This is a genomic window from Izhakiella australiensis, from assembly GCF_002006995.1.
GTDB lineage: Bacteria > Pseudomonadota > Gammaproteobacteria > Enterobacterales > Enterobacteriaceae > Izhakiella > Izhakiella australiensis.
Genome location: NZ_MRUL01000006.1, coordinates 1 through 57,671, shown reverse-complemented (window position 1 = coordinate 57,671; position 57,671 = coordinate 1). Strand labels below are relative to the sequence as shown.

At 55.2% G+C, this 57,671-nt stretch carries 52 protein-coding genes (1 of these 52 running past the window's edge); 33 read left to right on the top strand and 19 right to left on the bottom strand.

The genetic code is table 11. The annotated features are described in order from the left end of the window. A protein-coding gene (fhuD, locus tag BTJ39_RS10695; RefSeq protein WP_078002685.1) for a Fe(3+)-hydroxamate ABC transporter substrate-binding protein FhuD crosses the window boundary here: on the top strand, window positions 1-360 show its end. 531 nt of this gene lie to the left of the window's left edge; the window shows 360 of its 891 coding nt (coding positions 532-891); the start codon falls outside the window, past its left edge; the stop codon is at window positions 358-360. Continuing rightward, window positions 357-2,330 carry a Fe(3+)-hydroxamate ABC transporter permease FhuB gene (gene fhuB, locus BTJ39_RS10690; RefSeq protein ID WP_078002684.1) on the top strand — a complete coding sequence of 658 codons (1,974 nt, stop codon included), beginning with the start codon at window positions 357-359 and terminating at the stop codon, window positions 2,328-2,330. Before fhuD ends, fhuB begins: the two co-directional genes overlap by 4 nt. 110 nt (window positions 2,331-2,440) lie before the next feature. Here the strand turns inward: fhuB and hemL are convergent, their stop codons facing one another. Further along, on the bottom strand, window positions 2,441-3,724 hold the full coding sequence (gene hemL, locus BTJ39_RS10685) for a glutamate-1-semialdehyde 2,1-aminomutase (RefSeq protein WP_078002683.1): 1,284 nt from the start codon (window positions 3,722-3,724) through the stop codon (window positions 2,441-2,443). Window positions 3,725-3,893: 169 nt separating this feature from the next. On the opposite strand from hemL, the gene clcA reads away from it, so the two are divergent. Both clcA and erpA read left to right on the top strand, forming a co-directional pair. Beyond that, window positions 3,894-5,312: a H(+)/Cl(-) exchange transporter ClcA gene (clcA, locus tag BTJ39_RS10680; protein WP_078002682.1), complete on the top strand. Its 1,419-nt coding sequence runs from the start codon at window positions 3,894-3,896 to the stop codon at window positions 5,310-5,312. A gap of 82 nt (window positions 5,313-5,394) precedes the next feature. Beyond that, window positions 5,395-5,739 carry an iron-sulfur cluster insertion protein ErpA gene (erpA, locus tag BTJ39_RS10675; RefSeq protein WP_078002681.1) on the top strand — a complete coding sequence of 115 codons (345 nt, stop codon included), beginning with the start codon at window positions 5,395-5,397 and terminating at the stop codon, window positions 5,737-5,739. Between the two features lie 37 nt (window positions 5,740-5,776). Here erpA and BTJ39_RS10670 read toward each other — a convergent pair whose 3' ends face one another. The 3 genes from BTJ39_RS10670 to mtnN all read right to left on the bottom strand — a co-directional run bounded on the left by BTJ39_RS10670 (window position 5,777) and on the right by mtnN (window position 7,661). Next, on the bottom strand, window positions 5,777-6,031 hold the full coding sequence (locus tag BTJ39_RS10670) for a hypothetical protein (protein WP_078002680.1): 255 nt from the start codon (window positions 6,029-6,031) through the stop codon (window positions 5,777-5,779). 99 nt (window positions 6,032-6,130) lie between these two features. Beyond that, window positions 6,131-6,970, bottom strand: a complete 840-nt coding sequence (btuF, locus tag BTJ39_RS10665) for a vitamin B12 ABC transporter substrate-binding protein BtuF (protein WP_078002679.1) — start codon at window positions 6,968-6,970, stop codon at window positions 6,131-6,133. Further along, window positions 6,963-7,661 carry a 5'-methylthioadenosine/S-adenosylhomocysteine nucleosidase gene (gene mtnN, locus BTJ39_RS10660; protein WP_078002678.1) on the bottom strand — a complete coding sequence of 233 codons (699 nt, stop codon included), beginning with the start codon at window positions 7,659-7,661 and terminating at the stop codon, window positions 6,963-6,965. Before mtnN ends, btuF begins: the two co-directional genes overlap by 8 nt. A gap of 144 nt (window positions 7,662-7,805) precedes the next feature. On the opposite strand from mtnN, the gene dgt reads away from it, so the two are divergent. From dgt to BTJ39_RS10645, 3 genes are all read left to right on the top strand, one after another. After that, window positions 7,806-9,311, top strand: coding sequence for a dGTPase (dgt, locus tag BTJ39_RS10655; RefSeq protein ID WP_078002677.1), 1,506 nt, complete (start codon window positions 7,806-7,808; stop codon window positions 9,309-9,311). A 148-nt stretch (window positions 9,312-9,459) separates the two neighbouring features. Next, entirely contained in the window at window positions 9,460-10,884 is a 1,425-nt protein-coding gene (gene degP, locus BTJ39_RS10650; RefSeq protein WP_078002676.1) for a serine endoprotease DegP, read from the top strand. A 193-nt stretch (window positions 10,885-11,077) separates the two neighbouring features. Further along, the gene (locus tag BTJ39_RS10645; RefSeq protein WP_078002675.1) at window positions 11,078-12,232 is read left to right on the top strand and encodes a CdaR family transcriptional regulator; all 1,155 of its coding nucleotides are present in this window, start codon (window positions 11,078-11,080) and stop codon (window positions 12,230-12,232) included. A gap of 10 nt (window positions 12,233-12,242) precedes the next feature. Here the strand turns inward: BTJ39_RS10645 and BTJ39_RS10640 are convergent, their stop codons facing one another. Then, window positions 12,243-14,018, bottom strand: a complete 1,776-nt coding sequence (locus BTJ39_RS10640) for a sodium:solute symporter family transporter (protein WP_078002674.1) — start codon at window positions 14,016-14,018, stop codon at window positions 12,243-12,245. Between the two features lie 245 nt (window positions 14,019-14,263). Between BTJ39_RS10640 and BTJ39_RS10635 the strand changes: the two genes are divergently transcribed. Continuing rightward, window positions 14,264-15,556: an alginate lyase family protein gene (locus tag BTJ39_RS10635; protein ID WP_096777721.1), complete on the top strand. Its 1,293-nt coding sequence runs from the start codon at window positions 14,264-14,266 to the stop codon at window positions 15,554-15,556. Further along, complete coding sequence (locus BTJ39_RS10630) at window positions 15,556-17,667, top strand: heparinase II/III domain-containing protein (RefSeq protein ID WP_078002673.1); 2,112 nt, start codon at window positions 15,556-15,558, stop codon at window positions 17,665-17,667. Before BTJ39_RS10635 ends, BTJ39_RS10630 begins: the two co-directional genes overlap by 1 nt. A gap of 20 nt (window positions 17,668-17,687) precedes the next feature. Here BTJ39_RS10630 and BTJ39_RS10625 read toward each other — a convergent pair whose 3' ends face one another. The 6 genes from BTJ39_RS10625 to map all read right to left on the bottom strand — a co-directional run bounded on the left by BTJ39_RS10625 (window position 17,688) and on the right by map (window position 24,623). Then, window positions 17,688-18,386 carry a FadR/GntR family transcriptional regulator gene (locus BTJ39_RS10625; protein ID WP_078002672.1) on the bottom strand — a complete coding sequence of 233 codons (699 nt, stop codon included), beginning with the start codon at window positions 18,384-18,386 and terminating at the stop codon, window positions 17,688-17,690. A gap of 107 nt (window positions 18,387-18,493) precedes the next feature. Then, window positions 18,494-19,270 (bottom strand): SDR family NAD(P)-dependent oxidoreductase, encoded by a 777-nt coding sequence (locus BTJ39_RS10620; RefSeq protein WP_078002671.1) that lies wholly within the window; start codon window positions 19,268-19,270, stop codon window positions 18,494-18,496. 160 nt (window positions 19,271-19,430) lie between these two features. After that, the gene (locus BTJ39_RS10615; protein WP_078002670.1) at window positions 19,431-19,820 is read right to left on the bottom strand and encodes a DUF3461 family protein; all 390 of its coding nucleotides are present in this window, start codon (window positions 19,818-19,820) and stop codon (window positions 19,431-19,433) included. Window positions 19,821-20,055: 235 nt separating this feature from the next. Continuing rightward, complete coding sequence (dapD, locus tag BTJ39_RS10610; protein ID WP_078002669.1) at window positions 20,056-20,880, bottom strand: 2,3,4,5-tetrahydropyridine-2,6-dicarboxylate N-succinyltransferase; 825 nt, start codon at window positions 20,878-20,880, stop codon at window positions 20,056-20,058. A gap of 82 nt (window positions 20,881-20,962) precedes the next feature. Then, complete coding sequence (glnD, locus tag BTJ39_RS10605) at window positions 20,963-23,620, bottom strand: bifunctional uridylyltransferase/uridylyl-removing protein GlnD (RefSeq protein ID WP_078002668.1); 2,658 nt, start codon at window positions 23,618-23,620, stop codon at window positions 20,963-20,965. Between the two features lie 208 nt (window positions 23,621-23,828). Next, window positions 23,829-24,623: a type I methionyl aminopeptidase gene (gene map, locus BTJ39_RS10595; protein ID WP_078002666.1), complete on the bottom strand. Its 795-nt coding sequence runs from the start codon at window positions 24,621-24,623 to the stop codon at window positions 23,829-23,831. 344 nt (window positions 24,624-24,967) lie between these two features. Between map and rpsB the strand changes: the two genes are divergently transcribed. From rpsB to BTJ39_RS10490, 21 genes are all read left to right on the top strand, one after another. Next, entirely contained in the window at window positions 24,968-25,693 is a 726-nt protein-coding gene (rpsB, locus tag BTJ39_RS10590; RefSeq protein WP_078002665.1) for a 30S ribosomal protein S2, read from the top strand. 187 nt (window positions 25,694-25,880) lie between these two features. After that, a complete protein-coding gene (tsf, locus tag BTJ39_RS10585; protein ID WP_078002664.1) occupies window positions 25,881-26,732 on the top strand; it encodes a translation elongation factor Ts in 852 nt (283 codons plus the stop codon). Between the two features lie 179 nt (window positions 26,733-26,911). Next, complete coding sequence (gene pyrH, locus BTJ39_RS10580) at window positions 26,912-27,637, top strand: UMP kinase (protein ID WP_078002663.1); 726 nt, start codon at window positions 26,912-26,914, stop codon at window positions 27,635-27,637. A gap of 140 nt (window positions 27,638-27,777) precedes the next feature. Beyond that, window positions 27,778-28,335: a ribosome recycling factor gene (gene frr / locus BTJ39_RS10575; protein ID WP_078002662.1), complete on the top strand. Its 558-nt coding sequence runs from the start codon at window positions 27,778-27,780 to the stop codon at window positions 28,333-28,335. A 130-nt stretch (window positions 28,336-28,465) separates the two neighbouring features. Next, on the top strand, window positions 28,466-29,662 hold the full coding sequence (gene ispC / locus BTJ39_RS10570; RefSeq protein WP_078002838.1) for a 1-deoxy-D-xylulose-5-phosphate reductoisomerase: 1,197 nt from the start codon (window positions 28,466-28,468) through the stop codon (window positions 29,660-29,662). Window positions 29,663-29,844: 182 nt separating this feature from the next. Then, window positions 29,845-30,597, top strand: coding sequence for a (2E,6E)-farnesyl-diphosphate-specific ditrans,polycis-undecaprenyl-diphosphate synthase (gene ispU, locus BTJ39_RS10565; RefSeq protein ID WP_078002661.1), 753 nt, complete (start codon window positions 29,845-29,847; stop codon window positions 30,595-30,597). A gap of 18 nt (window positions 30,598-30,615) precedes the next feature. Then, on the top strand, window positions 30,616-31,473 hold the full coding sequence (gene cdsA / locus BTJ39_RS10560) for a phosphatidate cytidylyltransferase (protein WP_078002660.1): 858 nt from the start codon (window positions 30,616-30,618) through the stop codon (window positions 31,471-31,473). A 7-nt stretch (window positions 31,474-31,480) separates the two neighbouring features. Continuing rightward, window positions 31,481-32,830, top strand: a complete 1,350-nt coding sequence (rseP, locus tag BTJ39_RS10555; RefSeq protein ID WP_078002659.1) for a sigma E protease regulator RseP — start codon at window positions 31,481-31,483, stop codon at window positions 32,828-32,830. 126 nt (window positions 32,831-32,956) lie between these two features. Continuing rightward, window positions 32,957-35,362, top strand: a complete 2,406-nt coding sequence (gene bamA, locus BTJ39_RS10550; protein WP_078002658.1) for an outer membrane protein assembly factor BamA — start codon at window positions 32,957-32,959, stop codon at window positions 35,360-35,362. 124 nt (window positions 35,363-35,486) lie between these two features. Further along, window positions 35,487-35,984 carry a molecular chaperone Skp gene (gene skp / locus BTJ39_RS10545; RefSeq protein ID WP_078002657.1) on the top strand — a complete coding sequence of 166 codons (498 nt, stop codon included), beginning with the start codon at window positions 35,487-35,489 and terminating at the stop codon, window positions 35,982-35,984. Window positions 35,985-35,987: 3 nt separating this feature from the next. Then, window positions 35,988-37,010 (top strand): UDP-3-O-(3-hydroxymyristoyl)glucosamine N-acyltransferase, encoded by a 1,023-nt coding sequence (gene lpxD / locus BTJ39_RS10540; RefSeq protein WP_078002656.1) that lies wholly within the window; start codon window positions 35,988-35,990, stop codon window positions 37,008-37,010. A gap of 152 nt (window positions 37,011-37,162) precedes the next feature. Further along, window positions 37,163-37,618 (top strand): 3-hydroxyacyl-ACP dehydratase FabZ, encoded by a 456-nt coding sequence (fabZ, locus tag BTJ39_RS10535; RefSeq protein ID WP_078002655.1) that lies wholly within the window; start codon window positions 37,163-37,165, stop codon window positions 37,616-37,618. Window positions 37,619-37,622: 4 nt separating this feature from the next. After that, the gene (gene lpxA / locus BTJ39_RS10530; protein WP_078002654.1) at window positions 37,623-38,411 is read left to right on the top strand and encodes an acyl-ACP--UDP-N-acetylglucosamine O-acyltransferase; all 789 of its coding nucleotides are present in this window, start codon (window positions 37,623-37,625) and stop codon (window positions 38,409-38,411) included. A 4-nt stretch (window positions 38,412-38,415) separates the two neighbouring features. After that, window positions 38,416-39,561 carry a lipid-A-disaccharide synthase gene (gene lpxB, locus BTJ39_RS10525; RefSeq protein ID WP_078002653.1) on the top strand — a complete coding sequence of 382 codons (1,146 nt, stop codon included), beginning with the start codon at window positions 38,416-38,418 and terminating at the stop codon, window positions 39,559-39,561. Further along, a complete protein-coding gene (gene rnhB / locus BTJ39_RS10520; protein ID WP_078002652.1) occupies window positions 39,558-40,184 on the top strand; it encodes a ribonuclease HII in 627 nt (208 codons plus the stop codon). Before lpxB ends, rnhB begins: the two co-directional genes overlap by 4 nt. Before the next feature lie 28 nt (window positions 40,185-40,212). Continuing rightward, on the top strand, window positions 40,213-43,695 hold the full coding sequence (gene dnaE / locus BTJ39_RS10515) for a DNA polymerase III subunit alpha (protein WP_078002651.1): 3,483 nt from the start codon (window positions 40,213-40,215) through the stop codon (window positions 43,693-43,695). Window positions 43,696-43,707: 12 nt separating this feature from the next. Continuing rightward, window positions 43,708-44,667, top strand: a complete 960-nt coding sequence (gene accA, locus BTJ39_RS10510) for an acetyl-CoA carboxylase carboxyl transferase subunit alpha (protein ID WP_078002650.1) — start codon at window positions 43,708-43,710, stop codon at window positions 44,665-44,667. Window positions 44,668-44,900: 233 nt separating this feature from the next. Beyond that, window positions 44,901-47,051 carry a lysine decarboxylase LdcC gene (locus tag BTJ39_RS10505; protein ID WP_078002649.1) on the top strand — a complete coding sequence of 717 codons (2,151 nt, stop codon included), beginning with the start codon at window positions 44,901-44,903 and terminating at the stop codon, window positions 47,049-47,051. Between the two features lie 71 nt (window positions 47,052-47,122). After that, window positions 47,123-47,512, top strand: coding sequence for a VOC family protein (locus BTJ39_RS10500; RefSeq protein WP_078002648.1), 390 nt, complete (start codon window positions 47,123-47,125; stop codon window positions 47,510-47,512). A 56-nt stretch (window positions 47,513-47,568) separates the two neighbouring features. Beyond that, window positions 47,569-48,900, top strand: a complete 1,332-nt coding sequence (gene tilS, locus BTJ39_RS10495; RefSeq protein WP_078002647.1) for a tRNA lysidine(34) synthetase TilS — start codon at window positions 47,569-47,571, stop codon at window positions 48,898-48,900. 14 nt (window positions 48,901-48,914) lie between these two features. Further along, window positions 48,915-49,214: a c-type cytochrome gene (locus BTJ39_RS10490; protein ID WP_176110295.1), complete on the top strand. Its 300-nt coding sequence runs from the start codon at window positions 48,915-48,917 to the stop codon at window positions 49,212-49,214. A gap of 65 nt (window positions 49,215-49,279) precedes the next feature. On the opposite strand, the gene rof is transcribed toward BTJ39_RS10490, so the two are convergent. Further along, window positions 49,280-49,540, bottom strand: a complete 261-nt coding sequence (rof, locus tag BTJ39_RS10485; RefSeq protein WP_078002645.1) for a Rho-binding antiterminator — start codon at window positions 49,538-49,540, stop codon at window positions 49,280-49,282. Next, window positions 49,521-49,727, bottom strand: coding sequence for a YaeP family protein (locus tag BTJ39_RS10480; RefSeq protein WP_078002644.1), 207 nt, complete (start codon window positions 49,725-49,727; stop codon window positions 49,521-49,523). The genes rof and BTJ39_RS10480 overlap by 20 nt, the downstream gene beginning before the upstream one ends. 133 nt (window positions 49,728-49,860) lie before the next feature. Here BTJ39_RS10480 and BTJ39_RS10475 point away from each other — a divergent pair, with 133 nt between their 5' ends. Next, complete coding sequence (locus BTJ39_RS10475) at window positions 49,861-50,415, top strand: YaeQ family protein (protein WP_078002643.1); 555 nt, start codon at window positions 49,861-49,863, stop codon at window positions 50,413-50,415. Then, entirely contained in the window at window positions 50,412-50,834 is a 423-nt protein-coding gene (gene arfB / locus BTJ39_RS10470; protein ID WP_078002642.1) for an alternative ribosome rescue aminoacyl-tRNA hydrolase ArfB, read from the top strand. The genes BTJ39_RS10475 and arfB overlap by 4 nt, the downstream gene beginning before the upstream one ends. Before the next feature lie 90 nt (window positions 50,835-50,924). Here arfB and proS read toward each other — a convergent pair whose 3' ends face one another. The 6 genes from proS to metN form a co-directional block, all read right to left on the bottom strand. Next, a complete protein-coding gene (gene proS / locus BTJ39_RS10465; protein WP_078002641.1) occupies window positions 50,925-52,643 on the bottom strand; it encodes a proline--tRNA ligase in 1,719 nt (572 codons plus the stop codon). A 108-nt stretch (window positions 52,644-52,751) separates the two neighbouring features. Further along, window positions 52,752-53,459: a tRNA (N6-threonylcarbamoyladenosine(37)-N6)-methyltransferase TrmO gene (gene tsaA, locus BTJ39_RS10460; protein ID WP_078002640.1), complete on the bottom strand. Its 708-nt coding sequence runs from the start codon at window positions 53,457-53,459 to the stop codon at window positions 52,752-52,754. A gap of 58 nt (window positions 53,460-53,517) precedes the next feature. Further along, window positions 53,518-53,919, bottom strand: coding sequence for an Rcs stress response system protein RcsF (rcsF, locus tag BTJ39_RS10455; RefSeq protein WP_078002639.1), 402 nt, complete (start codon window positions 53,917-53,919; stop codon window positions 53,518-53,520). A 151-nt stretch (window positions 53,920-54,070) separates the two neighbouring features. Next, a complete protein-coding gene (locus BTJ39_RS10450) occupies window positions 54,071-54,883 on the bottom strand; it encodes a MetQ/NlpA family lipoprotein (RefSeq protein ID WP_078002638.1) in 813 nt (270 codons plus the stop codon). 37 nt (window positions 54,884-54,920) lie between these two features. Continuing rightward, window positions 54,921-55,574 (bottom strand): methionine ABC transporter permease MetI, encoded by a 654-nt coding sequence (locus BTJ39_RS10445; protein ID WP_078002637.1) that lies wholly within the window; start codon window positions 55,572-55,574, stop codon window positions 54,921-54,923. Continuing rightward, the gene (gene metN / locus BTJ39_RS10440) at window positions 55,567-56,598 is read right to left on the bottom strand and encodes a methionine ABC transporter ATP-binding protein MetN (RefSeq protein ID WP_078002636.1); all 1,032 of its coding nucleotides are present in this window, start codon (window positions 56,596-56,598) and stop codon (window positions 55,567-55,569) included. Before metN ends, BTJ39_RS10445 begins: the two co-directional genes overlap by 8 nt. Window positions 56,599-56,787: 189 nt before the next feature. Between metN and gmhB the strand changes: the two genes are divergently transcribed. Then, window positions 56,788-57,348: a D-glycero-beta-D-manno-heptose 1,7-bisphosphate 7-phosphatase gene (gene gmhB, locus BTJ39_RS10435; RefSeq protein ID WP_078002635.1), complete on the top strand. Its 561-nt coding sequence runs from the start codon at window positions 56,788-56,790 to the stop codon at window positions 57,346-57,348. The last annotated feature ends 323 nt before the right edge of the window (window positions 57,349-57,671 follow it).

Genomic DNA, 57,671 nt, shown 5'->3' with positions numbered 1-57,671 from the left:
ATTCTGCTGATGTCGCTGCTGGATGAGCAGCATGCGCTGGTATTTGGTCACGGCAGCCTGTTTCTGGACGTGATGCAGGAACTGGCGGTACCCAATGCCTGGCAGGGGGAAACTAACTTCTGGGGCAGCGCGGTGATTGGCATTGAACGGCTGGCCGAAATGCAGGATGTCGATGCGCTTTGCTTTGCCCACTCTGACGAACTTGCTATGCAACGCGTCAGTCAGACGCCGCTATGGCAGGCGATGCCTTTTGTCCGCTCCGGGCGTTTTAAGCGCATTCCGGCGGTGTGGTTTTATGGCGGCATCTGGTCGGCGATGCGCTTTTGCCATCTGCTAAACCAGGGAGTGGCAGCAGCATGAAAACCTATTCCCGCCTTGGCGTGCTGACCCTGCTGGCGCTGACAGCTGCGGCGCTGGCGCTGACCATTTATAACTTCCACTATCATCTGCCTTTTACTCAGTGGCGTCAGGGATTTTCACATCCCGACAGCAGCCAGGTAGCAGAAATGGTATTTCACTACAGCTTGCTGCCGCGCCTGGTGATGGCATTGCTGGTCGGTGCAGGTTTGGGGCTGGCGGGCCTGTTATTTCAGCAGGTGCTGCGTAACCCGCTGGCTGAGCCGACGACGCTTGGGGTTTCTGCCGGAGCTCAGCTGGGGCTGACCGCGGCGACGCTGTGGGGGAGCGGCTTAATTCCGCCATCCCTTGCGGCGCTTGGCGGATCGTTACTGCTTGGCCTGCTGGTATTCGGCGTTGCCTGGGGGAAACGCCTGTCGCCGGTGACGTTAATTCTGGCTGGGCTGGTGCTCTCTTTGTACTGCGGAGCGGTTAACCAGCTGATTGGCCTGTTTAATCATGAACGTTTGCAAAGCGTATTGCTGTGGGGAACCGGCACGCTGAACCAGATGGACTGGCAGGGGGCGCTTTCTCTCTGGCCGCGGGTATTTCTTTGCTTTGTGCTGGCCTTGCTGCTGCTGCGCCCGCTAACGCTGATGGGGCTTGATGACGGGGTGGCGAAAAACCTTGGTTTGGCGCTGTCACTGGTGCGGGTTGCCACCCTGCTGCTGGCTATCGTGCTTAGTGCCCAGCTGGTCAATGCCGTTGGTATTATTGGTTTTATCGGCCTGTTCGCGCCGCTGCTGGCAAAGCTGCTGGGCGGGCGGCGCCTGCTTAGCCGCATGCTGCTGGCGCCGCTAATCGGCGCGCTGTTGCTGTGGCTGGCCGATCAGTGCGTCATCTGGCTAACCGATAACTGGCGTGAGGTATCCACCGGTACCGTCACCGCAATCATCGGCGCGCCGCTGCTGCTGTGGCTGTTGCCGCGCCTGCACAGCGGAATGGCGCCGCCGCCGCTCAATCAGGGCGACAGCGTGGCGCGTGAACGTCAAAGGCTGGCGTTATGGGCGGCAAGCGCGCTGGCGATACTGGTTATTATGCTGGTGGTTGCGCTTAGCTTTGGCCGGGGGGCGCATGGCTGGCTGTGGGCCAGCGGCGATCTCTGGCATCAGCTGCTGCCCTGGCGGCTGCCACGCGTGATGGCCGCGCTGGCTGCCGGAACAATGCTGGCGGTTGCCGGCTGTCTGGTTCAGCGTCTGACCGGCAACCCGATGGCCAGCCCGGAAGTGCTGGGCATCAGCTCTGGCGCGACCTTCGGCGTGGTGATCATGCTGTTTCTGGTTCCGGGTGACGCCTTTGGCTGGCTGTTTGTCGCTGGCAGTCTCGGCGCGGCCGTGACCCTGATGGTTATTTTGCTGATCTCGGCGCGCGGCGAGTTCTCACCGACGCGTATGCTGCTGGCGGGGATGGGATTAAGTACCGCCTTCAGTACGCTGCTGGTGCTGCTGCTGGCCAGCGGCGACCCGCGCATGGCGGTTCTGATGACGTGGATCGCGGGTTCAACCTACAGCGTTACGCTGCAAGGCGCGCTGCATACCGCTATCGTTGCGCTGATCCTGATAGCCCTGGCGCCGCTGTGCCGACGCTGGTTGATGATCCTGCCTCTGGGAGGCGCCACCGCGCGCGCGGTGGGTATTGCCCTGACGCCAAGCCGGGTAACGATATTACTGCTGGTGGCCGGGTTGACGGCGGCGGCAACGCTGACGGTCGGGCCGTTAAGCTTTATCGGCCTGATGGCGCCGCACATGGCGCGGATGATGGGATTCCGGCGTACTATGCCGCAGTTGGTGATCGCCACGCTGCTCGGTGGCGGCCTGATGGTACTGGCCGACTGGTGTGGGCGGATGGTGGTGTTCCCCAGCCAGGTGCCGGCCGGTTTGCTGGCGACTTTTATCGGCGCGCCTTATTTTGTCTGGCTGCTGCGCAAGTCCTGAACAGCGCGCCCCTTTTACGGCGTTAGCAGGCCGGGAAAATGTTTCTTTATGACCACATGACCATTCGCGGCCCGTTATTGCAACGGGCCGCACTGAGCCGCAGCGACAGGTCAGTTTAACCTGGCGAAAACCCGGCGGGCGGCAGCAATGGTGTCATTGATATCCTGCTGACTGTGTGCCAGCGACATAAATCCGGCTTCATACGCTGATGGCGCCAGGTAAACGCCTTCTGCCAGCATCAGATGGAAGAAGCGCTTAAACCGCTCCACGTCGCAGCGGGTAACGTCGGTGTAGCAGGTAACGCGTTCGGCCTCGGTGAAAAACAGGCCAAACATGCCGCCAACGTTGTTAACCACCAGCGGTATGCCATGTTGTCTGGCGGCATCCAGCAGGCCCTGGGCCAGCTGATTGGTCAGGTCTGCCAGCGTTTCATGTACGCCGGTTTGCGCAATTTCACTAAGACAGGCATAGCCGGCCGCCATGGCGATAGGGTTACCGGAAAGGGTGCCCGCCTGGTAAACCGGGCCGGTCGGCGCCAGCGCCATCATCACATCGCGACGCCCGCCAAAAGCCCCCACCGGCATGCCGCCACCGATAATTTTACCCAGACAGGTCAGGTCCGGCGTGACGTCATACCAGGCCTGGGCGCCGCCCAGCGCGACGCGAAATCCGGTCATCACCTCATCAATAATCAGCAGCGCGCCAAACTCATCGCACAGGCTGCGCAGGCCGGGTAAAAATTCCGGCTCCGGCGGAATGCAGTTCATATTACCGGCAACCGGCTCAACAATGATGCAGGCGATCTCGTGCGGATATTGCGCAAAAGCGGCGCGAACCGAGCTGAGATCGTTATAGGTGCAGGTCAGGGTGTGTTTCGCAAAGTCGGCGGGTACGCCGGGCGAGTTTGGCTGGCCCAGCGTCAGCGCGCCGGAGCCGGCTTTAACCAGCAGATGGTCAGCATGACCGTGATAACAGCCTTCAAACTTAATCAGTTTATCGCGGCCGGTAAAGCCGCGCGCCAGGCGAATAGCGCTCATCGTTGCTTCGGTGCCGGAGTTCACCATGCGCACCATATCCATACTGGGAACCAGTTCGGTGACCAGCCGGGCCATATCAACTTCCATCGCCGTCGGCGCGCCAAAGCTCAACCCGCGCTGTGCGGCTTCGATGACCGCGTTGCGAATGGCCGGATGATTGTGGCCCAGTACCATCGGGCCCCATGAGCCGACGTAGTCAATGTAGGCTTTGCCGTCGACATCGTACAGATAGGCGCCATTGGCGCGTTCAATAAAAAGCGGCGCGCCGCCAACGCCGGTAAACGCGCGCACCGGCGAGTTAACGCCGCCGGGAATGAGCTGCTGCGCCTGCGCGAACAGGTTTTCTGACTTACTCATGGGATCGCTCCTGAATCCGGAAAAAGAATATCCCGCTCATTCTAAGAAAAGCGGCGATGTGGTGGAAGGACTGATGGCGCAACGACATTTTTTAATACGTAATTTTCTCACTTTTCATCCTTTCCCCCGCTATCATACTGGCAGATTTCTTTAGATAATTTTGCCAACTATGAACAACGACAACGACAGCGAATCAGGTGAAGGCCAGAAGGTCACCGCGCCACGCCGTATCGATTTTCTCCGTCTGGTGCTGCGGCGTGACCGCACGCCGATAAAAATATTGCTGCTTGCGGCGCTGGTCGGCGTGCTGGCGGGGCTGCTCGGCGTCGCTTTTGAAAAGGCGGTGAACGCGATTATCGCCTGGCGGCTGGGCATACTGTCCCATAGCGGACACTGGTCTCTGCTCAGCTACCCGCTGACGATTGGGATTTCTGCGCTGCTGGCCATGATCGGCTACTGGCTGGTGCGGCGTGTGGCACCGGAGGCGGCGGGGTCAGGTATTCCGGAAATCGAAGGTGCGCTGGAAGAATTGCGGCCGGTGCGCTGGTGGCGGGTTATCCCGGTAAAATTTATCGGCGGTTTGGGTACCCTCGGCGCCGGTATGGTGCTGGGACGCGAGGGACCAACGGTTCAGATGGGCGGCAACATTGGCTGCATGGTGCTTGATATCTTTCGCATTAAGCACGCGGAAACCCGCCATACGCTACTGGCAACCGGCGCCGCCGCCGGCCTGTCAGCCGCGTTTAATGCGCCGCTTGCCGGTATCCTGTTTATTATTGAAGAAATGCGCTTGCAGTTTCGCTACAGCCTGATCTCCATTAAGGCGGTGTTTCTCGGCGTAGTGATGTCCTGCATCGTCTACCGCTACTTTAACGGTGCCGGCGCGGTCATTGCCATGGGGCGTCTGGGCGATGCTTCAATCAAATCGCTCTGGCTTTATCTGCTGCTGGGATTGCTGTTTGGCGCCGTCGGCGCCGCCTTCAATACGCTGGTGTACCGCATACAGGACCGCTTTCTGGCCCTTCACAGCCGTGGCATGCGCTATACGTTATTAACCGGGGCGCTGCTGGGCGGACTTTGCGGGCTGCTGGGAATGATCGAACCCGAGGCCGCCGGCGGGGGCTTTAATCTGATCCCGATGGCGGCGGCGGGTCACTATGCCCTCGGCACGCTGCTGTTTATTTTCATCTCCCGCGTGGCAACGACGCTGCTGTGCTTTTGCTCCGGCGCCCCCGGCGGCATTTTCGCGCCGATGCTGGCGTTGGGGACGCTGGCCGGTACCGCGTTTGGTATGGCCTGTAGCGCGCTGTTGCCAGGCTGGTCGCTCGATCCCGGCACTTTTGCCATTGCCGGTATGGGCGCGCTGTTCGCCGCCTCAGTGCGGGCGCCGCTGACGGGCATCGTTCTGGTACTGGAGATGAGCGACAACTATCAGCTGATTCTGCCGATGATTATTACCTGCTTTGGGGCGACCCTGGTGGCGCAGTTTTGCGGCGGTCAGCCGCTTTATTCCACGCTGCTGGCGCGTACCCTTGCCAGGCAGTCAACGCAGCCAGGCACAGCACAGGCTGCTCACTCTGCTCAATGATCAAACTTGCCAGCGAAGGATGGGTAGCGGATAATAAAATCATGATGGTCGCACTGCGGCCTGCAGTAGACTGGAGTGAAATATGAGTGATGACGTAGCGCTGCCCCTGCAATTTACCGAAGCAGCGGCAAAGAAAGTCAAAAACCTGATTGCTGATGAAGAGAATCCCGAGCTGAAGCTGCGGGTTTATATTACCGGCGGCGGATGTAGCGGCTTCCAGTACGGTTTTACCTTTGACGACCAAATCAACGACGGCGACATGACCATTGAAAAAGCGGGCGTGGCGCTGGTGGTCGATCCCATGAGCCTGCAATATCTGGTGGGCGGCTCGGTCGATTACACCGAAGGGCTGGAAGGTTCGCGTTTTATCGTGACCAATCCTAATGCCAAAAGCACCTGCGGTTGCGGTTCCTCTTTCAGCGTCTGATAAAAAACGCCTGAGCAATGCTCAGGCGTTGAATTATTTACCACTCTATGGTGATCAGCCGCGCTCTGCGGCGCGTCTTGTCATCCGGATAAAAATCCTGCCGAATCACTCTTGGTTGTAAAGCCGCCTGATTACCACAATCGATGCCAGGCGTGGTTGCTGTGATGCTTTGCCCATCAATATGGCATTGCGCCGGGATGGTCAAACGAACCTGAATTACGCCCGTCGTAGCCGCTGCCCAGAGTTCGCTCGCCATCATTAGCCCGAAGGCCAGAATAATGGCTTTTTTCATTCCAGGTCCTGGTGTTAAAAACCCCGAAGGGCACGATGGGCGACGCAATAAACATCCCGGCCGCCTTGTTATTATTTATCGGCGCGTTATTCGCGTACTTTAATCAACGCTAACGGTTTTTTTTGCTGTTGCCGGGGCGTCGGACTGTAGCTGGCGGCACAGCGATTGCGCCGCCAGCAGGATGCGCGGGCCGGGGCGGCTAAACCAGTCATCATTGAGGGCGACGATCGGGACTTTCAGCTGAGGCTGCCAGAAAGCGCGTATGGCGGCCTTCTGCTGTTCGCCGCCGACGGTGACGATGAGCTGCGGATGACGCGTTAGCACCTGTTCGCGGCTAACCTGCGGCCAGGGAACGCGACTGTCAGCAAAAATATTTTCACCGCCGCAAAGCTTCAGCACCTGATTTTGCAGGGTATTGCCGGCAGCGGTAAACATCGGACGCAGGCCAAACTGTAGAAAGACCGGCCGACGCGTGGGATTTGCATAGCGCCGCTGTAGTTCGCTGAGCTGGGCGTTCAGCCGGCTGGCTTCTTGCTCAGCTTGCGCCGGGTCGGGGCTCCACTGTGCCAGAGAGCGAACGCTTTGTACGACCTCTTGCAGCGTTTCCGGCTGCAGCCATATCACTTTTATGCCCAGCTTTTCCAGCTGGCTGACCTGGCGTTGTGGGTTGCCGCCGCGCCATGCCAGTACGACATCGGGTTTCAGGGTGAGGATGCGCTCAACGTTGATGCCCTGCCAGTTGGCGACGCGCTCAATGTTAGCGGCGGCGGCGGGGAAGTCTGAATAACTGCTGACGCCGACCGGGGTAATAGTGGCGGCGAAAGCCAGTTCGGTCAGCGCCGGCGCCAGCGTTATGACGCGCGGCGCCGCCTGCGCGGAGGCCGTCAGCGCCAGCAGCAGGCCAAGCCAGGCACCCAGCAGGCCGGATAATTTAGCCACGGCTGAGATGGGCTAACAGGGTTTCCACCATCAGGGAAGATTGTTTGGCGGCGGTTACCAGAAATTCGTCAAAGCTCAGATGAGACTCGCGATCGGCAACGTCGGAAATGGCGCGGATCACCACGAAAGGCACGCCAAACTGATGGCAGACGTGACCAATGGCGCTCGACTCCATTTCAACGGCAATCGCCTGTGGGAAGGTCGAGCGGATGCGCGCCAGCGGCTCGGCACCGTTAATGAACGCATCGCCGCTCACCACCAGCCCGCGAACGGCATGCAGCGACAGCCGGGCGATGCACTGCTCGGCGGCGGCGATCAATTTCTCATCGGCTTTAAACGCCGGCGGACAGCCCGCCATCTGACCCGGTTGATAACCAAAGGCGGTGACATCGGCATCGTGGTAGCGTACTTCATCAGATACCACGATATCGCCGACGTTTAGTGAAGGCGCGAGGCCGCCAGCGGAGCCGGTGTTGATAATCAGGTCCGGTTTACAAAGCTCCAGCAGCAGCGTGGTGCCAAGTGCGGCGGAGACTTTGCCGATACCCGACTTCAGCAGCGCAACTTCAACGCCGTTCAGTACGCCGGTGTAAATTTCACAGCCGGCCAGCGTAACCGTCTGACGGTTTTCAATTTTCTCGCGCAGCAGGGTGACTTCCTGTTCCATTGCGCCAATAATGCCTGCTTTCATAGAGTTACTCGCTTAGTGTTATAAATTGCTTAGGGATTCGCCGCATAGTTTACCAGTAGCGGGTGACAGGACACAGCCTGAAATGGCAGCATGCTATTCAGGCAGCACGTTGAGTCAGTTACGCGCAGGATAAAGGAGCCGAAGATGGGCGGGATCGATTTCAGGAAAAAAATCAGCTATCTGCGCCGCTACCGGGCGGTGCAGGGTCATAAAGATGAGCATGAAATTCTGCGTATTTTCGAAAGCGATCGCGGACGAATAATCAACTCTGCAGCAATACGACGCTTGCAGCAGAAGACCCAGGTTTTTCCGCTGGAACGTAACGCCGCAGTGCGCTCCCGCCTGACCCATTCGCTGGAAGTGCAGCAGGTAGGGCGCTATATCGCCAAAGAGATACTGACCCGCCTGAAAGAGCAGCAGGGCCTGGAGAAGTACGGGCTGGAAGCGCTGACCGGTCCTTTTGAAAGCGTGGTTGAGATGGCCTGTCTGATGCACGATATCGGCAACCCGCCGTTCGGTCATTTCGGCGAGTCGGCCATCAACGACTGGTTCCGTCAGCATCTTGCTCACAGCTGGCCGCAAGGTCTGGTACCTGACGATCCCTGCAAAGTCGCCATCCTGCGTTATCGGGAAGACGGCCTGAACGATCTACGTGCAAAGATTCGTCAGGATTTAAGTTTTTTTGAAGGCAACGCGCAGGCTATTCGCCTGGTGCATACCCTGATGAAAATGAATCTCACCTGGGCGCAGGTCGGCTGCATTTTTAAATATACCCGCCCGGCCTGGCATCGTGGCGATCTGCCCGCAGGCCACAGCTACCTGATGAAAAAACCGGGTTATTATCTGGCTGAAGAAGAATACATTTCTCGCATGCGCAGCGCGCTTCAGCTGGAAAAATATAGTCGTTTCCCGCTAACTTATATTATGGAGGCGGCGGATGATATTTCATATTGCGTTGCCGATCTTGAAGATGCGGTAGAAAAAAATATTTTCACCGTCGAGCAACTCTATCAATATCTTTATCATCTCTGGCCGCAGCATAAAAAGGGCGACCTGTTCGATCTGGTGGTTAATAATGCGCAGGCTAAATCTAAAGCTAACCGCCTGAGCCGCAGCAGCGAAGATCAATTCTTTATGTATTTGCGGGTCAATACCGTTGCCTGCCTGGTCCCTCAGGCCGCAGATTGTTTCATTGCTAACCTCGAGGCAATCTATCACGGCAATTTCAACCAGGCCTTGCTGGAGGATGAAAGTCCCCATAGCCGGCTGCTGGATATATTTAAAAAAGTTGCCATTCGCCACGTATTTAATCATCCGGATGTTGAACAGCTGGAATTACAAGGCTACCGGGTAATTAGGGGGCTATTGGATATTTACAGCCCGCTGCTGACGTTAACGCATGTTGAATTTACCGAGCTGGTTGAAAACGATGCGTTAAAAAGTTACCCGATTGAAACCCGCCTGTACCATAAGCTGTCGACGCGCTTTCGCCTGGCCTATAGCGAAGCAGTGGCGAAACTCAGCCCGCTGGCCGACGATTTCCCGCTGTGGGAATATTATTACCGCGCGCGCCTTATTCAGGATTATATCAGCGGCATGACCGACCTCTACGCCTGGGATGAATATCGCCGGCTGATGGCGGTGGAATAACACAGGCTGAGAAGCTGATTTGTAAATTTAAAATATAAATTTTTACTTTTACCAAATACTTAAACATAAACTAAAGGATAAAAGTTATCTCTCACCTTACGGCCAGCAAAATGGTCTTGCGATTAGACACAGTAAGAGATAAAGACGAATGAAAAAGACAGCGTTAGTTTGCAGTGCTCTGGCGATGAGCCTGTTTATGGCGATGAGTCCACTAAGCGCAACCGCAGCCGAAACGGCTTCTTCTTCCAGCCAGCAGCTGCCGAGCCTGGCGCCGATGCTAAAAAAAATTATGCCATCGGTAGTGAGCATCAGCGTTGAGGGGAGCACTACGGTAAAAACGCCGCGCCTGCCGCAGCAGTTTGAACAATTTTTTGGCGGCAATTCCCCTTTCTGTACCGATGGTTCGCCTTTCCAGGGATCGCCGATGTGTCAGGGAGGCAATGACGGCGGCGGCACGCAGCAGGAGAAATTCCGCGCGCTGGGGTCCGGCGTTATCATTAACGCCGAAAAAGGCTACGTGGTGACCAATAATCACGTGATCGCTAATGCCACTAAAATTCACGTTCAGACCAGTGACGGCCACCGCTATGTCGCCAAGGTTATCGGCAAAGATCCGCAAACCGACATTGCTCTGCTGCAGCTGAAGGACTTTAAAAATCTGACCGCAATTAAAATTGCCGATTCAGATAATCTCCAGGTCGGGGACTATGCTGTCGCCATCGGCAACCCCTATGGGTTGGGCGAAACCGTGACCTCCGGCATCGTTTCCGCCCTCGGCCGCAGCGGCTTGAACGTGGAAAATTATGAGAACTTTATTCAGACCGATGCGGCGATCAACCGGGGTAACTCCGGCGGCGCGCTGGTTAACCTGAACGGCGAACTGATCGGTATTAATACCGCTATTCTGGCGCCGGACGGCGGTAATATCGGTATCGGCTTTGCCATCCCCAGCAATATGGTGAAAAACCTGACCGAGCAAATGCTGAAGTATGGTGAGGTGAAACGCGGTGAGCTCGGCATTATGGGAACCGAGCTGACCTCCGATCTGGCGAAGGCGATGAAGGTCGACGCGCAGCGCGGCGCCTTTGTCAGCCAGGTTCTGCCTGATACCTCGGCGGCGAAAGCGGGAATCAAAGCCGGTGATGTGATCGTTTCAATTAACGGTAAAAAAATCTCCAGCTTTGCCTCGCTGCGCGCCGAAATAGGCACGCTGCCCGTTGGCACCAAACTCGCTCTGGGGCTGCTGCGTAGTGGACAACCGATGACGGTGAACGTAACCCTGCAGCAGAGCACCCAGGCGAAGATCGCCTCGGTCAACATTTTCAAAGGCATTGAGGGCGCTGAGCTGGGTAATTACGATGAGAAAGGCGTGCAGGGCGTGCGGGTCGACAGCGTTAAACCCAACTCTGCGGCTGCCAGCATCGGCCTGCAAAAGGGCGATATCATCCTGGGTGTTAACCAACAGCCGGTGCATAACCTGGGTGAGCTGCGCAAAGTTTTTGACAGCAAGCCATCGGTTCTGGCGCTGAATATTAAGCGTGGTGATACCTCCATTTATCTGTTGATGCAGTAACCCTGAGACGGCCGGTTTTTTAACCGGCCGTTTCTCCTTTTCCTGCCTGCCTGATGTCATTTCCCCCTGGCGAACGTGTTGCCAGGCGCTTTATGCAAATGCACAATATCAGATCGATAACCAGACCTTATTAACAGACGCAGTACGCCGATCCCGGCTATGCTGCGTCCATTAACTCTGGCAGGAACTCCCCATGACCGATCACCTGGACGCCCGACTGGCACAGGATATTGTTGCCCGCACCATGCAAATCATTGATAGCAACGTTAACGTGATGGATGCGCGCGGGCGGATTATCGGCAGCGGCAATCGCGAACGTATTGGCGAACTGCACGAAGGCGCGCTATTGGCGCTTTCACAGGGGCGCATCGTGGATATTGACGACGGCGTGGCGCGCCATCTGCACGGCGTGCGGCCAGGAATTAATCTGCCTATGCGTATTGATGGTGAGATTGTCGGCGTTATCGGTCTGACCGGCGATCCGGTGAGATTGCGCCACTACGGTGAGCTGGTATGCATGACCGCCGAGATGATGCTGGAACAGGCCCGGCTGCTGCATATGCTGGCCCAGGACAGCCGTCTGCGAGAAGAGCTGGTGCTTAATCTGATTCGCAGCGAAACCTTGCCGCCAACCCTGACCGAATGGGCCCAGCGTCTTGGCATTGATTTAAACCAGCCGCGCGTGGCGGCAGTGGTGGAGGTGGATAGCGGGCAGCTGGGCGTTGACAGCGCAATGGCGGAATTGCAACAGCTGCAAACCCTGCTGACCACCCCTGAACGCGATAACCTGATCGCCATTGTATCGCTGACCGAGGTGGTGGTGCTGAAACCGGCATTAAACGCACACGGTCGTTATGACGCCGGCGATCACCGTCGGCGAGTCGGGATGTTGATGGCGCGCATGAAAGAGCGCGGCAACCTGCGTATGCGCATCGCGCTGGGCAATTATTTTACCGGAGCGGGAAGCATCGCCCGATCCTACCGCACCGCGCAGACAACCATGCTGGTAGGCAAGCAGCGCATGCCGGAGCAGAGAAGTTATTTCTATCAGGATCTGATGCTGCCGGTACTGCTGGACAGCCTGCGTGGCGGCTGGCAGGCAAATGAGCTTGCCAGCCCGCTGGCGAAGTTGAAATCAATGGATAATAACGGCCTGCTGCGACGCACGCTGCAAACATGGTTCAGCAACAACGTACACGCATCCGCGACGGCTAAGGCGCTGTATATACACCGCAATACTCTTGAATATCGCCTTAACCGCATTTCTGAGCTTACCGGCCTTAATCTCAGCCAGTTTGATGACCGTCTGCTGCTGTACGTTGCGCTGCAGCTTGATGAGCAGCCCTGAGGGCTGCATGTTAACGCTGCTGCATCAGCGACGCGGCTTTGGCATCAGCTTTACCGGCGCTGCGGTGCAGTATCCAGCCAAACAGTAAAATAGACAGGGCGCAGAACAAAAACAGCATTCTGCCCCACAGCGGGTTAGGCACCAGCAATAGCAGCAGCAGCCCGACGCCCATCGCCATCGAAATTTTGCCTATTTTATCGCGCTGTAGCCGATCGAACACATCCTGATCTTCTTCGGCATAAACCGGCTCTTCCATGTGGTGATAAAAGTGCTCCAGCGTCTGACGGCGCGTCGCCGTGGGTTCACGCCAGAACAGGCGCGTAGCGAGGAAAAAGCCACCGGTAAACACCAGATGCGCGAAAATATTCCACATGGCAGAGAGGTCGTGCAGCTCGCGTGCGGTCAGGGTGAGGTTAAGCAGCGCGGCGACGTCGCGGGTGGTATACCAGTGGGTAATGCCCCACGAGACGCACAGGCCAAATACCACCGTCGCCCAGGCGGCCCAATCGGGAACTTTGCGGATAAAGACGCCAAAAAACAGCGGCACGATAATCGGCGCCTGCAGCAGCGTTCCGACCTGGATCATCAGGTCGAACAGGCTGACGGACTTCATACTGTGCATGTACTGCGCCACCAGAATTACCAGCACGCCGTTAACAATGCAGACGCCCTGGCCGACCCGCAGCTGATAGTGCTCACTGCGCGGCTGGTTATTGTTGATAACCGGCGTCCAGAAACTGCGGACAAAAATGCCGGAATTGCGGTTAAGTGCGGCATCCATTGAGGACATGGTGGCGGAAAACAGCCCGGCCATCAGCAGGCCAACCGTTCCTGGCGGCATGGCGCGTTCGGCAAAAATCAGATAGACCGCATCGCTGGCATTTTTGCCCAACTCTGGATGGGCGCTGACGGCATCCGGATAAAGAATGGCCACGGCCCATGGCGGAATAAACCATATCAGCGTGCCGAACAGCATCAGCAGCAGGGCAAACAGCGCTGCTTTTTTGGCATTCACGCTGTCTTTGGCAGTCAGAAAGCGGTAGCAGTCCTGCATGTTATTGATGCTCTGGATCTGCTTAATAAAAAAGAAGATAAAGCAGACAAACAGCAGGGAGAGATAGTGAGGGCCAACGCCCGGTCCGGTCAGAAATCCGGAAGGAAATTCGCTCACCAGCCGCACCGGCCCGCCGACTTTATATAGCGCTACCGCCGCGCAGACTACCGAAATAAGCGCCACGACCAGCGTCTGGACAAAGTCGCTGGCTACCACGCCCCATGCGCCGCTGAGCAGGGAAACAACCAGCACCACCAGTCCGGTCACCCATAGCGTCATGATGACGTCATAATGAAATACCGCGCTGGCAAATACCGCCAGGCTGTTGAGCCAGACGCCGGCGCTGAGGATACTGAGCGGGATCAGCATCCAGGTAAAAAATTGTTCGTTAGTACGACCAAAGCGCTGACTGATGGCTTCGGTTGGCGTATCGACGCGCATTTGCCGGAAACGGGTTGAGAACCACCACCAGGCAGCGATGTAGCCCACCACATTGCCGAGGAACACGGTAATCACGTTAAAACCGTAGCGATAGGCCTGACCGGCGGCGCCGGTGAACGTCCAGGCGCTAAACTGCACCATAAATGCCGTCGCGCCGACCATCCACCACAGCATGCGGCCGCCGCCGCGGAAGTAATGACTTGACGATCCGGTACCCATCTTTTTAAACGCATAGCTGATGGCGATCATTAAGATGAAGTAACCGATCATGACGATGGTATTAAGATCCATAACCTTCACTCTTTGTCAGAAACGGGTAAATTTTGTTTTTGTATGACAAGTGGCCTTGCATGTTCTACTTGTAAAAGTATTACAAGCGTAAAACAAAATGCACCGCTCTGATTTGTGATCGGCTTCAACAGGCATAGTCGTAATGTGTGTCCTGACTGGCAATTCTGCACCTGTTTGCGATCGGACTGTTTAACTTTTTCTTCTATTTGTATTACTAATAGGGGAAGGGATAACCGGAGATATTTATGAAAAGCGATTTCCGCTGCATGCTGATACTGGCGGCGGGTATGTTTCTGACCGCTACGGTGCGGGCGGCAGAGCCTGACCTTGCTTATTTTTCGCGACAGGATTTACAGCAAAACCGCCAGGCGCTGATCCACCATCAGGCCAGTGCGCTCACGCGCCAGGCATGGCTGGCGCTGAAACGTCAGGCCGACAAGGCGCTGAAAAAGCCGAATCCCAGCGTGATGGATAAGCAGATGGTTCCCCCCAGCGGCACAAAGCATGATTATCTCAGCCTCAGTGCTTACTGGTGGCCGGATGATAAAAGTGCCAACGGACTGCCGTGGATACGCAAAGACGGCCAGGTTAATCCCGCCAGCAAAAACGCCCAGTCCGATGGCGTACGATTCGCGGCTTTTACCGCAGACGTTCAGGCGCTGACGCTGGCATGGTATTTCTCCGGCGAAGCGCGCTACGCCGCAAAAGCTGAAGCGATGCTCCGTCACTGGTTTATCGATCCGGACAGCCGGATGAATCCGCATCTTAACTACGCCCAGGGCGTGCCGGGCATTGCATCAGGGCGCCATGTTGGCGTGCTGGACGGACGCTATCTGGCCACCCGCATAGTGGATGCGCTGATACTGCTACGCGCCGCGCCGGGCTGGCACGCGCAGGATGCAGCGGCGATGCATAAATGGTTTAGCGATTACCTCCGCTGGCTAGTGCAAAGTCCGCTTGCGCAGGGGGAGCGGAACGCCTCTAACAACCATGGCAGCTGGTACGCCAATCAGGTTGCGGGCATTGCCTGGTATCTTGGGCAGCCGCAGCTAGTGGCAAAGATGGTGACGCTGGCGCAGGAAAAAATCGACCACCAGATCGCTGCTGATGGCCGGCAACCGCAAGAGCTGGCGCGCACCCGGTCGTTCCACTACAGCTACTTTAACCTGCAGGCGTTGACCGGGCTGGCGCAGCTGGCAACGCGCAGCAATACGGGCGATCTCTGGCACTATCAGAATCCCGCCGGCGGTTCGCTGCTAAAAGCGCTCGATTATATGGCGCCGTTTAGCGATGACGCCCGGCCCTGGCCGTGGAAAAACCGCGACCGCATCGGCGTGCGGCTGATCGCGCTTTTAGTACAGGCGGATAACAGCCTCGATCGCCCGCGCTATCGGCAGTGGATCGAGAAGGCAAACTGGCAGATACCCCCTCAACAGGCTGATAAATATGCTTCAGGCATTGCCCGTGGCGCAGTGCTCCAGGCGCAGCGCGACAGCGGGTTACTGACCCGTCCCCCAGAGCAAAAGGAGACAGAATAATGGCATGGCAGACGCTGATACTGAGTAAGGACACCGCCGCCGGGCTGCGGCAGCGATTAACGGCAGATACGCTGCTGGGGGCAACGCTGCGGGGTCAGCAGCGTAGCCTTGATGCCGCGCTGGCGCAGGGGATAAACGTGCCGGGGCAGGGCGAAGCGGGCGGACCGGAGCACACGCAGCACAAGCTGAATTATCAGACGATCAATCAGGCGGGGCGCTTCTGGCTGATTACCGGCGAGCGGCGTTACCGGGACCATGCTCTGGCGCTGCTGGAGGCTTATGCTGCCCTTTATCCCCGTCTGGGCGCGGCGCTGAGTAAAGACACCAATCCGCCGGGCCGTTTGTTTCATCAAACCCTCAACGAGCATATGTTTTTGCTGTATGCCGCTGAGGGCTATCACTGCATTATGGAAAGCCTGACTGAGCATCAGCGACAGAATATTGAGCGCCACTTGCTGCGGCTAATGGCTGAAGAGGCCATGACGCTGCACGCCGCTACCTTTGATATTATTCATAATCACGGTATCTGGTCAGTGGCCGCCGTGGCGATTTGCGGTTACATCCTCGACGATCGGGCGATGGTTGATAAATCCCTTTATGGCCTGGCCGGCGACGGTAAAAGCGGCGGCTTTTTTGCTCAGCTTGATGCGCTGTTTTCGCCGGATGGTTGGTACATTGAAGGGCCGTATTATCATCGCTTCGCCCTGCGTCCAATGCTGCTGCTGGCACAGGCAATTGAAGCGCGCCAGCCGGCGTTGCGTATCTGGCAGTACCGCCAGCAGCATCTGCGTCAATGTTGCTATGCGTTGCTGATGCTGGCATTTCCCGATGACACCCTGCCGGCGCTCAATGACGGTTCAAAAACCATGAATCTCAGCGATGAGGGCGCGCTGATGGCGGTCAGCTTCTGCTGGCAACATTACGGCAGCGATGCGCGTCTGGCGGCGCTGGCACAGCGACAGCACGCGCTCTGGCCGGGAGCGGGGGCGCTGCTGCTGGACGATGCGCTGCCGGTTACCGACGATCGGCGTTTTACTCACAGCGTATTATTGCGTGATGGCGAGCAGGGCGATCGCGGCGGCATGGGCATTTTGCGTCAGCAAAGTGCAGACGGCGACAGGCAGATGGCGCTGATGTGGTTTGGTCAGCACGGCAGCATCCCGCAACTGCATTCGGCCCTGAATCACGGCCATTTTGACGGCCTGCATTTGAGCTGGTTTTGTCGCGGACGTGAAGTGCTGCGCGACTATGGCTTTGGCCGCTGGGTTAATATCGAACCTAAGTTCGGCGGCCGTTATATCGCGGAAAATAACAGCTATTGCAAGCAGAGCGTGGCGCATAACACCGTGGTGGTTGATGAGCAAACCCAGAATGCGGCCAGCAGTCTGGAAGCGGAAAAGCGCTGGGGCGAATGTCGCTGGTTTGTCACTGACCGCGCCGATGGCCAGGGGATGAGCGCGGTGCTAAGGGAGTATTATCCCGGCGTCGCCATGCAGCGTACGGTATTGATGCTGCCGCTGGCGGAGCTGGAGGCGCCGCTGTTGCTGGATCTCTTTGCGCTGCACAGTGAGGCGCTGCATCAGTACGATTACTGCTTGCACGGCCGCGGACAGCTGATTTGTACCAACAAGGCGCTTGCCAGCGAGCCGGAGCGGGTGGCGCTGGGCGAGTCAGGGGGCTACCAGCATCTCTGGCGCTGTGCGGCAACGGAAATAGCCGCCGGTGATTGCAGTCAGCTGACCTGGCTTGATGGCGACAGTTTTTACAGCGTAAGCTGCGCCCAGCCGGAAGGCGGGGAGCTGCTGGTGGCGATGAGCGGCGCCGGCGATCCGCAATTTAATCTGCGTCAGGAACCGGTATGGATCTGGCGTACCCGTGGTGCCAGCACGCTGTTTGCCAGTGCAATTGAAGCCCATGGCTATTTCGACGAAGCGACGGAAACCTCACTTAACGCCCGCAGCGCCATTGATGAGGTGAAAGTGCTCGCGCATTCTTCACTGCAGAGCCGGGTGATGATTCGTTTTAAGCAGGGGAAGGTGCTGGAGGTGCGGGTCAATTACTCGCAGTCGCAAGACGATAATGCCTGTTTCACACTGAGCTGGCGGGAATAGTGCGGGCAGGCCCGCCTTTTTTACAGGCGGTGCTTGCTGCTTTGCATCAGTCCCAGTGAAGCCTGCTGAGCCGCATCCGCATCGCCCATCATAATCGCTTCGTAAATCTTGCGATGGTCGTCCATGCAGGTGCCGCCTTCCTTCGACGAGTAGCTAATAAACCACTTGAAGACCGTCGCCAGCACGTTGCCAAACGGCATGTAGAAACAGTTGCCGGAGGAGAAAAAGATCAGGCGATGGAATGCGGTATCCACGTCCAGCCAGCGTTCGGCATCAAAAGGGGCGGCAGAGACGTCGCACATTTCCCGGTAGATGCGTGAAAGCTCAATGCGCTGTTCTTTACTGGCGTTAACGGCCGCCAGTCGCGTGGCATGGGGTTCAATGACGCGGCGAAAATCGAGGAACTGGTGATACATATCTTCGGTGGCCTCAATGCCTTTCATCCACTCCAGCAGCTGCACATCCAGAATATTCCAGTGTGAACGCTCACGTACGCGGGTGCCGATTTTCGGCCGTGATTCCAGCAGTCCTTTGGAAGAGAGCAACTTTAATGCTTCGCGCAGTGCCGTGCGGCTGACGCCAAAGCGGTTACACAGCTCAACCTCGCTCGGCAACACGTCACCGGCGTTGAACTTGCCTTCCATTATTTTGCGTGCGATGTCGCTGGCGATCAGCAGATCCAGGCCGCGTTGGCCGCTGGCGATTACGTCAAATTGCATTGTATTTGTCATACCTGAAAGTCAATCTTGCCCTGATAATACCCCATGCCGTGAGAAAACGCCTTGCTCCGCAGGGCAAAGGCGGCGTTCTCTCACGAAAAAAATCATCAGGGCGCCATCTGGCCGCCATTCACATCAATGATCTGACCGGTGATGTAGCCGCTGCAGGCGTGGGAGGCGAGGAACAGGAAGCTGGGCGCCACTTCTTCTGCACGACCGAAGCGGCCCATGGCGATGGTACTGGCAATACGCGCACGCACCTCCTCCGGCTTATCGGCATGGAACGCGGTATCGATAGTTCCGGGCGCAACGACGTTAAAGCGGATATTGTCGCGGGTGTGTTCTTTTACCCAATTGCGATGAATATCGTGCAGCCAGGCTTTTGACGCCGCGTAGATACCGGCGCCGGGACCACCGCCTTCACGCGCTGCTATTGAGCCGGTACTGATTACCGCGCTGGTCTTGCCGCTATCGCTGGCAGACTTGCGCAGCCAGGGGAGGGCAAAACGCGTCGTCATCAGCGCCGATCGCGCGTTAAGATCCATCACCCGATCGTAAAATGCATCGTCAATCTGCTCAAGACTCTGACGGCCGCCAAGCCCTCCGGCATTATTGACTAACACGTCGAGGCCGCCGAATCGGTCAACAAAAGCCTCAACCAGCTGTTTGCACTGTGCGGATTGCGTTAAATCAGCCTGAAAGTAGTCAACCTGCGCACCCGTTTCCCGCAGCTGCGCCAGCTCGGTTTTCATTGCATCGGCTGGACGCGAGCCGTTAATACCTACCCGCGCCCCCTGAGCGGCAAAGGCTTTGGCGGCCGCGAGGCCGACGCCGGCGGTTGATCCGGTGATGAGTATGCGTTTATCTCGCAGATCTGAAAACATAAATCTATCCTTTGGTTTGCTTCTGGTCATACAAATATAACGATGTGCGGTTTTAACACCAACCGTATAAGGATAGATGAGTGCGGGGAGTCACAAAAATGGGGCTATTTGTAATACAAAAAAGGCCAGCAATGCTGGCCTTTAATCAGGGAAGCGGTAATTAGCGACCGTTGGTCAGCTTTTCCAGATCGGCTTCGATTTCTTTAATCTTGTTAGCCACAACGCTTTCCAGGTGCTGAAGATCGCCCAGTATCTTGCGCTTAAGATCCACTTCAACCTGATCGCGCAGGCAGAGCTGATCCAGCTCGTCGATCACATAGCGCAGGTTCGGGCTTATTTCCTGAACCTCTTTATAGCCGTGGCCAATGCCATCGGAAACCACTGTCTTGCGCTGACGCGGGTATTTGAATTTGACGCTTTTGGCGAAGAATTCGCCTTTGTCCTTGCGGAAGTAAATTTTCAGAATATCGTTGTTTGCTTCCTGACGCAGGCTGTAACGATCGATGTCATCAGGGTTGGAAATACCTAAGCTTTTCAGATTGTCGTACATAATGGTTATCCTGATAAGATAAAAGGATGCAGCGCCGTGTTTCCGGATATCCGTTAACTGTAGACTCACCCAATTAATAAGGAAATCGCGCCGCCTGATTCGATGGCGCGCATTATGGCCTGGACAAAAAATAAACGCCAGATGTTAATTTTCGCTGCGAATAAGCTCAAAGTGTAACGAAAGGTTTACGGTGGGAATGTCCCTGCCAGCGCCGGCTGGCAGAGGAGGGCAGAGGTCAGTCGATGCTGCGCAGCAGTTCGTTGATGCCCACTTTGCTGCGGGTTTTTTCATCCACTTTCTTCACGATTACCGCACAGTACAGGCTGTAGCTACCGTCTTTTGACGGCAGGTTGCCGGATACTACCACCGATCCTGCAGGTACGCGCCCGTAATGAACTTCGCCGGTTTCGCGATCGTAAATTTTGGTGCTCTGACCAATATAAACGCCCATTGAGATCACCGCGCCTTCCTCAACGATCACGCCTTCAACGATCTCAGAGCGCGCGCCGATAAAGCAGTTATCTTCAATGATCGTCGGGTTAGCCTGCAGCGGTTCCAGCACGCCACCGATACCAACGCCGCCGGAAAGGTGGACGTTTTTACCGATTTGCGCACATGAGCCGACGGTAGCCCAGGTATCGACCATGGTACCTTCATCAACATAAGCGCCGATATTAACGTAAGAAGGCATCAGTACGGTGTTTTTGGCAATAAACGCGCCCTGACGGACCGCCGCTGGCGGCACCACGCGGAAGCCTTCTTTTTTAAAGCGGGCTTCGTCATAGTGGCTGAATTTCATCGGCACTTTATCGTAAAAACGACTTTCAGCACCCTCAATCACCTGATTGTCATGAATGCGGAAAGAGAGCAAAACCGCCTTCTTCAGCCACTGATGGGTTAGCCACTGGCCGTTAACTTTTTCGCAAACGCGCAGCGCGCCGCTGTCCAGCAGCGCCAGAGTCTGGGTAACGGCTTCACGGGTGACGGTATCAACGCTGGACGGGGTGATTTCAGCGCGACGCTCAAAGGCGCTCTCAATAACACTCTGTAATTGTTGCATGGGTCTCTTCCTGAAATGTCATCGCCGCAGTGCGCGGCTAAGGCAGCCGACTGCCGATGACCGTTAAAAAAACAAATCGCGGTCACACTTTATCGTTTGGATTAAGGGCCTCTGTCAACCGTTGTCGCAAGGCCTGGCATAATTTGGCGTCCAGCCCGCGTCGTTCGGCGTTGGCCAGAATAAACAAATCTTCAACCCGTTCGCCGATGGTGCTGATGCGTGCGCCGTGCAGCGAAATGCCCAAATCGGCAAAGACTTCGCCGACGCGCGCCAGCAGCCCTGGCTGGTCGAGCGCCACCAGCTCCAGATAGGTACGGCGGTCAGTATGGGCCGGTAAAAAGTTAACTTCGGTATCCACGTTAAAATGGCGCAGGCGCGAATAGGGTCTGCGCGAACGAGGCGCATGCCAATTCGTTTGGGTAATCGCCTGCTCCAGGTCATGGGCAATCTGCAGATGCCTGTCGGGCGCCAGTGGATTGCCGTCAGGCTCAAGGACAATAAATGTATCCATCGCCATGCCGTCGCGGCTGGTGAAGATCTGCGCGTCGTGGACGCTAAGATTGCGTCTGTCCAGCTCTCCTGCCACGGTAGCGAACAGATATGGCCGGTCGGGGCTCCAGATAAAAATCTCAGTGCCGCCGCGAGTGGCCTGCGGGCTGACCAGCACCAGCGGCCGGTGCAGGTCGTGTTGCAGCAAATTACGCGCGTGCCAGGCGAGCTGATTGGGGCTATGACGCAAAAAGTAATCGGCGCGGCAGCGGCTCCAGATGTGGTTTAACGCCTGCTCATCAATATTATCCATACGCAGCAACGCCAGCGCCTGCAAGCGATGGTGGCGCACGCGTTCGCGCAGGTCCGGGCTATTTTCCATTCCGCGCCGCAGCTGTTTCTCGGTAGCAAAGAATAATTCGCGCAGCAGGCTCTGCTTCCAGCTGTTCCACAGGGTTTCATTGGTGGCGCAGATGTCAGATACGGTCAGGCAGATAAGGTAGCGCAGGCGGTTTTCGTTGCCGATGGTTTCGGCGAACTGCTGAATGACCGTCGGGTCCTGTATATCGCGCCGCTGCGCGGTGACGGACATCAGAAGATGATGGCGTACCAGCCAGGCCACCAGCTGCGCTTCGCGCGCGTTGAGGCCGTGCAGTTCGGCGAATTCCAGTACGTCCTGAGCGCCAAGAATCGAGTGATCGCCCCCGCGCCCTTTAGCTATATCGTGAAACAGCGCGGCCATCAGCAGGAGCTCAAGCTGCGGCAGTCGCGGCCAGATTTCAACGCAAAGCGGGTGAGCCGGACGCGTTTCTTCGCGGGCGAAGCTTTCCAGTTTTTGCAGCACGCGGATAGTGTGCTCGTCGACGGTATAGGCATGAAACAGGTCAAACTGCATCTGGCCGACGATGTTGCTCCACTGTGGCATATAGGCCCAGAGTACGCTGTGCCGGTGCATCGGCACCAGGGCGCGGCTGACCGCGCCGGGATGGCGCAAGATGGCCATAAACAGCCTGCGCGCTTCAGGGTAGGTACACAAAGATTGCGTCAGACGACGGCGCGCGTAGCGCAGCTGGCGCAGCGTTGACGAGTAGATGCCGGTAATCGCCGCATTGCGCACCATAATATGAAACATGCGCATAATCGCCACCGGATCGCGCTCGAATAGCGTGTCGTCCGACAGGTCTATCAGGCTGCCACGCAGCTGAAATTCGTCATCCAGCGCGCGCGGTTTTTCCGTCGGTTCCAGCGCCAGGATTGCCTCATCAAACAGCTGCAGCAGCATCTGATTAAGCTCACCCACGCGGCGCATGACGCGGTAAAAATCCTTCATCATACGTTCGACCGGTTGATTGCCTTCGCCTTCGTAGCGCAGGCGCTGCGCGACGTTAAGCTGGCGGTCGAACAGCAGGCGGTTATCGTAGCGCGGCAGCAAAAGATGCAGCGCGAAGCGTATGCGCCAGAGAAAATCCTGGCATTCATTTAGCTCGTTGCGCTCCGCTTCGGTCAGAAAGCCAAAGCCGACCATTTCATCCAGCGAGGTGGCGCCGAAATGGCGGCGCGCGACCCAGAGCAGGGTATGGATATCGCGCAGGCCGCCAGGGCTGCTTTTTATGTCGGGTTCCAGGTTATAGCTGGTGCCGTGATAGCGTTGATGCCGCTCCTGCTGCTCGGCGACCTTGGCGGCAAAAAAACGTGGCGAAGGCCAGAAGCCATCGCTAAAGACGTGTTTTTGCAGCTCAAGATATAGCGCCACGTCGCCGGTCAGCATGCGCGATTCAATCAGGTTGGTTGCCACCGTTAAGTCGGAGAGACCTTCCAGAATGCACTCTTCCAGACTGCGTACGCTGTGGCCGACTTCCAGCTTTAGATCCCAAAGCAGGGTAATCAGTTCGCTGCTGCGCTGCGCTGCGCTGTCATCTAACGGTGTCCGGCTAAGGATAAGCAGGTCAATATCGGAAAGGGGATGTAATTCGCCGCGTCCGTAGCCACCCACCGCCACCAGCGCCACGTTCTGGTAATTTTCAAAGCCGAAAAAAAGCCACAGGCGGCGCAGCAGACGGTCAATAAACAAGGTGCGGGCATCAATCAGCGCTTCGGTATCCACCCCGGCATCGAAGGCGGAGGCCAGACGCTGTTGAAAAAGCGCCAGCTGCTGTTTCAGCCGCTCGCGCGTGAGAACGTCGTCATTCCAGTCCAGCGGCGCATAGGTAAAGGCGTTGATATGGCTAAGTTCAGTTTGCTCAATACTCATAACGGCGCAGCTCCGCTGGGATTGCTGGTCTGTCTGGCGATTAAAAAGTCGCTTTGCGCGCACCGGGCCTGCCCGCGACGGCACAGACCCGCGCGCGCAGACAGGCTATTTATGACGCTGGAGGTGGCGTATTTTTGCCTGCTTTGCGGCTTATCGCGGATTTTTCTCGCCGAAGCCGGCACAGGCCGACTCCAGCAGCGCGTCGCGCTTATGCGCTGGCGGTTAGAACGCGCTCAATGGCATCGTCTTTGCGCAGCGTCATGATTTCACAGCCGGTTTCGGTCACGACGATCGTGTGCTCGTACTGCGCCGACAGGCTGCGATCTTTGGTTTTTACCGTCCAGCCGTCTTTCATGCTGCGGATGCGGTAATCTCCGGCGTTAACCATGGGTTCAATGGTAAATGCCATGCCGACCTGTAGCACTACGCCGCCGTCATCGGCATCGTAATGTAAAACCTGGGGCTCTTCATGAAACCCTTTGCCGATGCCGTGACCGCAGTATTCACGTACTACTGAGAAGTCTTGTGCTTCGACGAACTTCTGAATCGCGCGGCCCAGCTCGCGCAGGCGGATGCCGGGACGGACCAGACGCAGGGCCAGATAAAGGCTTTCCTGGGTAATGCGGCACAGGCGCTCGCCCTGAATCGTCGGCTTGCCGACAATAAACATTTTGGAGGTATCGCCGTGGAATTCATCTTTAATGACGGTGACGTCGATATTTACGATATCGCCCTCTTTGAGGATTTTGTCGTCACTGGGAATGCCGTGGCACACCACGTCATTGACCGAGATACAGACTGATTTTGGGAAGCCGTGATAGCCCAGACAGGCGGAAATGGCATGCTGTTTTTCAGTAATGTGCTGATGACAGAGGCGATCAAGTTCGCCAGTAGACACGCCGGGTTTAACAAAAGGTTCAATCATTTCGAGCACTTCGGCAGCCAGACGGCCGGCAACGCGCATTTTTTCGATATCTTCAGGGGTTTTGATCGTAATGGCCATTAATTTTGTCCGCAGATGTCGTAATTTTCGACAATAATAATGATGGGTAATGTTAACAGGCAGCCCCAGCGCTGCCAATTATCGTTTTGACTCCAGGTGCGCATTCCCCGGCGAACCATTAGCCAGTAAATGTTGGCTTCAGGGTGGTGTTTGTGGTATAAAGCGCGCCGACGAATCTCTGTTCGCCTCAGGCTGACCGGGAAACGCATAAATCTCATTATGTGTCTAAAACACACATGTATCGACACGTACACCGGGGTGCCTCGCTGCCTGAAAGGGCGTAGAGGTCGGTTGTATGGGATACATGGAGGCCCAACCCCAAACAAATTTATTTAGAGGTAATCATGGCAACTGTTTCCATGCGCGACATGCTTAAGGCTGGCGTACACTTTGGTCACCAGACCCGTTACTGGAACCCGAAAATGAAGCCTTTCATCTTCGGCGCCCGTAACAAAGTTCACATCATCAACCTTGAGAAAACCGTACCGATGTTCAACGACGCGCTGGCGGAGCTGAACAAAATCGCTGGCCGTAAAGGTCGCATTCTGATTGTCGGTACTAAACGCGCTGCAAGTGAAGCGGTAAAAGACGCTGCGCAGAGCTGCGATCAGTTCTTCGTAAACCACCGCTGGCTGGGTGGCATGCTGACCAACTGGAAAACCGTTCGTCAGTCAATTAAGCGTCTGAAAGATCTGGAGACTCAGTCTCAGGACGGTACTTTCGACAAACTGACCAAGAAAGAAGCGCTGATGCGCGCTCGCGAGCTGGCCAAGCTGGAAAACAGCCTGGGCGGTATCAAAGACATGGGCGGTTTACCGGATGCGCTGTTTGTTATCGATGCGGATCACGAGCACATCGCTATCAAAGAAGCGAATAACCTGGGCATTCCGGTATTTGCTATTGTTGATACTAACTCCGATCCGGACGGCGTTGATTTCGTTATCCCTGGTAACGATGACGCCATCCGTGCTGTAAGCCTGTACCTGACCGCCGTTGCGACCACCGTTCGCGAAGGCCGTTCTCAGGACCTGGCTGAGCAGGCAGAAGAGAGCTTCGCTGCTGCTGAGTAATTAAGGCTTGCTCTGGCTCAGAGCCCTTAAACGATCGAGAAGGGGCCTGCATTGGCCCCTTTATTTTTATCTCTGCTTTGCCTGGGTATTTGCCTCCGGCAGGGTAGAAAATTTCCCGATATCAGGTTGCTGCTAGCGCGTCCGGTCAGGATGAATGGTAGCAACTACGCTAACCGAGGATTAAAGAATGGCTGAAATTACCGCTGCTCTGGTAAAAGAACTGCGCGAGCGCACCGGCGCTGGCATGATGGATTGTAAAAAAGCGCTTGGCGAAGCCAATGGTGACATTGAGCTGGCGATTGATAACATGCGCAAGTCTGGCCAGGCGAAAGCGGCTAAAAAATCTGGCAACGTGGCTGCAGACGGCGTTATCAAAACCCGCATCGACGGCAACTACGGCGTTATTCTGGAAGTTAACTGCCAGACTGACTTCGTCGCGAAAGATGCCGGTTTCCAGGCCTTTGCTGACGAAGTGCTGGCTGCCGCTGCTGCTGAACGCATCGCTGATGTTGACGTGCTGAAAGCCAAATTCGAAGAGAAGCGCGTTGCGCTGGTGGCGAAAATTGGCGAGAACATCAATATCCGCCGCGTTTCCGTACTGGAAGGCGATCTGCTCGGCAGCTACCTGCACGGCGTTCGCATTGGCGTTCTGGTTTCCGCTAAAGGTGGTGATGATGAGCTGATCAAACAGATCGCTATGCACATCGCCGCCAGCAAGCCGGAATACGTTAAGCCGGAAGACGTTTCTGCTGAAGTGGTTGAGCGTGAGCATCAGATTCAGCTGGAAATTGCCATGCAGTCTGGCAAGCCGCGTGAAATCGCAGAGAAAATGGTTGAAGGCCGCATGAAGAAATTCACCGGCGAAGTTTCTCTGACCGGCCAAAACTTCGTTATCGATCCCAGCAAAACCGTGGGTCAGGTGCTGAAAGAGAAAGGCGCTGAAGTGGTAAACTTTATCCGCTTCGAAGTGGGTGAAGGTATCGAAAAAGCAGAAAGCGATTTTGCTGCCGAAGTCGCAGCAATGTCTAAGCAGTCTTAATCGACTGAAATAAAAGGACCGCCGCATGGCGGTTCTTTTTTGCCTGAAAATCGTGTTTGCCGGGAGTTTGCGCTACCTATTTTCAGTCTCATCCCAATAGTAATCTGAATTGGCTAACGGGATGATAGAGACGTTCTAACTTTTCTCAATTCAAAGATATCTTCCAGGAAAAATTGACCATGGCTACCAATGCAAAACCCGTTTATCAACGTATTCTGCTAAAACTGAGTGGCGAAGCGCTGCAGGGATCGGAAGGTTTCGGTATCGATGCCAGCGTGCTCGACCGTATGGCGCAGGAAGTAAAAGAGCTGGTGGAGCTCGGCATTCAGGTTGGGGTAGTCATTGGCGGTGGTAATCTTTTCCGCGGCGCGGGTCTGGCTGAGGCCGGAATGAACCGCGTAGTCGGCGACCATATGGGGATGCTGGCCACCGTGATGAACGGTCTGGCGATGCGCGATGCGCTGCACCGGGCTTATGTCAACGTGCGTCTGATGTCGGCCATTCCGCTTAACGGCGTGTGCGACAGCTACAGCTGGGCGGAGGCGATTAGCCTGCTGCGCAATAATCGCGTGGTTATCTTCTGCGCCGGTACCGGTAATCCTTTTTTCACCACCGATTCCGCAGCCTGCTTACGCGGCATTGAAATCGAAGCGGATGTGGTGCTGAAGGCAACCAAGGTTGACGGCGTTTATTCTGCCGATCCGGTGAAGAATCCGGAGGCGACGCTGTATGAAAAATTAAGCTATAGCGAAGTGCTGGAGCGCGAGCTGAAAGTGATGGACCTGGCCGCATTCACCCTTGCCCGCGACCATCAGCTGCCGATCCGCGTGTTTAATATGAATAAGCCGGGCGCGCTGCGTCGCGTGGTGATGGGCGAAAAAGAAGGTACCCTGATTACGCATTAATATCAGTCACGGCGTAAAATAGGGTATATTCTGCCTGCTAACGGTAAAACCGGACGCGGATACAGAACACTGCCGATTAGACTTGAACGGGTTCTGGCTGTTCAGAGCCTGCCTGGTAACCAGAATTTAAGGGTTCCAACGTGATTAACGACATCAAAAAAGATGCTGATACGCGCATGGATAAATGCGTTGAAGTGTTTAAAAACAACATCAGTAAGATTCGCACGGGTCGTGCATCTCCTTCCATCCTCGATGGTATTTCGGTTGAGTACTACGGTGCGCCAACGCCGCTGAAGCAGCTGGCCAGCATTACAGTTGAAGACTCACGCACGCTGAAAGTGAATGTGTTCGATCGCAGCGTCAGCGCCGCGATTGAAAAGGCGATTATGGCCTCTGACCTTGGGCTCAATCCAAGCTCAGCAGGCAGCGATATCCGCGTTCCGCTGCCGCCGCTGACCGAAGAGCGTCGTAAAGACCTGATTAAAATCGTTCGCGGCGAAGCCGAGCAGGGCAGGGTATCAGTGCGTAACGTTCGTCGCGACGCCAACGATAAGCTGAAAGCGCTGCTGAAAGATAAAGAGATCGGCGAGGATGAAGAACGCCGCGCTCAGGACGAAGTCCAGAAACTGACCGATGCGAGCATCAAAAAAATTGATGCAGCGCTTAGCGAGAAAGAAACGGAGCTGATGGACTTCTGAGTCTGTCCTGTTCCTGTCAACGCCGTACCGAGAGTCCCCAGATACGGGTGGCTGTCGTGCGGCGTTTTACGTTGAGTTTTAGGCTCTCTTTGCCCGGGAAACCGGCGGCGGGGAGGCTGTAGGTGGCATGATGAAGCAACTGACAATTCTGGGTTCGACCGGCTCCGTAGGGACCAGCACGCTGGCGGTGATTAAAGCAAATCCTGAACGCTTTCAGGTTAAAGCGCTGGTGGCGGGCAATAATGTCGCCATGATGGTCGAGCAGTGTCAGACGTTTCATCCCGCCCAGGTGTGTATGGCGACCGACGCCGCCGCCGCAGAGGTACGTCAGCAGCTTCAGCAGTTACATATCGCCACCGACGTGCTAAGCGGGGAAGCATCAGCCTGCGAGCTGGCGGCGCTGGGCGATGTGGATATGGTGGTTGCGGCAATTGTCGGCGCGGCCGGGCTGCTGCCGACGCTGGCGGCGATCCGCGCCGGTAAACAGGTACTGCTGGCAAATAAAGAATCGCTGGTGACTTGCGGCCGTTTATTTCTTGAGGCCGTGAGTGCATCGGGGGCCCAGCTCCTGCCGCTCGATAGCGAGCACAACGCTATTTTTCAGAGTTTGCCCGCTTCCCTTCAACGTCAGTTAGGGTACGCTTCTCTGGCGGATAATGGCATTGATAGCATTATCCTTACGGGGTCTGGTGGCCCTTTTCGCGATACGCCAATGGACATGCTAAAACATGTCACTCCTGAACAGGCCTGCGCGCATCCGAACTGGTCAATGGGGCGAAAGATCTCCGTTGATTCGGCCACCATGATGAATAAAGGTTTGGAATATATCGAAGCCCGCTGGTTGTTTAATGCCTCTGACGCCCAGATGGAAGTGATTATTCATCCACAATCGGTGATTCACTCCATGGTGCGATACTGTGACGGCAGCGTTTTGGCTCAGCTGGGAACGCCGGATATGCGTACGCCGATCGCCCATGCCATGGCCTGGCCAGAGCGCGTATCGTCCGGCGTCGTGCCGCTGGACTTCGCACGCATGAGCGCCCTGACGTTCGCAGAGCCTGACTATGTACGCTATCCCTGCCTGCAGCTGGCCATTGATGCCTGTAATGCCGGTCAGGCGGCTACCACTGCACTGAATGCTGCCAATGAGATCGCGGTTGCCGCGTTTCTTGATGGACAGATTCGCTTCACGGATATCGCGGCGTTAAATGTGTCGGTGCTGGAACGATTGCAGTTTGCTGAGCCTGAAAGCGTAAACGAGGTGCTGGAGATTGATAAGCAGGCTCGAGATATGGCGCTTTCCGGTCTGGCTCGCTTCAGGTTCTGAGGGGGCGGACTGCGTTGTCGGCGGCATTTGTTCGAGGTTGTTGGAGATGGTATAGTCTCCTGCCTCCGTTCAGGGATGACCTTGAATTTCCGTGGCAAGCATGCCGTTGCTGCGGTTATTTGTGCCAGCAGGTGAGATATTTCAGAAACCACTCTTTCTGATTTAAGGAATGTTAACGCTTTATGTCGTCCACGAATGCTTTAAAAACCGATGACCCGACAGGGATTACTCCCCGCCATGTGGCCATCATTATGGATGGCAACGGTCGTTGGGCTAAAAATCAGGGAAAGCTACGGATTTCCGGGCACAAAGCGGGCGTAAAATCCGTTCGCCGCTCTGTCAGTTTCGCCGTCAGCAACAACATGGATGCGTTAACGCTGTATGCGTTCAGCAGTGAAAACTGGAGTCGACCGCAGCAGGAAGTGCTGGCGTTGATGGAACTTTTTGTCTGGGCGCTGGACAGTGAAGTAAAAAGTTTACATAAGCACAATGTCCGCTTGCGGATTATTGGCGACATCAGCCGGTTTAACGCTCGCCTACAGGAGCGAATTCGTCGTGCCGAGGAACTGACTCAGCAAAATAATGGACTTACCCTAAACATCGCTGCCAATTATGGTGGCCGTTGGGATATTATAAACAGCATCAGACACATTGCCGAACAGGTGCAAGAAGGGCAGGTACGTCCCGATCAGATTACTGAACAGACGTTAGAACAGCACCTGTGTATGCACGATTTACCGCCGGTGGATCTGGTGATTAGGACCGGGGGGGAGCACCGAATCAGTAACTTTTTGCTGTGGCAGGTTGCCTACGCTGAATTTTACTTTACCGATGTTCTCTGGCCTGATTTTGATGAACAAGTTTTTGAAGGTGCTCTGAATGCTTTTGCACAACGCGAACGTCGTTACGGTGGCGCAGCGCCTGACGGTGCCTGAATGCCTTGGGGGTAACCTTTGCTGAAGTCTCGCCTAATCACAGCGTTAATACTGATTCCTCTTGTGATTGCCGCACTTTTCTGGCTGCCTCCGGTTGGATTTGCAATTACCACGCTGGTCATTTGTATGCTTGCCGCCTGGGAATGGGGGCAACTGGCCGGGTTCAGTAGCCGATCTCAGCGTATCTGGCTGGCTCTGGCATGTGGGTTTCTGCTGGCGTTGATGCTATTTACGCTGCCCGCCTATCAACGGGCCCTGCACCTTCCTCAGGTTGAAGCCTCACTTTGGGCCGCTGTTATCTGGTGGCTACTGGCGCTGGCGCTGGTGCTCTTTTATCCCTCATCCGCCCGCTGGTGGCGTGAGTCCCGCGTTCTGCGTCTTGTTTTCGGCATCCTGACCATCGTTCCTTTCTTCTGGGGAATGCTCACTCTGCGTCAGTTTGGCTATGAAACCAACCATTATACCGGCGCCTGGTGGTTACTCTACGTGATGTTTCTGGTTTGGGCTGCTGACTCTGGCGCCTATCTGTTCGGCCGCCTGTTCGGCAAACATAAGCTGGCTCCGCGGGTGTCTCCGGGGAAAACCTGGGAAGGATTTTTCGGCGGATTGTTAACCTGCGCGCTGATCTCCTGGCTATTCGGCGTTGCTGCGCCGTTAACGGTCGCGCCCCTGACTCTGCTTATCTGCTCGCTGGTAGCCGCGCTGGCGTCGGTGCTTGGCGATCTGACCGAAAGCATGTTTAAACGCGAAGCTGGCATTAAAGACAGCGGCAACCTGATCCCTGGTCATGGTGGCATTCTGGATCGTATTGATAGCCTGACGGCGGCAGTGCCGGTATTTGCCTGCCTGCTGCTTTTGGTTTTCAGAACCCTGTAAGGTTTCTATGCTGAGCATTCTTTGGAGTCTTGCCGCTTTTATTGTCGCCCTCGGCATCCTGATTACCGTGCATGAGTTTGGTCACTTCTGGGTGGCCCGGCGCTGCGGCGTACGGGTGGAGCGTTTTTCTATCGGCTTCGGCAAAGCACTGTGGCGACGTCGCGATAAGCAGGGCACCGAATATGTCATCGCGCTAATACCGCTTGGTGGCTACGTCAAAATGCTCGATGAGCGCGTTGAAAGCGTCGCGCCGGAATTACGCCATCTGGCGTTTAATCATAAAACCGTGCTGCAGCGCGCATCGATTGTTGCCGCCGGCCCGCTGGCAAATTTTATTTTTGCTATTTTTGCCTACTGGCTGGTTTTTATCATCGGCGTTCCGGGAGTAAAACCGGTTGTTGGTGAAATATTGACCGGATCGTTGGCGGCAGAAGCGCAAATTTCGCCTGGAATGGAACTTAAAGCTGTCGATGGTATCGAAACGCCAGACTGGGATGCTGTGCGTATGGCTTTGGTGGCCGATATCGGCAACCGTCAGGCAACGCTCAGCGTAGCGCCATTTGGCAGCGATGCCGTCGTTGATAAGACACTGGATCTGCGCCGCTGGCAGTTTGAACCCGATAAGCAGGATCCGGTTCTGTCGTTGGGAATCGTTCCCAAGGGGCCGCAGATAGAGACCGTGCTGGCGCAAGTGCAGAACGGGTCGGCTGCCAGTAAAGCAGGTTTGCAAGCTGGCGACAGGATCGTTAAAGTCGATGGTCAGCCTTTAGCTCGGTGGCAGACGTTTGTCACCACGGTGCGTGATAATCCGGGCAAGGCGATTGCTTTGCAGGTGGAGCGCCAGGGGGAAGTACAGGACCTGACGCTGACGCCCGAAGTTAAAAAGGGAAGTCAGGCTGGAGGGTTCGCCGGCGTTGTTCCCCGCGTAGTTCCCCTGGCGGATGAGTACAAGACGATACGCCAGTATGGCCCTTTCGCTGCAGTTGGCGAGGCGAGTGTAAAAACCTGGCAGCTGATGAAGTTAACCGTCGGTATGTTAGGGAAACTGATTACGGGTGATGTAAAGCTGAACAATCTGAGTGGCCCCATTTCGATCGCACAAGGGGCCGGGCTGTCAGCGGAATATGGCTTGATTTATTATCTGATGTTTTTAGCGTTGATTAGCGTAAACCTCGGGATTATCAACCTGTTCCCATTACCGGTACTAGATGGTGGGCACCTGCTGTTCCTGGTGATTGAAAAAATCAAGGGCGGGCCGGTGTCAGAGCGAGTTCAGGACTTCAGCTACCGCATCGGCTCTGTTTTGCTGGTGTTGTTAATGGGGCTTGCACTATTTAATGATTTCTCACGGTTGTAACGTCAGGGACGGGCAGACCGGATTGCGGCTGACGATGTTAGCTGCGGTCTCTGTAGCAGGGGTAGCCCTGTATACCCGGTTTGACCAGGCAGCTGTGGAACCAGTTAGGAAGAATGCATAACAACGATGGCGATGAAAAAGTTGCTCATAGCGTCGCTGCTGTTTAGCAGCGCTACCGTATACGGTGCTGATAACTTCGTAGTGAAGGATATTCATTTCGAAGGCTTACAGCGAGTCGCCGTCGGTGCGGCATTGCTAAGTATGCCCGTGCGTGTCGGCGATACGGTCACCGACGATGATATCAGTAATATCATTCGATCCTTATTCGCGACCGGGAACTTTGAAGACGTTCAGGTATTGCGTGATGGCGATACGCTGATTGTCCAGGTCAAAGAACGTCCCACCATTGCCAGCATTACATTCTCCGGCAACAAAGCGGTGAAAGACGAACAGCTCAAGCAGAATCTGGAAGCTTCGGGCGTGCGCGTTGGTGAAGCTCTGGATCGCACCACGCTTTCCGCCATTGAAAAAGGGCTGGAAGATTTCTATTACAGCGTTGGTAAGTATAGCGCCAACGTTAAAGCCGTAGTAACGCCGCTGCCGCGTAATCGTGTCGATCTTAAGCTGGTATTCACCGAGGGCGTGTCTGCAAAAATTCAGCAGATCAACATCGTCGGTAACAAGGCATTCAGCTCAGACGAATTAATTTCACGCTTCCAGCTGCGTGATGAGGTGCCGTGGTGGAACCTGGTCGGCAACCGTAAATATGAAAAGCAGAAGCTGGCCGGCGACCTTGAAACGCTGCGTAGCTTCTATCTTGACCGCGGCTATGCCCGTTTCAATATCGATTCAACCCAGGTCAGCCTTACGCCTGATAAAAAGGGCATCTACATCACGATTAACGTGACGGAAGGCGATCAGTACAAGATCTCCGGCAGCGTGGTAAACGGCAGTATGGCCGGCCACTCGGCGGAAATTGAAGCGCTGGCGCACATCCAACCTGGCGAACTCTATAACGGTGCGAAGGTCACCAAAATGGAGGACGACATCAAGAAACTGCTGGGACGCTACGGCTATGCCTATCCACGCGTTGCCACTCAGCCAGAAATTGATGATGCCAACAAAACGGTGAAGCTGCACGTCAGCGTTGATGCCGGAAATCGCTTCTACGTGCGTAAAGTGCGCTTTGAAGGTAACGATACGTCCGAAGATCAGGTTCTGCGTCGTGAAATGCGCCAGATGGAAGGTTCCTGGCTGGGAAGCAACCTGGTCGAGCAGGGTAAAGAGCGCCTGAACCGCCTTGGCTATTTTGAGACGGTAAACGTGGAAACCGAACGTGTGCCGGGAACCACCGACCAGGTTGACGTGGTTTATAAGGTAAAAGAGCGTAACACCGGTACCTTCAACTTCGGTGTTGGCTACGGTACGGAAAGCGGCGTGAGCTTCCAGGTCGGCGTCTCCCAGGAAAACTGGATGGGCACCGGTAACACCGTCAGTCTGAGTGGTACCAAAAACGACTATCAGACCTACGCTGAATTCGCCTTGACCGACCCGTACTTCACGGTCGATGGCGTCAGCCTGGGTGGTCGCCTGTTTTATAACGATTTTAAAGCAAACGATGCCGACCTCTCCGACTACACCAACAAAAGCTATGGTTTAGACGGAACGCTTGGCTTCCCGATCAACGAAAACAACACGCTGCGCGTGGGTCTGGGCTACGTGCATAACGACCTGTCCAACATGCAGCCGCAGATCGCCATGTGGCGCTATCTGGACTCCGTTGGTCACCATCAGCCGTTGAATGACCGTGGCAGCTATTCCGCCGATGACTTCACCTTTAACTACGGCTGGACGTATAACAATCTCGATCGCGGCTTCTTCCCGACGGCGGGTAACCGTACCAACCTGAACGGCAAAATAACGATTCCAGGCTCGGATAACAGCTTCTACAAGCTGACGCTGGATTCTCAGCAGTACATGCCAATCAACCAGGATCGTACCTGGGTGCTGTTGGGACGCGGTCGTCTTGGCTATGGCGGCGGATTAGGCAATAAAGAACTGCCATTCTATGAGAACTTCTATGCCGGTGGTTCCAGCACCGTTCGCGGCTTCCGCTCCAATACCATTGGGCCAAAAGCGGCTTACTACAACGTCAACTCGGATAACTGCTCAGGCAGCAATCCGGTGTGTGAATCTGACGATGCAGTTGGCGGTAATGCGATGGCGGTGGCCAGCCTTGAGCTGATTACGCCTACGCCGTTCCTGAGTGAGAAATATGCCAACTCAGTGCGTACTTCTTTATTCGTTGATGCCGGTACCGTTTGGGATACCAAGTGGCAGAATACGGACGCAACGCGCAACGCGGGTATTCCTGACTATAGCGACCCGGGCAATATTCGCATGTCTGCGGGTCTGTCCTTGCAATGGATGTCTCCGCTTGGACCGCTGGTGTTCTCCTACGCACAGCCGTTCAAGAAATACGAAGGGGACAGAGCTGAGCAATTCCAGTTTAACATTGGTAAAACCTGGTAATGCGGCTTAGCATGGATGCACTATTTGCGAGTATCGCCTGAGAAACCGACGGCTAGCACAGACTGGCCGGCTATTCCAGGCAAAACTGTGTCGTTGACACAAACGTTGAGGTAAGGAGTTTATAGTGAAAAAGTTGTTGTGTGCCGCAGGTCTGGGTATTGCTCTGGCGGCTTCCGCTGGTGCGCAGGCCGCTGATAAAATTGCAGTGGTGAACGTTTCCAGCATTTTCCAACAGTTACCGCAACGTGCTACGGTTGCGAAGCAGCTTGAAACTGAATTCAAAAGCCGTGCTACCGAACTTCAGGGTATGGAACGCGATCTGCAGACCAAAATGCAGAGACTGCAGCGCGACGGTTCAACCATGAAGGCTTCTGAACGTAGCCGCATGGAAAAACAGGTTATGGCTGAGCGCGAAACCTTTTCCACTAAAGCTCAGGCATTTGAGCAGGATAATCGCCGTCGCCAGATGGAAGAGCGCAACAAGCTGCTGAGCCGTATCCAGGATGCTGTTCAGAAAGTCGCGGACAGCGAAGGCTATGATGTAGTTATCGATTCCAACGCGGTAGCTTACTCAGCCAAATCTAAAGATATTACTGCTGACGTCCTGAAACAGGTTAAATAATACATGTCTTCAATTCGACTGGCTGATTTAGCCCAGCAGTTGGATGCAGAATTGCACGGAGATGGCAGTCTTGCCATCTCCGGCATTGCTTCTATGCAATCCGCCCAATCCGGCCAGATAACCTTTCTTTCCAACAGTCGTTACCGTGAGCAGCTGGCTGATTGCCTTGCTTCAGCCGTGGTGCTGACGGAAGCCGATCTGCCGTGGTGCCGCAGCGCAGCGCTGGTGGTGAAAAATCCCTATCTGACTTTTGCCCGAATGGCGCAAATTCTGGATACCACCCCGAAGCCTGCTGACAGCATCGCGCCCAGCGCCGTTATCGACCCCAGCGCGAAGCTGGGTAAAAACATCGCTGTGGGCGCCAACGCCGTTATTGAGTCTGGCGTTGAGCTGGGAGATAACGTGGTGATTGGCCCCGGCTGCTTTGTTGGTAAAAAGGCGCGCATTGGCGCGGGTACAAAACTGTGGGCTAACGTCACGATTTATCACGAAGTTCAGCTGGGCAGCGATTGCCTGGTGCAGTCAGGTACGGTGATTGGCGCCGATGGTTTCGGTTATGCTAACGATCGCGGTAACTGGATAAAAATACCACAGCTTGGCACGGTAGTGATTGGCGACCGGGTTGAGATTGGCGCCTGCACCACTATCGATCGCGGCGCGTTGGATAACACCCTTATTGGTAATGGTGTTATTATTGATAACCAGTGTCAGATTGCGCATAACGTCATTATTGGCGACAATACCGCCGTTGCGGGCGGCGTCATTATGGCGGGCAGCCTGAAGATTGGTCGTTACTGCATGATCGGTGGGGCAAGCGTTATTAACGGTCACATGGAAATTTGCGATAAGGTAACGGTCACGGGAATGGGAATGGTCATGAGACCAATTACCGAACCTGGGGTATACTCCTCCGGTATTCCATTACAACCCAATAAAACCTGGCGTAAAACGGCAGCGCTGGTAATGAATATTGATGATATGAGCAAACGGCTGAAAGCCGTTGAGCGTAAAGTCGGCAAAGACTGAGCATTTATTCATCCCGCACTGACCGGCTTCAAAACTTCTTTACAGAGGTAAGGAAGCCAGGCATATGGAAACTGATTTGCGGCCTGCTGGCGATAAGCCGTTGCAGGCCGTGTTATTGATGCCATCAGATTTTTTAGGACAGGAAGAGTATTTTGACTACTGAAACGCATACTCTGAAAATTGAAGAGATTATTGAACTGCTTCCGCATCGTTACCCTTTTTTGCTGGTCGATCGCGTTCTTGAGTTCGAAGAGCACAAATATCTGCGTGCGGTTAAAAATGTTTCTGTCAACGAGCCGTTTTTCCAGGGGCATTTTCCTGGCAAACCCATTTTACCCGGCGTGTTGATCCTTGAAGCGATGGCCCAGGCCACTGGCATACTGGCGTTTAAAAGCGTTGGCAAGCTGGAGCCGGGCGAGCTCTACTATTTTGCTGGTATTGATGAAGCGCGCTTTAAGCGCCCGGTCGTGCCTGGCGATCAGATGATCATGGAAGTCACGTTTGAGAAAACCCGCCGCGGCCTGACGCGCTTTAAAGGCGTTGCTACCGTCGACGGAAAAATTGTTTGTGAAGCTACCATGATGTGCGCCCGCAGCCGGGAGGCCTAACTCTGTGATTGATAAAACCGCCGTCATCCATCCAAGTTCTGTTGTTGAAGAGGGCGCCGTTATTGGCGCTCGCGTGCATATTGGCCCGTTTTGTTTTATTGGCGCCGATGTTGAAATCGGCGAAGGCACGGTGCTGAAATCCCATGTCGTGATCAACGGTCACAGCAAAATTGGTAAAGACAACACTATTTACCAGTTTGCCACCATTGGGGAAGTGAATCAGGACCTGAAATATGCCGGTGAGCCAACGCGGGTTGAGATTGGCGACCGCAATAGCATTCGCGAAAGCGTTACTATCCACCGCGGTACGGCTCAGGCTGATGGGCTGACCAAAGTAGGTAGCGATAACCTGCTGATGGTTAATGCCCATATAGCGCACGACTGCATCGTCGGCGACCACTGTATTCTGGCGAATAATGCCACGCTGGGTGGTCATGTTACGATCGATGACTACGCTATTATCGGCGGTATGACGGCGGTACATCAGTTCTGTATCATTGGCGCGCACGTGATGGTCGGCGGCTGTTCCGGCGTTGCGCAGGACGTGCCGCCTTTCATTATCGCCCAGGGTAACCACGCCACGCCTTTCGGCATCAATCTGGTTGGCTTGCAGCGTCGCGGTTACAATAAAGAGGCGCTCCACGCTATCCGTAATGCCTATAAAGTGCTTTACCGCAGCGGGAAATCACTGGATGAAGCGAAACCGGAAATTGCGGAGATCGCGAAAGCGCATCCAGAAGTGCAGCCCTTCTACGATTTCTTTGCCCGTTCCACGCGTGGCCTGATCCGCTAAAGCTATGTCAGTGCAGCCGCTAACGTTTGCCCTCGTCGCCGGAGAAACCTCCGGCGATATTCTTGGCGCTGGCTTAATCCGGGCGCTGAAAGCCCGTCATCCCAATGCGCGTTTTGTTGGCGTAGCCGGTCCGCTGATGCAGGCGGAAGGCTGCGAGGCCTGGTATGAGATGGAAGAGCTGGCGGTGATGGGGATCGTCGAAGTGCTTGGCAGGCTGTCGCGTTTGCTGCACATCCGGCGTGATCTACTGCGTCGTTTTACTGAACTGCAACCCGACGTTTTCGTGGGCATCGATGCGCCGGATTTTAATATTACCCTGGAAGGTCGACTGAAGCGGCGCGGTATTCGCACCGTTCACTATGTCAGCCCCTCCGTGTGGGCCTGGCGGCAAAAGCGCGTGTTCAAAATTGGCCGCTCTACCGATCTGGTGTTGGCCTTTTTGCCGTTTGAAAAAGCCTTTTACGACCGTTTTAACGTCCCCTGTCGCTTTATCGGCCACACCATGGCGGACGCGATGCCATTGCAACCTGATAAGCTGGCCGCGCGTGATGAATTAGGCATTGCTGCCGATGCACGCTGCCTGGCGCTGCTGCCAGGAAGTCGCAGCGCGGAAGTGGAAATGCTCAGCGCCGATTTTCTTAAAGCGGCGGCAATATTGCGCCAGCAGGTAGGTGAACTGGAAATTCTGGTTCCGCTGGTTAATCCGCGCCGTCGCGAGCAGTTCGAAAAAATTAAATCTGAGGTTGCGCCGGAGCTGCACGTGCATTTGCTTGACGGTAAAGGGCGCCAGGCAATGATTGCCAGCGATGCGGCGATCCTTGCGTCCGGCACTGCGGCCCTTGAATGCATGCTGGCAAAATGCCCGATGGTGGTCGGCTACCGTATGAAGCCCTTCACTTTCTGGCTGGCGAAGCGGCTGGTTAAAACCGACTGGGTTTCCCTGCCTAATTTACTGGCGGGCCGCGAGCTGGTAAAAGAGCTGCTACAGCAGGAGTGCCAGCCTGAACGTCTGGCGGACGCCCTGAGGCCGCTGCTGACAGCCGGTGAAACGCGCGATAATCTGATTGCTACCTTTACTGAATTACATCAGCAGATCCGCTGGAATGCCGATGAGCAGGCCGCTGAAGCTGTGCTGGAGCTTTGCCAATGAATCCCTTTGTTTATCCGCAGGCGTCCCGTATTGCTGGCGTAGATGAAGTCGGGCGCGGGCCGTTGGTCGGAGCGGTAGTCACCGCGGCGGTGATCCTCGATCCTGCCCGTCCCATTGTCGGCCTTGCCGACTCGAAAAAACTCTCGGAAAAGCGCCGTCTGGCGCTCTATGATGAAATTAAGGATAAGGCGCTCAGCTGGAGCCTCGGCCGGGCCGAGCCTGATGAGATTGACCGTCTTAATATTCTGCACGCGACCATGCTGGCGATGCAGCGTGCGGTTGCCGGGCTGTCGCTCACGCCGGACCTGGTGTTAATTGATGGTAACCGCTGCCCGGTGCTGCCGGTTCCTTCTCAGGCGGTAGTGAAAGGCGACAGTCTGGTCGCCGAGATTAGCGCGGCTTCTATTCTGGCGAAGGTGACGCGCGACCGTGAAATGGCCGAGCTGGATGTGCTGTTTCCTGAGTATGGTTTCGCTCAGCACAAGGGTTATCCAACCGCGCTTCATCTGGAACGGTTGACGCAGCACGGGGCAACGTCGCATCATCGTCGTAGCTTTGCCCCGGTACGTAATGCGCTGCTGGATGCACAGGTGCGTGCCGCCGCCGCGCTGTCCGGTTTGTAATCTCCTTTAATACTGGTAACGGTAGAAAATGGCTGAACCTCGTTTTATTCATCTGCGCGTTCACAGCGACTACTCAATGATTGACGGTCTGGCGAAAACCGGGCCGTTGATTAAGAAGGCGTCATCGCTTGGCATGCCGGCCATTGCGATCACCGATTTCACCAACCTGTGCGGGCTGGTGAAGTTCTATGGCGGCGCCCACGGGCTGGGAATGAAGCCGATAATCGGCGCGGATTTCCTGGTGCGCAGCGAGGTGATGGGCGATGAGCTTGCTCAGCTGACGGTACTGGCGGCGAACAACGTCGGCTATCAGAATCTTACGCTGCTTATTTCACGCGCCTATCAGCGCGGCTATGGCGCAGAAGGGCCGATCATCGATCGCGACTGGCTGGTGGAGCATCGCGAGGGGATTATTTTGCTGTCCGGCGGACGCGGCGGCGATGTCGGTAAGATGATTATTCGTGGCAATACGGCCCTGGTCCATGAATGTCTGACGTTTTATCAGCAGCATTTTGACGGCTGCTATTACCTCGAACTGATCCGTACCGGCCGCGCTGATGAAGAAACTTATCTGCACGCGGCGGTGGACCTGGCCATTGAGCAGGGTATCCCGGTGGTGGCAACCAACGAGGTCTGCTTCCTGGAAGAGACGGACTTCGATGCCCATGAGATTCGCGTCGCGATCCATGACGGCTTTACCCTCGACGATCCCAAACGTCCGCGTAATTACAGCGCTCAGCAATATCTGCGCAGCGAACAGGAGATGTGTGAGCTGTTTGCCGACATCCCGGAAGCGCTGGCTAACAGCGTGGAAATTGCTAAGCGATGTAACGTTACCGTGCGGCTTGGCGAATATTTCCTGCCGCAATTTCCCACCGGCGATCTCTCCACCGAAGATTTTCTGGTGAAAAAATCGCAGGAGGGGCTGGAAGAGCGCCTGGAATTCCTTTATCCGGATGAGGCGGAGCGGGCGCAGAAGCGGCCGCCCTATGACGAACGCCTTGAGGTTGAACTGGGCGTTATTAACCAGATGGGTTTTCCGGGCTACTTTCTGATCGTAATGGAGTTTATCCAGTGGTCAAAGGATAACGGCATCCCCGTCGGACCGGGGCGCGGCTCCGGCGCTGGCTCGCTGGTCGCTTATGCGCTGAAAATTACCGACCTCGATCCGCTGGAGTTTGACCTGCTGTTCGAACGTTTCCTCAATCCTGAGCGCGTTTCAATGCCTGACTTTGACGTTGACTTCTGCATGGAGAAGCGCGACCAGGTTATTGAACACGTTGCTGATATGTATGGCCGCGACGCGGTGTCGCAGATCATTACTTTCGGTACGATGGCGGCCAAAGCGGTTATCCGCGACGTTGGCCGCGTGCTGGGCCATCCCTATGGTTTTGTTGATCGCATTTCTAAGCTGGTGCCGCCCGATCCGGGCATGACGCTGGCTAAAGCCTTTGAAGCCGAACCGCAGCTGCCGGAAATTTATGAGGCAGACGAAGAGGTCAAAGCGCTGATCGATATGGCGCGCAAGCTGGAAGGCGTGACGCGAAATGCCGGTAAGCACGCCGGCGGGGTTGTTATCGCGCCGACGAAAATTACCGATTTTGCCCCGCTTTATTGCGATGAAGAAGGACATCATCCGGTTACGCAGTTTGATAAAAACGACGTGGAGTACGCCGGCTTAGTGAAGTTTGACTTCCTCGGCCTGCGTACCTTGACGATTATCAACTGGGCGCTGGATATGATCAACGCCCGACGGGCGAAGCACGGTGAAGCGCCGATTGATATTACGGCCATCCCGCTTGAAGACAAAAAGAGCTTCGATATGCTGCAGCGGGCGGAAACCACGGCGGTTTTCCAGCTTGAATCGCGCGGCATGAAAGATCTTATCAAACGTCTGAAGCCTGACTGTTTTGAAGATATGATAGCCCTGGTGGCGCTGTTTCGCCCCGGACCGCTGCAATCCGGCATGGTGGATAACTTTATCGACCGTAAGCACGGGCGTGAGGAGATCTCCTACCCGGACATCCAGTGGCAGCACGAAACCTTGAAGCCGGTGCTTGAACCAACCTACGGCATCATCCTGTATCAGGAACAGGTGATGCAGATAGCCCAGGTTCTCTCCGGCTATACCCTTGGCGGCGCCGATATGCTGCGTCGCGCGATGGGTAAAAAGAAACCGGAAGAGATGGCCAAGCAGCGTTCTGTCTTTCAGGATGGCGCAGAAAAGATGGGCGTTAACGGCGAGTTGTCGATGAAAATCTTCGACCTGGTAGAGAAGTTTGCCGGCTATGGTTTTAACAAATCTCACTCCGCCGCCTATGCGCTGGTTTCTTATCAGACGCTGTGGCTGAAAGCGCATTATCCTGCTGAGTTTATGGCGGCGGTAATGACCGCCGATATGGATAATACCGAGAAGGTTGTCGGTCTGGTGGATGAATGCTGGCGGATGGGGCTAAAAATTCTGCCGCCGGATATCAACTCCGGCCTTTATCATTTTCATGTGAATGATGAAGGTGAAATCGTGTATGGCATCGGTGCGATTAAAGGCGTGGGCGAAGGCCCGATTGAAGCGATTATTGAGGCGCGCAATCAGGGGGGATATTTCCGTGAACTGTTCGACCTCTGCGCCCGTACCGACACCAAAAAGCTTAACCGCCGGGTGCTGGAAAAATTGATCATGTCCGGCGCTTTTGACCGTCTCGGTCCGCACCGGGCGGCATTAATGAGCGCGCTGGGCGATGCGCTGAAGGCGGCCGATCAGCATGCAAAAGCGGAGGCAACAGGCCAGGCGGATATGTTTGGCGTACTGGCAGAAGAGCCTGAGCAGGTTGAGCAATCCTATGCCAGCATTACGCCATGGCCGGAACAGGTGCAGCTGGATGGCGAACGTGAGACTTTAGGTCTTTACTTAACGGGCCACCCGATAAATCAGTACCTGAAGGAAATTGAGCGCTATGTCGGCGGCATGCGTCTGAAAGATATGCACCCGACCGAGCGTGGCAAAATTACCGTCGCCGCTGGCCTGGTGCTGGCAGCGCGGGTAATGGTCACCAAGCGCGGCAATCGCATTGGTATCTGTACTCTTGACGATCGTTCCGGTCGGCTGGAGATTATGCTGTTTACTGATGCGCTGGATAAATACCAGCAGCTGCTGGAAAAGGATAAAATTCTGATCGTCAGCGGACAGGTCAGCTTCGATGACTACAATGGCGGTCTTAAAATGACTGCCCGTGAAGTCATGGATATTGACGAAGCCCGCGAAAAATACGCGCGTGGGCTTGCTATCTCGCTGACGGACAGGCAAATTGATGACCAGCTATTAAACCGTCTCCGTCAGTCTCTTGAGCCTTATCGCTCAGGAACGATCCCGGTACATCTCTATTACCAGAGAACGGATGCGCGCGCAAAGTTACGCTTTGGCGCAACCTGGCGCGTGTCCCCCAGCGATCGTCTGTTGAACGATTTACGATCGCTGATAGGATCGGAGCAGGTGGAACTGGAGTTTGATTAAAACAGGAACATTATGAGTCTTAATTACCTGGATTTCGAGCAGCCGATCGCAGAACTGGAGGCGAAGATTGATTCCCTCAAAGCGGTTAGCCGTCAGGATGAAAAACTGGATTTTAATCTGGATGAAGAAGTCACGCGCCTGCGTGAAAAAAGCGTCGAACTGACGCGTAAAATCTTCTCCGATTTGGGCGCATGGCAAATTGCGCAGCTGGCGCGCCATCCACTGCGGCCCTATACGCTGGACTATGTCCGTAATATTTTTACCGACTTTGATGAGCTGGCCGGCGATCGCGCCTACGCTGACGACAAGGCCATTGTGGGCGGAATTGCCCGCCTCGACGACCGTCCGGTGATGATTATTGGTCATCAGAAGGGCCGTGAAACCAAAGAAAAAATTCGGCGCAACTTCGGCATGCCGGCGCCGGAAGGTTACCGTAAGGCGCTGCGCCTGATGGAGCTGGCCGAGCGCTTTAAGCTGCCCATAATTACTTTTATCGATACGCCTGGCGCCTATCCCGGTGTCGGCGCGGAGGAGCGCGGTCAGTCTGAGGCGATCGCGCGCAACCTGCGTGAAATGTCCGGTCTTAAGGTGCCGGTCATTTGTACCGTAATTGGTGAAGGTGGTTCTGGCGGCGCGCTGGCGATTGGCGTTGGCGATAAAGTCAATATGTTGCAGTACAGTACCTACTCGGTTATTTCGCCGGAGGGATGTGCTTCAATCCTGTGGAAAAGCGCCGATAAAGCGCCGCTGGCGGCGGAAGCGATGGGCATCATCGCCTCTCGCCTGAAAGAGCTTAAGCTTATTGACTCTATCGTGCCGGAGCCGCTGGGCGGTGCGCATCGCGACCCGATTAAAATCGGCGAGTCGCTTAAAGAGCAATTGCTGGCCGATCTGGCCGATCTTGAGGTACTGAGTTCCGAAGAGCTGCTTAATCGCCGCTATCAGCGCCTGATGAATTACGGCTATGCCTGATTGATTACCCGGCCGTTTCCAGTGAAAAAAGGATCGCTTAGCGATCCTTTTTTATTGGTTAGCCTGGGGCGTTGAGGATGGCAGGGAGGGGCGTTGTCGTGGTTATGCGATGTTTATCAGCGGGTTGCCCGGCGAAAAAAACACGCCTTGTGCGTTTTTAAGCCGCAGATTAACGCGCTAGCGTAACCTGTTCACTATGCTTAAAGCTCAAAAGCATAAGATCAGGAGACATGATGAACATCCTTGCCATTATGGGACCACACCAGGCGTACTATAAAGATGAACCTATCCGCGAGCTGGATAGCGCCCTGCAAGTGCAGGGTTTTCAGACTATTTATCCGCGAGACGCCGCTGATTTACTGGCGCTGATCGAACATAATCCGCGCGTTTGCGGTGTGATATTCGACTGGGATGAGTATAGCCTCGACCTGTGCAGCGAAATTAACCAGCTCAATGAATACCTGCCGCTTTATGCTTTCATCAACACCCACTCTTCGCTGGACGTTTCGATCAATGAGATGCGTATGGCGCTGTGGTTTTTTGAATATGCGCTGAATGCAGCCGAAGATATTGCGCAACGTATCCGCCAGTACACGGATGAATATCTCGATAGCATTACCCCGCCACTCACCAAAGCGCTGTTTACCTATGTGAAAGAAGGAAAATACACCTTTTGCACCCCCGGTCATATGGCCGGTACGGCTTACCAGAAAAGTCCGGTAGGGACGCTGTTTTATGATTTTTTTGGTGCTAATACCTTGAAGGCAGATATTTCTATTTCGGTTACCGAACTGGGATCGCTGCTCGACCATTCCGGACCGCATCTGGAAGCGGAGGAATATATTGCCCGCACCTTTGGCGCCGAGCAGAGCTATATGGTCACTAATGGCACTTCAACGTCGAATAAGATTGTCGGCATGTATGCCGCGCCAGCGGGCAGCACGGTATTGGTGGATCGCAATTGCCATAAGTCGCTGACGCATTTGTTGATGATGAGCGACATCATTCCTATCTGGCTGACGCCAACGCGTAACGCGCTGGGCATTCTGGGAGGGATTGCTAAGCGCGAGTTTACCCGCGATAGCATTGCGCTGAAGGTGGCCCAAACGCCACGCGCCAGCTGGCCGGTGCATGCTGTCATCACTAATTCAACTTATGATGGCCTGCTTTATAACACCCAGTACATCAAAGAGACGCTGGATGTGCCGTCGTTGCATTTTGACTCGGCCTGGGTGCCCTATACCCATTTTCACCCGATTTACGCCGGTAAAAGTGGTATGAGCGGTGAGCGTATTCCGGGCAAAGTTATCTATGAAACGCAATCCACCCATAAGCTGTTGGCTGCTTTTTCGCAGGCATCGTTGATCCATATTAAAGGTGATTATGATGAACAGACCTTTAATGAAGCCTATATGATGCATACCACTACCTCGCCTAACTACCCGATTGTCGCGTCGATCGAGACGGCGGCGGCGATGCTGCGTGGTAACCCCGGCCGGCGGTTGATTACGCGTTCGGTTGAGCGGGCATTGCATTTCCGCCGTGAGGTTCAGCGTCTGCGCGAAGAGTCCGACAGCTGGTTTTTTGATATCTGGCAGCCCGATGGCATTGATGAGGCAATGTGCTGGCCGATTCAGCCCGGCGAAGAGGACTGGCACGGCTTTGCCGATGCCGACGCCGATCATATGTATCTCGATCCGATTAAAGTGACCATCCTGACGCCGGGAATGAGTGAACAAGGAGAGATGGCGCAAGAGGGGATACCCGCGGCGCTGGTGGCGCGCTATCTCGATCAGCGCGGGGTGGTGGTGGAAAAAACCGGCCCTTATAACCTGCTGTTCCTGTTCAGTATCGGTATTGATAAAACCAAGGCGATGGGGCTGCTGCGCGGTCTGACGGAGTTTAAGCGAGCCTACGACCTCAATCTGCGTATTAAGAACATGCTGCCGGATCTGTATGCCGAAGATCCGGACTTTTATCGCCATATGCGCATTCAGGATCTGGCGCGCGGTATCCATAGCCTGATCCGCCAGCACGATCTGCCGCGATTAATGCTGCAGGCTTTTGCCCGCCTGCCGGAAATGGTACTGACGCCGCATCAGATGTTTCAACAGCAGGTGAAAGGCAACGTCGAGACGATTGAGCTGGGCGAGCTGGAAGGGCGGGTTTCCGCCAATATGATCCTGCCTTATCCGCCCGGCGTGCCGGTGGTGATGCCGGGTGAGCGCATCACCCATGACAGCCGCCCGGTGCTCGACTTTCTGCTGATGCTGTGCAGCATTGGGGTCCATTACCCGGGGTTTGAAACCGATATCCATGGCGCAACCTTAACTGAGGATGGTCGCTATCTGGTTCGGGTATTGCGTGATGATGGCATTGTCTGATTCTGCGTTTGGCGGGTTTTTCCCGGCGCGGCGTTATGCGAGGATAGCGTCGTTTATCATGAGGAAAAGCTATGCTCAAACTAAATCAGGTGCATCATATTGCTATCATCGCCAGCGACTATCCGCGCAGTAAAGCTTTCTACTGCGATATTCTCGGCTTCACGCTGCTTGACGAAGTTTATCGCGAGGCCAGAGATTCATGGAAAGGCGACCTGGCGCTGCACGGGCAGTATCTGATTGAGCTTTTCTCTTTTCCCGCAGCGCCCGCGCGCATCACCCAGCCGGAAGCTCAGGGGCTGCGTCATCTGGCGTTCAGCGTCGATGATGTGGCCAGCGCGCGCGCGCAGCTTGAAGCCAGCGGCGTGAGCTGCGAGCCGGTGCGGGTAGATCCGCTGACCGGTAAGCATTTCACCTTTTTCACCGATCCGGACGGTTTGCCGCTGGAGCTGTATCAGGCGTAGAATAGCCGTGATATTGACAGGGCGATTTCGCCTCACGGTTAAGACAGGGATCCGGTATGTCACCACTCTCCTCGCTCTCCAGCTGTATTCAGGGATACCGTCACGTACTACTGGCTTTTAGTGGCGGGCTGGACTCGACGGTGTTATTACATCGTCTGGTGCAGCTACGTTCAAACCAACCTGGATTGCAGCTACGCGCTGTTCATATACATCACGGTCTGAGTAATAACGCAGATTACTGGGCTGAGCACTGCCAGAGTCTCTGCCAAAGCTGGCAGGTCGCTTGTGAGGTGGTGCGCGTGCAGCTGGCTGCCGACAGCGAGCTGGGCACTGAAGGCGCTGCGCGCCAGGCGCGCTATCATGCTTTAAGTCAGCGCCAGCGGGACGATGAGCTGCTGCTGACGGCGCAGCATCTCAACGATCAGTGCGAGACGTTTTTGCTGGCCTTAAAAAGGGGCAGCGGACCGGCCGGGCTGGCAGCAATGCCGGCCTTTCGTCGCCGGCAGAAAAAAGCCCATGCGCGTCCGCTGCTACAGGAAACGCGTCGCGAACTGGAAGAGTGGGCGCAGGCCTATCAGCTGCGCTGGATTGAAGATGAAAGCAATCAGGACTGCCGCTACGATCGCAACTTTCTGCGTCGGCAGGTCATTCCCGAACTTGAAGCTCGCTGGCCGCATTTTTCCGCCATGACGGCGCGTTCAGCGACGCTGTGTGGTGAGCAGGAGGCGCTACTTGACGAGCTGCTGGCGCCCCAGCTTGCCGCCTGTATTCAGCCGGATGGCAGCTTCGATACGCAATCTTTGCATGCGATGAGCCAGCTTCAGCGCTTTGCGCTGCTGCGCCGCTGGATCGCATCTCAGCAGGGAGATATGCCGTCAAGAGAGGTGTTACAGCGTCTGTGGCAGGAGGTGGTGCTCAGTCGTGAAGATGCCGCGCCGCGTTTGCGCTGGGGGAAACAGGTCATCCGCCGCTACCGTCAGCGTTTATGGCTGCATTCTGCTGCTGAAACGGCGCAGCCGGAGAGCGTCAGCTGGCTGCCGCCCTATGGCTTACTGACGCTGCCTGCCGGGCTGGGGTCATTAGCGATTTCTGACTATGGCCACTGGCAGATCCGGGCGCCGCACGTTGATGAGCACGTCTCGGTGCGTTTTCGCGCTGAGGGCGAGTTCTATATTGTTGGTCGCAGCGGCAAAAGAGCAATTAAAAAGCTGTGGCAGGAACACGGCATACCGCCCTGGCAGCGAACCCGTACGCCGATGATTTTTTACAACGAGACGCTGATTGCGGCTCTGGGGGTTTTCATCACCCGCGAGGGACAAAGCAACGCAGATAACCTGCACCGCTGGCGCCTTCACTGGCAGCGCAGCGACGCCGGGGTGCAAGCATGAGTAAAGCAATATGGATGATAGTGCTGCTATCAATGCTGATAAGCGAGGTTGCGCTGGCTGCCGGAAATCCGCAGGCGGGCGAGGAAAAGTCAGCCGCCTGTCGCGCCTGTCACGGCGCGAATGGCAAAGCAACGGCGGCGGTATATCCTGACCTTGCCGGGCAAAAAGAAGGCTATCTGCTGCAGGCGTTGCTGGCGTATAAAAACGGTGGGCGCAGCGGCGGTCAGGCGGAGGTAATGAAGGCGTTTGTTGCCGGGCTGAGCGATGAGGATATGGCAAACCTGGCGGCATACTATGCCAGTCTGAAGCCATAAAAATCGGGGAAGTATCGGGAGATGTAAAGGCAGGTTGGGGCGACCTCAGCGGTCGCCCTGAAAGGTTAATCGTCCTCGCTGACCACCACGGTGCCAAGCTCCGGATGGCTAAAGCTGGCAATGTGATCCAGACGTAATTCACGGATTTCGCCGGAAAGATCGATAGCCAGATATTCCACCTTTTTACGGGATACCATATCAAGGGCTTTCGCCTTCAGCTGCTCACCGCTTTTTAACTCCAGAACCAGGGTCCAACCTTTCTGACAGGCGAGTTCGAGATGGTCGTAATCATCACAATTGATGGGTTTATATTCTTTCGTCAACATAATCGCTCACCAATAAGTTTGCAGCAGCATAAGCTGCCTGTTCCCTGATGGAAAAGTGTAGCTCACTATTTGCCGCTACCTCATTAAGCGCTTTGAGAGCACATCCCAGCGCGTCCGGGATATAGCCCAGGTCGCCGCTGGCGATTTCACTGTAGGTGCGACGAATTAATTCACAATACTGTTGCATTTGCACCCCCTTGCAGAGTTTTCTATGGTGCTCCGGCGACTATAGCACAGGCTTTAACGCGAAATCAGCCCGGCAGCGGTGATTTTGCTATATGATTCCGGGTCTTGCTACCTGACTTCATTTAGGGATCTCTATGGCGCTGAAAGCGACAATCTATAAAGCCCAGCTAAACGTTGCTGATATGGATCGTAACCGTTTTCTAGATGTTTCGTTAACCCTTGCGAGGCATCCATCGGAAACGGAAGAAAGGATGATGCTACGCCTGCTGGCGTGGATCTGCCATGCTGACGAGCGGCTGCAGTTTACCCGCGGCCTCTGCGCGGATGATGAACCCGAACTCTGGTTACTGAGCGATAGTCAGCAAATTGAACAGTGGATCGATCTGGGATTGCCTGACGAAAAGAGAATGAAAAAAGCCAGCGCGCGCGCCGGGCGCGTTTACTTGTATGTATACAGCTCGCGGGCCGCGGCCGTCTGGTGGCCGCAGCAGCGTGATAAGCTGGCTCGTCTGGCGAATCTGAGCGTGCGCTATATTGATGATCAGCAGTTAGCTACGCTGGTTTCTTTTGCTGCGCGCTCGATGTCGCTACAGGCAACGCTTCAGGATGGTATCATCTGGCTTTCTGATGCCGAACGCCATGCGGAAATAAAGCTCACAGACTGGCTGATAGAAGGTGAATTAACATGATCGTGCTGTCGCGCAGCGCCGTTATTCATAGTGATGAGATCGAGATAACGGCGATCCGCGCACAGGGCGCCGGCGGGCAACATGTCAATAAGAATGCCACGGCGGTGCATCTGCGTTTTGATATCCGCGCGTCAACGCTGCCCGATTTTTATAAGTCGCGACTGCTTGCCGCCAGTCATCACCTGATTACCCAGGACGGGATGATCGTAATTAAGGCTCAGCAGCATCGAAGCCAGGAGCTGAACCGGCAGGACGCGCTGCAGCGACTTGAAAGTCTGATTCGTGATTTAACCCGGGTAGAAAAGGCCAGGCGAGCCACGCGCCCGACATTGGCGTCAAAGAAGCGTCGGCTGGAAGGCAAAGCGCAGAAGTCGCAGACCAAATCGCTGCGCGGGCGCGTGCGTAAAATTTCAGAATAGCCGCCGTAAGCGACAGGGCATGCCCGTCAGCTCAGGCAAAAAGAAACCCCGCCGCAGCGGGGTTATTTCTACCTGACCGTAGCCGTTTGCTCAGCCTTTGATCGCTTTCACCAGCAGGTCGACGATTTGGTCGGCTTTGATCATCTTCTTCTCACCTTCACGACGATGCTTATATTCAACTTCGTCGTTGTCGAGATTGCGATCGCCGATGACGACCGTATGCGGTACGCCGATCAGTTCCATATCGGCGAACATCACGCCGGGGCGCTCTTTGCGATCGTCGAGAATCACGTCAATGCCCTGAGCACGCAGCCTGGCATAGAGGTCTTCCGCCGCTTCTTTCACCCGGAAGGACTTGTGCATGTTCATCGGCAGAATCGCCACGTTGAACGGCGCCAGGGCTTCAGTCCAGATAATGCCGCGTTCGTCGTGATTTTGTTCGATAGCGGCGGCAACTACCCGGGTAATGCCAATGCCGTAGCAGCCCATGGTCATCACCTGATTGCGGCCATCTTCACCCTGTACTGAGGCCTTCAGCGCGTCGGAATACTTGGTTCCCAGCTGGAAGATATGACCCACCTCGATACCGCGTTTGATCAGCAGTGTACCCTGACCATCCGGGCTGATGTCGCCTTCTACCACGCTGCGAATGTCGGCTACCTGCGGCAGCGGCAGATCGCGCTGCCAGTTGATGCCGACATAATGCTTGCCGTCAATATTGGCGCCTGCGCTGAAGTCGCTCATTACCGCCACGGAACGGTCTGCCACAACCGGCAGGTTTAAACCAACCGGACCCAGTGAGCCGGGACCGGCACTCACCAGGGCGCGAATTTCCGCTTCGCTGGCAAAGGTTAGCGGCGCGGCAACGATATCAATTTTCTCCGCTTTCACTTCATTCAGCTCATGGTCGCCGCGCACCAGCAGCGCGACCAGCGTATGACCGCTCTCCGGCGTAGCTTTCACCATCAGCGTTTTGATGGTTTTTTCAATCGGCAGGTTAAAGCGAGCGACCAGATCGGCAATAGTTTTGGTATCAGGCGTGTCGATTTGACTCAGCGCCTGTGCCGGCGCCGCACGCTCTGCCTGCGGGGCAACGGCTTCTGCCAGCTCAATATTCGCTGCATAGTCTGACGCGGTAGAAAAGACGATGGCATCTTCGCCGCTTTGTGCCAGCACCTGAAATTCATGGGAGGCACTGCCGCCAATAGAGCCGGTATCGGCCTGCACCGCGCGGAAATCCAGCCCCATACGGCTGAAACTCTGGCTATAGGCGCGGTACATCACCTCATAGGTTTGCTGGAGCGATTCCTGCGTGGTATGAAATGAATAAGCATCTTTCATAATAAATTCGCGTGAGCGCATGACGCCAAAGCGCGGGCGCACTTCGTCACGGAACTTGGTCTGGATCTGGAACAAATTAATCGGCAGCTGCTTGTAAGAGCTTAGTTCATTTCTGATCAGGTCGGTGATGACCTCTTCATGCGTTGGCCCTAACACGAACGGACGTTCACCGCGGTCAACGAAGCGCAGCAGCTCAGGACCGTATTGCTCCCAGCGTCCACTCTCCTGCCACAGATCGGCTGGCTGCACCACCGGCATGGAAATTTCGATCGCCCCGGCGTTGTTCATCTCTTCACGTACGATATTCTCAACTTTTTTCAGCACGCGCAGACCGGTTGGTAACCAGGTATACAGGCCAGAAGCAAGTTTGCGGATCATGCCAGCGCGTAGCATCAGCTGGTGGCTGATCACTTCGGCATCAGCGGGAGTCTCCTTCAGCGTGGAGAGCAGGTATTGAGTAGTGCGCATGGGTTACGGTTCCAGTTATGCGGAAAATATCGACGTCAGACAATCGAAAAAAGAGTGGGGGCTAGTTTACCAGCGTGTGCAGTATGCAAAAAGAGTATGTGACATAAATTAGCGCGGATCGACCGCAATAACTTCCGTTCCCGAGTCGGTAATGCGCCAGCGGACGTTAAAGTCGAGCAGCCAGGCTGCGTATTCGCGCCCGGCTTCGGCACCTTTACGGTAGGCCGGACGCGGATCCTGAGCCAGTACTTGCGTAATAAAACGCCTGAGGTCGGGATAGCGCTGACACTGGCCGGCAATTTGCTCGAGGGCGCGGGCGGAAAAGCTGACCGGCATCATGGCTGCGGGCGCCTGCTGAGCAAAACCGGCCTGGGCATCCGGCAGCGCTTCGGCAAACGGCAGGTAAGGTTTAATATCCACCACCGGCGTACCGTCGATCAGATCGAGGCTGCCCAGCTGCAATTTCACGTTGCCGCCCTCGATTTCAACGCGCTTTAACGCCACCAGCGACATTCCGATCGGGTTAGGGCGAAACGTTGAGCGCGTAGCGAATACGCCCATGCGCGTATTGCCGCCGAGGCGAGGAGGGCGCACGGTTGGTCGCCAGCCAGCCTGCTGCGTCTGATGAAAAATAAATAATAGCCAGAGATGGCTGAAGGACTCCAGGCCTCGTACAGCTTCTGGTTGATTATAGGGCGGCAACAGCTCCAGCGTTCCGCCGCCGTCAGCGATCAGGCCCGGCTGGCGCGGCACGGCAAACTTCTCTTTCCACGGAGAGTGAATAATGCCGATTGGCTGGAAAGAGAATGCCGTCATGCCATTGCCTGAAGTGGAGGGGAGCTGTCGCTACAGAGAACCCTGGGCTTTATTCGCGTCATTTGGTCGTTTTAAGCGCCGATCCCTGACATACCGCCTGGCGGTAACATCCGGAAGTGGTGGTAACAATTTCGCACTTATGCAACAGCACCGCGTTAGCTTTCATCGTGGAGGCGCGGATTTGCATGCGCTTACGTGCGGTATTGATATTGGCCGGGGAGTCCTGGGTGGAACTTTGACAATCCTCGCCGGAAACTTCGCCAAGGTCGCGAAACGGTTTGCTTACCAGATCGGCTGCATCGGTATAAATCGCCACCTGAGGCGGGCGCGGGGCCGGTTTACTGTGCACAGGGCTTCCCGGCTGCGAAAACAGTGGCCTGCTCTTCACCGGTGCAGGGGATTTATGCAGTGAACACCCCGTCAGCATCAGCGCTAACAGACAGAGTGGCAATGCGCGCATGGGAAAATCCTCATGTTCTAAAAAGTTGCGTTATTGAAGCAAGCAATCGGAAAAATAACAAGAAGACAGCATAAAATAACAGAGCGGGCCAGGCCCGCTCTTTTTACGTTTGGCTCAGTTTCTGCAGCGAATGTGCAGCTGTTACCAGAGATTACCAGCCTTTAACCGCACCACCGTTAAAGATTTTGTTAGCTGCTTCGTTAACTTCGTCAGACTGATAAGCCTGAACAAACTTTTTGACATTCTCTGCGTCTTTGTTGTCTTCACGCGCAACGATCAGGTTCACGTAAGGAGAATCTTTGTCCTCAACAAACAGACCATCTTTGGTTGGCGTCAGGCCGATCTGGCTGGCATAGGTGGTATTGATAACCGCCAGGGCGATCTGCTGATCGTCAAGTGAACGCGGCAGTTGAGGGGCTTCCAGTTCCACCAGTTTAAGGTGTTTCGGATTGTCAACTACGTCCAGTACGGTCGGCAGCAGGCCAACGCCATCTTTCAGCTTGATCAGGCCCACTTTCTGCAGCAGCAGCAGGGAGCGACCGAGGTTGGTCGGGTCATTGGGAATGGCGATCTGCGCGCCATCCTGCAGTTCATCAAGGGATTTGATTTTTTTCGAGTAGCCAGCGATAGGGTAAACGAAGGTATTTCCGACCGGAACCAGCTTGTAGCCGCGATCTTTGATTTGCTGATCCAGGTAAGGCTTATGCTGGAAGGCGTTCGCATCGATATCGCCTTTGCTCAGCGCTTCGTTGGGCAGCACATAATCGTTAAAGCTGACCAGCTCGACATCAAGACCATATTTTTCTTTGGCAACCTTCTGCGCTACCTCAGCAACCTGCTGTTCGGCGCCGGTAATCACGCCGACTTTAATATGGTTCGGATCTTTCTCTTTCTGACCGCAGCCGGCGATTGCCAACGCACCAATTAACGCACCCAGAGCTGCAACTTTTTTAAATTTAGACATATCCCTTCCTCAATAATCTACTGTGTTGTGTTTCACGTTACTTGTGAGTGACCGCACGAACAATGCGATCGCCACAAAACTGAATTAACCAGACCAGAATGATAAGCAGAATCAGAACCGTGTTCATCACCGGCGGGTTATAAGTATTGTAGCCGTACTGAATGCCAATCTGCCCCAGACCGCCCGCACCTACAGCACCGCCCATAGCCGAATAGCCAACCAGCGTGATAAGGGTGATGGTCGCCGCATTAATCAGGCCGGGCAGGGCTTCAGGTAGCAGCACCTTGCGGATAATCTGCAGGGGCGTGGCGCCCATTGCCCGTGATGCTTCAATCAATCCGGTTGGCAGTTCCAGCAGGGTGTTTTCCACCATGCGCGCGATAAACGGCGCGGCCCCAACGGTAAGGGGAACAATCACTGCCTGCAGCCCAATCGATGTGCCTACCACCAGTCGGGTGAAAGGGATCATCCACACCAGCAGAATGATGAACGGTATCGAGCGAAAAATATTAACGATGATTGATGTAATACGATTCAGCTTTGCGTTTTCCATTATCTGGCCGCGGCGGGTGACGTACAGCAATACGCCAAAAGGCAGGCCAATGACAAAACCCAGAAAGCCCGAAACGAAGGTCATAGTCAGGGTTTCACCCAGGCCCCGAACCAGGATCCAAATCATTCCCTCAGACATAGCCCAGAACCTCTACTTTCACATGGTGCTCCTGCAGGAAGGCGATCGCGGCTGCCACGTCATCGTCTTCTCCATCAATTTCTGCCAGCATAATGCCGAATTTCACGCCGCCGGCGTAATCCATCTGCGCGCTGATAATGTTGTTGTTAACGTTAAAACGACGCGCGGCTTGAGAAAGCAGCGGGGCGTCGACGGACTGGCCGGTAAACTCCAGCTGCAGTAGCGGCATCAGGTCCGGGCCTTTTTCCGCTTTCATACGCTGGATGTAATCGTCCGGAATATCGAGGTGCAGCGTGGAGCGGATAAATTGCTGGGCCAGCGGGGTTTTCGGATGAGAAAACACTTCGCTAACGCTGTCCTGTTCGATCAGCTGTCCGTCGCTGATAACGGCGACCCGATCGCAAATACGCTTAACGACGTCCATTTCATGGGTAATCAGCAAAATGGTCAGCCCGAGGCGCCGATTAATATCTTTCAGTAGTTCAAGAATAGAGCGCGTGGTCGCCGGGTCAAGGGCGCTGGTGGCTTCATCGCACAGCAGAACCTTCGGATCGCTTGCCAGCGCGCGCGCAATGGCGACGCGCTGCTTTTGTCCGCCGGAAAGGTTTGCCGGCCAGACGTCTTTTTTATCGGCCAGGCCAACCAGATCCAGCAGTTCAGTGACGCGTCGTTTGATCTCGGCGCGCGGCGTGTTATCCAGCTCCAGCGGCAGAGCGACGTTACCAAACACCGTGCGGGAGTTAAGTAAATTAAAGTGTTGAAATATCATACCGATCTGGCGACGCGCCTGGATCAGTTTGCCTTCTGAAAGGTGGGTGAGCTCAACGCCGTCAACCGTAACGCTGCCGGACGTCGGCCGCTCCAGCAGGTTCACGCAGCGAATCAGGGTGCTTTTTCCGGCGCCCGACGCACCGATAACCCCGTAAATTTGTCCAGCGGGTACGTGCAGGCTAACATCGGCCAGCGCCGTAATGCGCCGCGCTCCCTGCTGGAAGACTTTGGTAATATTCGACAGTTTAATCATTAGCTTATATGTGCAATCTAAAAAAATTCATCCGCTATATTCGGATATCTTTGGCGATAAAATAACGTTGTGGTCTGGATGGTAAGGTATCCAGACGTCTAAATCAATCGAAGTTAATCAAACTGGCATTCTCTCTTTATATGTAATCATGCGATACTTTGCGCCATCTTTTGTAGCAGGAGTTTCTACGTGGCCGATCTTCTACCCGCAATATTTCTGGATCGTGATGGCACCCTTAATGTCGATCACGGCTATGTCTATGAGATAGATAACTTTGAGTTTATTGATGGTGCGATCGAAGCCCTGCGCGAACTCAAAGAAATGGGCTATTTACTGGTGCTGGTCACCAATCAGTCCGGCATCGCTCGCGGTATGTTCAGCGAGGAGGATTTCGCGCAGCTTACCGAGTGGATGGACTGGTCATTAGCCGATCGCGATGTGGATCTCGATGGTATCTATTATTGTCCGCATCATCCGCAAGGCAGCATTGACGCGTTTCGCCAGGCGTGTAACTGCCGTAAGCCGCAGCCGGGTATGCTGCTCGATGCACAAAAATATCTCAGGATTGATATGGCCCGTTCCATTATGGTGGGTGACAAGCTTGAAGATATGCAGGCGGCAGCAGCGGCAGGCGTGGGTAAAAAAGCGCTGGTGCGTACCGGCAAGCCGGTGACGGCGGAGTCGCAGGCTGCTGCTGACTGGGTGATTGAAAGCCTTGCTGATTTGCCTGCCCGCATTCGTCAGGGCTAAAACCGCCGGGTTTGCTCTAATTTTCAGCGGACGGCAAATAAAGTTGAACTTTACGCTTGCGCTATAAAAATTCCCCCCTATAATGCGCCTCCACTGACAGGGTACAGCGGCAACGCTGGCCGGGTTGGCAGGAGAGTGAAGTGATTCATTTTCTGATGAAGATTAAGGAAAAAATTCTTGACTCTTCAGCGGTGGTGCGTAATATACGCCACCTCGCGACAGCAGGCTGCACGCCGCGTCGCACGCTCTTTAACAATTTATCAGACAATCTGTGTGGGCACTCGCAGGATTGATATCGCAAAACTATTTGATGTATCAAGTCT

Excerpts from the sequence above, each read along its gene's own strand:
- fhuB (WP_078002684.1), top strand. The coding sequence starts at position 357 with ATGAAAACCTATTCCCGCCTTGGCGTGCTGACCCTGCTGGCGCTGACA.
- hemL (WP_078002683.1), bottom strand. The coding sequence starts at position 3,724 with ATGAGTAAGTCAGAAAACCTGTTCGCGCAGGCGCAGCAGCTCATTCCC.
- clcA (WP_078002682.1), top strand. The coding sequence starts at position 3,894 with ATGAACAACGACAACGACAGCGAATCAGGTGAAGGCCAGAAGGTCACC.
- erpA (WP_078002681.1), top strand. The coding sequence starts at position 5,395 with ATGAGTGATGACGTAGCGCTGCCCCTGCAATTTACCGAAGCAGCGGCA.
- BTJ39_RS10670 (WP_078002680.1), bottom strand. The coding sequence starts at position 6,031 with ATGAAAAAAGCCATTATTCTGGCCTTCGGGCTAATGATGGCGAGCGAA.
- mtnN (WP_078002678.1), bottom strand. The coding sequence starts at position 7,661 with ATGAAAGCAGGCATTATTGGCGCAATGGAACAGGAAGTCACCCTGCTG.
- dgt (WP_078002677.1), top strand. The coding sequence starts at position 7,806 with ATGGGCGGGATCGATTTCAGGAAAAAAATCAGCTATCTGCGCCGCTAC.
- degP (WP_078002676.1), top strand. The coding sequence starts at position 9,460 with ATGAAAAAGACAGCGTTAGTTTGCAGTGCTCTGGCGATGAGCCTGTTT.
- BTJ39_RS10645 (WP_078002675.1), top strand. The coding sequence starts at position 11,078 with ATGACCGATCACCTGGACGCCCGACTGGCACAGGATATTGTTGCCCGC.
- BTJ39_RS10640 (WP_078002674.1), bottom strand. The coding sequence starts at position 14,018 with ATGGATCTTAATACCATCGTCATGATCGGTTACTTCATCTTAATGATC.
- BTJ39_RS10635 (WP_096777721.1), top strand. The coding sequence starts at position 14,264 with ATGAAAAGCGATTTCCGCTGCATGCTGATACTGGCGGCGGGTATGTTT.
- BTJ39_RS10630 (WP_078002673.1), top strand. The coding sequence starts at position 15,556 with ATGGCATGGCAGACGCTGATACTGAGTAAGGACACCGCCGCCGGGCTG.
- BTJ39_RS10625 (WP_078002672.1), bottom strand. The coding sequence starts at position 18,386 with ATGCAATTTGACGTAATCGCCAGCGGCCAACGCGGCCTGGATCTGCTG.
- BTJ39_RS10620 (WP_078002671.1), bottom strand. The coding sequence starts at position 19,270 with ATGTTTTCAGATCTGCGAGATAAACGCATACTCATCACCGGATCAACC.
- BTJ39_RS10615 (WP_078002670.1), bottom strand. The coding sequence starts at position 19,820 with ATGTACGACAATCTGAAAAGCTTAGGTATTTCCAACCCTGATGACATC.
- dapD (WP_078002669.1), bottom strand. The coding sequence starts at position 20,880 with ATGCAACAATTACAGAGTGTTATTGAGAGCGCCTTTGAGCGTCGCGCT.
- glnD (WP_078002668.1), bottom strand. The coding sequence starts at position 23,620 with ATGAGTATTGAGCAAACTGAACTTAGCCATATCAACGCCTTTACCTAT.
- map (WP_078002666.1), bottom strand. The coding sequence starts at position 24,623 with ATGGCCATTACGATCAAAACCCCTGAAGATATCGAAAAAATGCGCGTT.
- rpsB (WP_078002665.1), top strand. The coding sequence starts at position 24,968 with ATGGCAACTGTTTCCATGCGCGACATGCTTAAGGCTGGCGTACACTTT.
- tsf (WP_078002664.1), top strand. The coding sequence starts at position 25,881 with ATGGCTGAAATTACCGCTGCTCTGGTAAAAGAACTGCGCGAGCGCACC.
- pyrH (WP_078002663.1), top strand. The coding sequence starts at position 26,912 with ATGGCTACCAATGCAAAACCCGTTTATCAACGTATTCTGCTAAAACTG.
- ispC (WP_078002838.1), top strand. The coding sequence starts at position 28,466 with ATGAAGCAACTGACAATTCTGGGTTCGACCGGCTCCGTAGGGACCAGC.
- ispU (WP_078002661.1), top strand. The coding sequence starts at position 29,845 with ATGTCGTCCACGAATGCTTTAAAAACCGATGACCCGACAGGGATTACT.
- rseP (WP_078002659.1), top strand. The coding sequence starts at position 31,481 with ATGCTGAGCATTCTTTGGAGTCTTGCCGCTTTTATTGTCGCCCTCGGC.
- bamA (WP_078002658.1), top strand. The coding sequence starts at position 32,957 with ATGGCGATGAAAAAGTTGCTCATAGCGTCGCTGCTGTTTAGCAGCGCT.
- lpxD (WP_078002656.1), top strand. The coding sequence starts at position 35,988 with ATGTCTTCAATTCGACTGGCTGATTTAGCCCAGCAGTTGGATGCAGAA.
- lpxB (WP_078002653.1), top strand. The coding sequence starts at position 38,416 with ATGTCAGTGCAGCCGCTAACGTTTGCCCTCGTCGCCGGAGAAACCTCC.
- rnhB (WP_078002652.1), top strand. The coding sequence starts at position 39,558 with ATGAATCCCTTTGTTTATCCGCAGGCGTCCCGTATTGCTGGCGTAGAT.
- dnaE (WP_078002651.1), top strand. The coding sequence starts at position 40,213 with ATGGCTGAACCTCGTTTTATTCATCTGCGCGTTCACAGCGACTACTCA.
- accA (WP_078002650.1), top strand. The coding sequence starts at position 43,708 with ATGAGTCTTAATTACCTGGATTTCGAGCAGCCGATCGCAGAACTGGAG.
- BTJ39_RS10505 (WP_078002649.1), top strand. The coding sequence starts at position 44,901 with ATGAACATCCTTGCCATTATGGGACCACACCAGGCGTACTATAAAGAT.
- BTJ39_RS10500 (WP_078002648.1), top strand. The coding sequence starts at position 47,123 with ATGCTCAAACTAAATCAGGTGCATCATATTGCTATCATCGCCAGCGAC.
- tilS (WP_078002647.1), top strand. The coding sequence starts at position 47,569 with ATGTCACCACTCTCCTCGCTCTCCAGCTGTATTCAGGGATACCGTCAC.
- BTJ39_RS10490 (WP_176110295.1), top strand. The coding sequence starts at position 48,915 with ATGATAGTGCTGCTATCAATGCTGATAAGCGAGGTTGCGCTGGCTGCC.
- rof (WP_078002645.1), bottom strand. The coding sequence starts at position 49,540 with ATGTTGACGAAAGAATATAAACCCATCAATTGTGATGATTACGACCAT.
- BTJ39_RS10480 (WP_078002644.1), bottom strand. The coding sequence starts at position 49,727 with ATGCAACAGTATTGTGAATTAATTCGTCGCACCTACAGTGAAATCGCC.
- BTJ39_RS10475 (WP_078002643.1), top strand. The coding sequence starts at position 49,861 with ATGGCGCTGAAAGCGACAATCTATAAAGCCCAGCTAAACGTTGCTGAT.
- arfB (WP_078002642.1), top strand. The coding sequence starts at position 50,412 with ATGATCGTGCTGTCGCGCAGCGCCGTTATTCATAGTGATGAGATCGAG.
- proS (WP_078002641.1), bottom strand. The coding sequence starts at position 52,643 with ATGCGCACTACTCAATACCTGCTCTCCACGCTGAAGGAGACTCCCGCT.
- tsaA (WP_078002640.1), bottom strand. The coding sequence starts at position 53,459 with ATGACGGCATTCTCTTTCCAGCCAATCGGCATTATTCACTCTCCGTGG.
- rcsF (WP_078002639.1), bottom strand. The coding sequence starts at position 53,919 with ATGCGCGCATTGCCACTCTGTCTGTTAGCGCTGATGCTGACGGGGTGT.
- BTJ39_RS10450 (WP_078002638.1), bottom strand. The coding sequence starts at position 54,883 with ATGTCTAAATTTAAAAAAGTTGCAGCTCTGGGTGCGTTAATTGGTGCG.
- BTJ39_RS10445 (WP_078002637.1), bottom strand. The coding sequence starts at position 55,574 with ATGTCTGAGGGAATGATTTGGATCCTGGTTCGGGGCCTGGGTGAAACC.
- metN (WP_078002636.1), bottom strand. The coding sequence starts at position 56,598 with ATGATTAAACTGTCGAATATTACCAAAGTCTTCCAGCAGGGAGCGCGG.